Origin of the sequence: Microbacterium sp. cf332, from assembly GCF_900102175.1 — a bacterium.
Taxonomy (GTDB): domain Bacteria; phylum Actinomycetota; class Actinomycetes; order Actinomycetales; family Microbacteriaceae; genus Microbacterium.
On record NZ_FNKN01000002.1, the window covers coordinates 885,491 to 940,577 of the forward strand.

55 protein-coding genes and 1 riboswitch (2 of these 56 cut by a window edge) are annotated in these 55,087 nt (G+C 72.0%); of the genes, 28 read left to right on the top strand and 27 right to left on the bottom strand.

What is annotated here, in order from left to right; genetic code table 11:
• Positions 1-718 carry the 3' portion of an alkene reductase gene (locus BLT21_RS11210; protein ID WP_091501977.1) on the top strand. The gene continues 374 nt to the left of window position 1, outside the view, so 718 of the gene's 1,092 nt are visible here — the last part of the coding sequence; its start codon lies off the left edge, out of view; it ends in the stop codon at positions 716-718.
• A 333-nt stretch (positions 719-1,051) separates the two neighbouring features.
• Here the strand turns inward: BLT21_RS11210 and BLT21_RS11215 are convergent, their stop codons facing one another.
• Positions 1,052-1,450, bottom strand: coding sequence for a winged helix-turn-helix transcriptional regulator (locus BLT21_RS11215; protein WP_256336039.1), 399 nt, complete (start codon positions 1,448-1,450; stop codon positions 1,052-1,054).
• 74 nt (positions 1,451-1,524) lie between these two features.
• Here BLT21_RS11215 and BLT21_RS11220 point away from each other — a divergent pair, with 74 nt between their 5' ends.
• On the top strand, positions 1,525-1,935 hold the full coding sequence (locus tag BLT21_RS11220) for a RidA family protein (RefSeq protein ID WP_091501982.1): 411 nt from the start codon (positions 1,525-1,527) through the stop codon (positions 1,933-1,935).
• A 32-nt stretch (positions 1,936-1,967) separates the two neighbouring features.
• Here the strand turns inward: BLT21_RS11220 and BLT21_RS11225 are convergent, their stop codons facing one another.
• Both BLT21_RS11225 and BLT21_RS11230 read right to left on the bottom strand, forming a co-directional pair.
• Positions 1,968-2,153, bottom strand: a complete 186-nt coding sequence (locus tag BLT21_RS11225) for a hypothetical protein (RefSeq protein WP_256336040.1) — start codon at positions 2,151-2,153, stop codon at positions 1,968-1,970.
• 112 nt (positions 2,154-2,265) lie between these two features.
• Positions 2,266-3,075: an HAD-IIA family hydrolase gene (locus BLT21_RS11230; protein WP_091501986.1), complete on the bottom strand. Its 810-nt coding sequence runs from the start codon at positions 3,073-3,075 to the stop codon at positions 2,266-2,268.
• Positions 3,076-3,117: 42 nt separating this feature from the next.
• Between BLT21_RS11230 and BLT21_RS11235 the strand changes: the two genes are divergently transcribed.
• The gene (locus BLT21_RS11235; protein WP_091501988.1) at positions 3,118-4,080 is read left to right on the top strand and encodes an SDR family NAD(P)-dependent oxidoreductase; all 963 of its coding nucleotides are present in this window, start codon (positions 3,118-3,120) and stop codon (positions 4,078-4,080) included.
• Positions 4,081-4,098: 18 nt separating this feature from the next.
• Here BLT21_RS11235 and BLT21_RS11240 read toward each other — a convergent pair whose 3' ends face one another.
• Positions 4,099-4,737: a metal-dependent transcriptional regulator gene (locus tag BLT21_RS11240; RefSeq protein ID WP_091501991.1), complete on the bottom strand. Its 639-nt coding sequence runs from the start codon at positions 4,735-4,737 to the stop codon at positions 4,099-4,101.
• Positions 4,738-4,858: 121 nt separating this feature from the next.
• On the opposite strand from BLT21_RS11240, the gene BLT21_RS11245 reads away from it, so the two are divergent.
• A complete protein-coding gene (locus tag BLT21_RS11245; protein ID WP_091501994.1) occupies positions 4,859-5,512 on the top strand; it encodes a TrmH family RNA methyltransferase in 654 nt (217 codons plus the stop codon).
• A 19-nt stretch (positions 5,513-5,531) separates the two neighbouring features.
• On the opposite strand, the gene BLT21_RS11250 is transcribed toward BLT21_RS11245, so the two are convergent.
• Positions 5,532-6,041 (bottom strand): hypothetical protein, encoded by a 510-nt coding sequence (locus BLT21_RS11250; RefSeq protein WP_091501996.1) that lies wholly within the window; start codon positions 6,039-6,041, stop codon positions 5,532-5,534.
• Positions 6,042-6,108: 67 nt separating this feature from the next.
• A complete protein-coding gene (locus BLT21_RS11255) occupies positions 6,109-7,425 on the bottom strand; it encodes an MATE family efflux transporter (RefSeq protein WP_091501999.1) in 1,317 nt (438 codons plus the stop codon).
• A 128-nt stretch (positions 7,426-7,553) separates the two neighbouring features.
• Here BLT21_RS11255 and BLT21_RS11260 point away from each other — a divergent pair, with 128 nt between their 5' ends.
• From BLT21_RS11260 to BLT21_RS11275, 4 genes are all read left to right on the top strand, one after another.
• Positions 7,554-9,350 (top strand): alpha/beta fold hydrolase, encoded by a 1,797-nt coding sequence (locus tag BLT21_RS11260; protein WP_091502001.1) that lies wholly within the window; start codon positions 7,554-7,556, stop codon positions 9,348-9,350.
• Between the two features lie 46 nt (positions 9,351-9,396).
• On the top strand, positions 9,397-11,394 hold the full coding sequence (locus BLT21_RS11265) for a M13 family metallopeptidase (RefSeq protein ID WP_176786882.1): 1,998 nt from the start codon (positions 9,397-9,399) through the stop codon (positions 11,392-11,394).
• Positions 11,395-11,530: 136 nt separating this feature from the next.
• Entirely contained in the window at positions 11,531-12,364 is an 834-nt protein-coding gene (locus tag BLT21_RS11270) for a class A beta-lactamase-related serine hydrolase (RefSeq protein WP_256336041.1), read from the top strand.
• A 58-nt stretch (positions 12,365-12,422) separates the two neighbouring features.
• Positions 12,423-13,223, top strand: coding sequence for a MerR family transcriptional regulator (locus BLT21_RS11275; protein ID WP_091502008.1), 801 nt, complete (start codon positions 12,423-12,425; stop codon positions 13,221-13,223).
• A 61-nt stretch (positions 13,224-13,284) separates the two neighbouring features.
• Here BLT21_RS11275 and purU read toward each other — a convergent pair whose 3' ends face one another.
• The 6 genes from purU to BLT21_RS11305 form a co-directional block, all read right to left on the bottom strand.
• Complete coding sequence (gene purU / locus BLT21_RS11280) at positions 13,285-14,163, bottom strand: formyltetrahydrofolate deformylase (RefSeq protein ID WP_091502010.1); 879 nt, start codon at positions 14,161-14,163, stop codon at positions 13,285-13,287.
• Between the two features lie 128 nt (positions 14,164-14,291).
• Positions 14,292-14,927, bottom strand: coding sequence for an alpha/beta fold hydrolase (locus tag BLT21_RS11285; protein WP_091502012.1), 636 nt, complete (start codon positions 14,925-14,927; stop codon positions 14,292-14,294).
• Positions 14,928-15,113: 186 nt separating this feature from the next.
• Complete coding sequence (locus tag BLT21_RS11290) at positions 15,114-16,307, bottom strand: cobalamin-independent methionine synthase II family protein (RefSeq protein WP_091502013.1); 1,194 nt, start codon at positions 16,305-16,307, stop codon at positions 15,114-15,116.
• Positions 16,308-16,439: 132 nt separating this feature from the next.
• Positions 16,440-16,709, bottom strand: coding sequence for a hypothetical protein (locus tag BLT21_RS11295; protein WP_091502014.1), 270 nt, complete (start codon positions 16,707-16,709; stop codon positions 16,440-16,442).
• 53 nt (positions 16,710-16,762) lie between these two features.
• Positions 16,763-18,250 (bottom strand): peptide MFS transporter, encoded by a 1,488-nt coding sequence (locus tag BLT21_RS11300; RefSeq protein WP_091502016.1) that lies wholly within the window; start codon positions 18,248-18,250, stop codon positions 16,763-16,765.
• 20 nt (positions 18,251-18,270) lie between these two features.
• Positions 18,271-19,668, bottom strand: a complete 1,398-nt coding sequence (locus BLT21_RS11305; RefSeq protein ID WP_091502282.1) for an MFS transporter — start codon at positions 19,666-19,668, stop codon at positions 18,271-18,273.
• A gap of 78 nt (positions 19,669-19,746) precedes the next feature.
• Between BLT21_RS11305 and BLT21_RS11310 the strand changes: the two genes are divergently transcribed.
• Entirely contained in the window at positions 19,747-20,478 is a 732-nt protein-coding gene (locus BLT21_RS11310; protein WP_176786883.1) for a GNAT family N-acetyltransferase, read from the top strand.
• Positions 20,479-20,499: 21 nt separating this feature from the next.
• Here BLT21_RS11310 and BLT21_RS11315 read toward each other — a convergent pair whose 3' ends face one another.
• Both BLT21_RS11315 and BLT21_RS11320 read right to left on the bottom strand, forming a co-directional pair.
• Positions 20,500-21,306 carry an SDR family oxidoreductase gene (locus BLT21_RS11315; RefSeq protein ID WP_091502017.1) on the bottom strand — a complete coding sequence of 269 codons (807 nt, stop codon included), beginning with the start codon at positions 21,304-21,306 and terminating at the stop codon, positions 20,500-20,502.
• Between the two features lie 163 nt (positions 21,307-21,469).
• Positions 21,470-22,852, bottom strand: a complete 1,383-nt coding sequence (locus BLT21_RS11320) for an SPFH domain-containing protein (RefSeq protein WP_091502019.1) — start codon at positions 22,850-22,852, stop codon at positions 21,470-21,472.
• A gap of 142 nt (positions 22,853-22,994) precedes the next feature.
• On the opposite strand from BLT21_RS11320, the gene BLT21_RS11325 reads away from it, so the two are divergent.
• Positions 22,995-24,383, top strand: coding sequence for a glycine--tRNA ligase (locus BLT21_RS11325; RefSeq protein WP_091502021.1), 1,389 nt, complete (start codon positions 22,995-22,997; stop codon positions 24,381-24,383).
• Between the two features lie 50 nt (positions 24,384-24,433).
• Here BLT21_RS11325 and BLT21_RS11330 read toward each other — a convergent pair whose 3' ends face one another.
• Positions 24,434-25,000, bottom strand: a complete 567-nt coding sequence (locus tag BLT21_RS11330) for an HhH-GPD-type base excision DNA repair protein (protein ID WP_091502023.1) — start codon at positions 24,998-25,000, stop codon at positions 24,434-24,436.
• Positions 25,001-25,043: 43 nt separating this feature from the next.
• Between BLT21_RS11330 and BLT21_RS11335 the strand changes: the two genes are divergently transcribed.
• From BLT21_RS11335 to BLT21_RS11360, 6 genes are all read left to right on the top strand, one after another.
• The gene (locus BLT21_RS11335) at positions 25,044-26,444 is read left to right on the top strand and encodes a protoporphyrinogen/coproporphyrinogen oxidase (protein ID WP_176786884.1); all 1,401 of its coding nucleotides are present in this window, start codon (positions 25,044-25,046) and stop codon (positions 26,442-26,444) included.
• 94 nt (positions 26,445-26,538) lie between these two features.
• Positions 26,539-26,898, top strand: a complete 360-nt coding sequence (locus BLT21_RS11340) for a hypothetical protein (RefSeq protein ID WP_091502027.1) — start codon at positions 26,539-26,541, stop codon at positions 26,896-26,898.
• A gap of 1 nt (position 26,899) precedes the next feature.
• Positions 26,900-27,310 (top strand): phage holin family protein, encoded by a 411-nt coding sequence (locus BLT21_RS11345; protein WP_091502029.1) that lies wholly within the window; start codon positions 26,900-26,902, stop codon positions 27,308-27,310.
• Positions 27,300-27,566 (top strand): hypothetical protein, encoded by a 267-nt coding sequence (locus BLT21_RS11350; protein ID WP_091502030.1) that lies wholly within the window; start codon positions 27,300-27,302, stop codon positions 27,564-27,566. The genes BLT21_RS11345 and BLT21_RS11350 overlap by 11 nt, the downstream gene beginning before the upstream one ends.
• A gap of 240 nt (positions 27,567-27,806) precedes the next feature.
• Positions 27,807-28,613, top strand: a complete 807-nt coding sequence (locus tag BLT21_RS11355) for a uroporphyrinogen-III synthase (RefSeq protein ID WP_091502032.1) — start codon at positions 27,807-27,809, stop codon at positions 28,611-28,613.
• Positions 28,614-28,695: 82 nt separating this feature from the next.
• On the top strand, positions 28,696-29,118 hold the full coding sequence (locus BLT21_RS11360; RefSeq protein WP_091502034.1) for a hypothetical protein: 423 nt from the start codon (positions 28,696-28,698) through the stop codon (positions 29,116-29,118).
• On the opposite strand, the gene BLT21_RS11365 is transcribed toward BLT21_RS11360, so the two are convergent.
• Together BLT21_RS11365 and BLT21_RS11370 are read right to left on the bottom strand one after the other, a co-directional pair.
• A complete protein-coding gene (locus BLT21_RS11365; RefSeq protein ID WP_091502037.1) occupies positions 29,085-29,903 on the bottom strand; it encodes an ABC transporter permease subunit in 819 nt (272 codons plus the stop codon). The two genes, BLT21_RS11360 and BLT21_RS11365, sit on opposite strands and share 34 nt — an antisense overlap.
• Positions 29,900-30,862 (bottom strand): ATP-binding cassette domain-containing protein, encoded by a 963-nt coding sequence (locus BLT21_RS11370; protein ID WP_091502039.1) that lies wholly within the window; start codon positions 30,860-30,862, stop codon positions 29,900-29,902. The genes BLT21_RS11365 and BLT21_RS11370 overlap by 4 nt, the downstream gene beginning before the upstream one ends.
• Before the next feature lie 148 nt (positions 30,863-31,010).
• Between BLT21_RS11370 and BLT21_RS11375 the strand changes: the two genes are divergently transcribed.
• Together BLT21_RS11375 and BLT21_RS11380 are read left to right on the top strand one after the other, a co-directional pair.
• Entirely contained in the window at positions 31,011-32,078 is a 1,068-nt protein-coding gene (locus tag BLT21_RS11375; protein WP_091502286.1) for an enoyl-CoA hydratase/isomerase family protein, read from the top strand.
• A 95-nt stretch (positions 32,079-32,173) separates the two neighbouring features.
• Positions 32,174-33,097 carry a nuclease-related domain-containing protein gene (locus tag BLT21_RS11380; protein ID WP_091502042.1) on the top strand — a complete coding sequence of 308 codons (924 nt, stop codon included), beginning with the start codon at positions 32,174-32,176 and terminating at the stop codon, positions 33,095-33,097.
• 13 nt (positions 33,098-33,110) lie between these two features.
• On the opposite strand, the gene BLT21_RS11385 is transcribed toward BLT21_RS11380, so the two are convergent.
• Positions 33,111-34,535, bottom strand: coding sequence for a D-alanyl-D-alanine carboxypeptidase family protein (locus BLT21_RS11385; protein ID WP_256336042.1), 1,425 nt, complete (start codon positions 34,533-34,535; stop codon positions 33,111-33,113).
• A 37-nt stretch (positions 34,536-34,572) separates the two neighbouring features.
• Positions 34,573-34,681: riboswitch (TPP riboswitch) on the top strand.
• Between BLT21_RS11385 and BLT21_RS11390 the strand changes: the two genes are divergently transcribed.
• From BLT21_RS11390 to BLT21_RS11400, 3 genes are all read left to right on the top strand, one after another.
• Positions 34,675-35,316 (top strand): ECF transporter S component, encoded by a 642-nt coding sequence (locus BLT21_RS11390; RefSeq protein WP_091502289.1) that lies wholly within the window; start codon positions 34,675-34,677, stop codon positions 35,314-35,316. It overlaps the preceding riboswitch by 7 nt.
• An 86-nt stretch (positions 35,317-35,402) precedes the next feature.
• The gene (locus BLT21_RS11395; RefSeq protein ID WP_091502291.1) at positions 35,403-36,881 is read left to right on the top strand and encodes an ABC transporter ATP-binding protein; all 1,479 of its coding nucleotides are present in this window, start codon (positions 35,403-35,405) and stop codon (positions 36,879-36,881) included.
• Positions 36,882-36,919: 38 nt separating this feature from the next.
• Positions 36,920-37,681, top strand: a complete 762-nt coding sequence (locus tag BLT21_RS11400) for an energy-coupling factor transporter transmembrane component T family protein (RefSeq protein ID WP_176786885.1) — start codon at positions 36,920-36,922, stop codon at positions 37,679-37,681.
• Positions 37,682-37,689: 8 nt separating this feature from the next.
• Here BLT21_RS11400 and BLT21_RS11405 read toward each other — a convergent pair whose 3' ends face one another.
• Positions 37,690-38,670, bottom strand: coding sequence for a sugar-binding transcriptional regulator (locus tag BLT21_RS11405; RefSeq protein ID WP_091502049.1), 981 nt, complete (start codon positions 38,668-38,670; stop codon positions 37,690-37,692).
• A 122-nt stretch (positions 38,671-38,792) separates the two neighbouring features.
• Here BLT21_RS11405 and BLT21_RS11410 point away from each other — a divergent pair, with 122 nt between their 5' ends.
• The 3 genes from BLT21_RS11410 (at position 38,793) to glpK (ending at position 42,953) form a co-directional block, all read left to right on the top strand.
• Positions 38,793-40,511: a glycerol-3-phosphate dehydrogenase/oxidase gene (locus tag BLT21_RS11410; protein ID WP_091502052.1), complete on the top strand. Its 1,719-nt coding sequence runs from the start codon at positions 38,793-38,795 to the stop codon at positions 40,509-40,511.
• Between the two features lie 122 nt (positions 40,512-40,633).
• The gene (locus BLT21_RS11415; RefSeq protein ID WP_091502054.1) at positions 40,634-41,386 is read left to right on the top strand and encodes an MIP/aquaporin family protein; all 753 of its coding nucleotides are present in this window, start codon (positions 40,634-40,636) and stop codon (positions 41,384-41,386) included.
• A 52-nt stretch (positions 41,387-41,438) separates the two neighbouring features.
• Entirely contained in the window at positions 41,439-42,953 is a 1,515-nt protein-coding gene (gene glpK, locus BLT21_RS11420; RefSeq protein WP_091502056.1) for a glycerol kinase GlpK, read from the top strand.
• Positions 42,954-42,989: 36 nt separating this feature from the next.
• Here the strand turns inward: glpK and BLT21_RS11425 are convergent, their stop codons facing one another.
• On the bottom strand, positions 42,990-43,484 hold the full coding sequence (locus tag BLT21_RS11425; RefSeq protein ID WP_256336043.1) for a GNAT family N-acetyltransferase: 495 nt from the start codon (positions 43,482-43,484) through the stop codon (positions 42,990-42,992).
• On the bottom strand, positions 43,469-44,212 hold the full coding sequence (locus BLT21_RS11430; protein WP_091502060.1) for an aminoglycoside 3'-phosphotransferase: 744 nt from the start codon (positions 44,210-44,212) through the stop codon (positions 43,469-43,471). Before BLT21_RS11430 ends, BLT21_RS11425 begins: the two co-directional genes overlap by 16 nt.
• Before the next feature lie 463 nt (positions 44,213-44,675).
• Between BLT21_RS11430 and BLT21_RS11435 the strand changes: the two genes are divergently transcribed.
• The 3 genes from BLT21_RS11435 to BLT21_RS11445 are packed head-to-tail and all read left to right on the top strand — an operon-like array spanning position 44,676 to position 47,103.
• On the top strand, positions 44,676-45,437 hold the full coding sequence (locus tag BLT21_RS11435) for an SDR family NAD(P)-dependent oxidoreductase (protein WP_091502063.1): 762 nt from the start codon (positions 44,676-44,678) through the stop codon (positions 45,435-45,437).
• Complete coding sequence (locus tag BLT21_RS11440; protein ID WP_256336044.1) at positions 45,434-46,264, top strand: enoyl-CoA hydratase/isomerase family protein; 831 nt, start codon at positions 45,434-45,436, stop codon at positions 46,262-46,264. Before BLT21_RS11435 ends, BLT21_RS11440 begins: the two co-directional genes overlap by 4 nt.
• The gene (locus BLT21_RS11445) at positions 46,261-47,103 is read left to right on the top strand and encodes an SDR family oxidoreductase (protein ID WP_091502066.1); all 843 of its coding nucleotides are present in this window, start codon (positions 46,261-46,263) and stop codon (positions 47,101-47,103) included. The genes BLT21_RS11440 and BLT21_RS11445 overlap by 4 nt, the downstream gene beginning before the upstream one ends.
• Before the next feature lie 42 nt (positions 47,104-47,145).
• Here the strand turns inward: BLT21_RS11445 and BLT21_RS11450 are convergent, their stop codons facing one another.
• From BLT21_RS11450 to BLT21_RS11475, 6 genes are read right to left on the bottom strand one after another with little or no spacing between them, the layout of a single operon-like run.
• Complete coding sequence (locus BLT21_RS11450; protein ID WP_091502068.1) at positions 47,146-48,141, bottom strand: ornithine cyclodeaminase family protein; 996 nt, start codon at positions 48,139-48,141, stop codon at positions 47,146-47,148.
• Positions 48,138-49,358 carry an amidohydrolase family protein gene (locus tag BLT21_RS11455; RefSeq protein ID WP_091502070.1) on the bottom strand — a complete coding sequence of 407 codons (1,221 nt, stop codon included), beginning with the start codon at positions 49,356-49,358 and terminating at the stop codon, positions 48,138-48,140. The genes BLT21_RS11450 and BLT21_RS11455 overlap by 4 nt, the downstream gene beginning before the upstream one ends.
• Positions 49,355-50,899 carry an ABC transporter substrate-binding protein gene (locus BLT21_RS11460; RefSeq protein WP_091502072.1) on the bottom strand — a complete coding sequence of 515 codons (1,545 nt, stop codon included), beginning with the start codon at positions 50,897-50,899 and terminating at the stop codon, positions 49,355-49,357. The genes BLT21_RS11455 and BLT21_RS11460 overlap by 4 nt, the downstream gene beginning before the upstream one ends.
• Positions 50,896-52,521, bottom strand: coding sequence for a dipeptide ABC transporter ATP-binding protein (locus BLT21_RS11465; protein ID WP_091502074.1), 1,626 nt, complete (start codon positions 52,519-52,521; stop codon positions 50,896-50,898). Before BLT21_RS11465 ends, BLT21_RS11460 begins: the two co-directional genes overlap by 4 nt.
• Entirely contained in the window at positions 52,518-53,417 is a 900-nt protein-coding gene (locus tag BLT21_RS11470; RefSeq protein WP_091502076.1) for an ABC transporter permease, read from the bottom strand. Before BLT21_RS11470 ends, BLT21_RS11465 begins: the two co-directional genes overlap by 4 nt.
• Positions 53,414-54,331, bottom strand: a complete 918-nt coding sequence (locus BLT21_RS11475) for an ABC transporter permease (RefSeq protein ID WP_176786886.1) — start codon at positions 54,329-54,331, stop codon at positions 53,414-53,416. The genes BLT21_RS11470 and BLT21_RS11475 overlap by 4 nt, the downstream gene beginning before the upstream one ends.
• A 189-nt stretch (positions 54,332-54,520) precedes the next feature.
• Between BLT21_RS11475 and BLT21_RS11480 the strand changes: the two genes are divergently transcribed.
• On the top strand, positions 54,521-55,087 hold the 5' portion of the coding sequence (locus BLT21_RS11480; protein ID WP_256336045.1) for a GntR family transcriptional regulator. It continues 123 nt past the right edge of the window; only the first 567 of its 690 coding nucleotides appear in the window; the start codon lies at positions 54,521-54,523; its stop codon lies off the right edge, out of view.

A 55,087-nucleotide genomic window follows, 5' to 3' on the forward strand; every position in this document is an offset into this window, starting at 1 on the left:
ACAGACCCGTACGCCGAAGGGCAAGGCCGACCTGCCCGTGGCGCACGCGCTGACCGCAGACGAGATCCCGGTGGTCGTCGAGGAGTTCGCGCAGGCGGCACGCAACGCCGTCGCCGCCGGCCTCGACGGCGTCGAGGTGCACGGCGCGAACGGATACCTCGTGCACGAGTTCCTCTCGCCCGAGTCGAACGTCCGCGACGACGGATACGGCGCATCGCCCGAGAACCGCGCGCGCTTCGCGATCGAGGTCACGCGGGCCGTTGCCGCTGCCGTGGGAGCCGACCGTACCGGCATCCGGCTGTCGCCGCAGCACAACATCCAGGGAGTGCTCGAACACGACGACGTCGATGCGCGTGCCACCTACACGGCGGTGGCGGAGGGGCTCGCCCCGTTGGGGCTCGCGTTCGTCGACGTGCTGAGCGCCGACCCGACGGGCGATCTCGTGGAGCACATCCGTCGCACGGCCGCCGCGCCTTTCATCCTGAACTCGGGCTTCGGATCGCCCACGACTCGCGACGAGGCAGAGACGCTCGTGACGGTCGACTGGGCGGATGCCGTCGCCGTCGGCCGCCCCGTCATCGCCAACCCCGACCTGGTGGCGCGGTGGGAACAGCGGGCCGAGCTGAACGAGGCGCGGCCCGAGCTGTTCTACGGTTCGACCGCTGAGGGATACATCGACTACCCGTTCCTGGACGAGGTGCGCGCGGGCGCGGTCTGACCCGGCCCCCTCGGAGCGCGGGCTGCCCGGACTCTCCGGTTCGCGGGCGCAGCGGATGCCCGAGCCGGACCCGTCCCGTGCGCCGGCTCGGCCGCGAGGCGGCGTGGCTGGAGCCGTCCCGGGTGCCGCCGAGCCTGTCCGCGGGACGAGCAGTCGGCGGCTCGGCCCCGTGCCGACGTCGAGTCGCGGTCCGACCCGACGCTGTGCCCACCGGTCGGCTCTGTCCCGTCGACAGGATGAACTGGGGGAGGCCCGCCCCGGCCCAGGCTTATCGCCGCTGAGCCTGTCGGCGGCACGGCCATCGCGCTCCGGGGTCCCGTCCCCGGCCTAGGCCTAGGCCCCGGCCCGGGGTGTTTCGTCCATCTCGTCGTCGAAGCGCCGACGTGCGGCCTCGATGCGGGGCATGTGCTCGTGCGCCCAGGCGAGGATGACGTCGACGGGCGGACGCAGCGTCTTGCCGAGCGGCGTGATCCGGTACTCCACGGCGACAGGTCGGGTGCTGAGGACCACGCGCTCGACGATCCCGTTGCGCTCGAGGCGCCGGAGGGTCGCGGTGAGCGACTTCTGCGTCACGGCCGGGATCGCCCGCCTGAGGGTGCTGAACCGGGCGGGCGCCTCGCACAGCTCGTTCAGCACCGCGAGCGACCACCGGTCGAGCACCTGATCGAGCAGCTCGCGATGCGGGGCCGTGATCTCGAATCGATCCAGGTCGGCGGGGGCGGTATCGGTCACACTACCCAGTCTCGTTGAAGTGACCTCCGGCCACCAGGTATCCATGAGATACCCGTCGATGCAAGGAGCCACACATGACCGTCCACCTGTCGTCCCCCGACTCGCTGATGCAGCCCGTCCCGTACCACCATGTCGCCGTCGCCACGGGGACCCGCCACGTCCACGTCGCCGGCCAGATCGCCCGCACCGCCGACGGCAGGCGCGTCGCTCCGGGCGATCTCGCCGGTCAGGTCGCCCACGCCCTGCGCAACACCCACGCCGCGCTGGCCAGCGCAGGCGCGGGGCTCGGCGACGTCGTCCGCTTGACGTTCTACGTGACGGGATGGGCCCCCGAGCGCATCGCCGACTTCATGGCGGGTGTCCAGGCGGTGGCCGAGGAGATCGGGCTGCCCACACCGATGCCGCCGGCATCGCTCATCGGGGTCGACTACCTCTTCGAGCCCGACGTCCTCGTCGAGGTCGAGGCGACCGCGATCCTCGACTGACCCCTGCGGCCGACCCGGCTCGGCCCCGGAGGTCAGCCCCGGAAGACGGGCAGCTGCGAGGCGAGGCCCAGCAGCAGGCCGAAGAACGTCAGCAGGATGATGCCGCGGCGCGTCGAGCCGCGGTTGGTGCCGTCGTCGCCGATGCGCTGGTTGCGCACGAAGATGACGAGGGCGATCAGCAGGATCGCGAGTCCCGTCAGCGCGAGCACGAGCGACATCAGTCGTCGTCCCCGCCCCGGCGTCGCCGCACCATCTGCACGACGACGACAACGAGGCTCGTCGTCAGCATGAGCGCGACGCTGATCAGCAGCAGGTTCTGCTCGAACTCGTTCACAGGATGCCCGGGTCCTCGGCCTCGTACGGTTCCGCGTCGAGCAGATCGGCCACCGAGTCGAGGATCTCGTCGGGCCGGAACGGGTAGCGCTCGATCTCGGCGTCGTCCGAGATGCCGGTCCGCACGAGCACCGTGTGCAGGCCCGCCTCGATGCCGGCGACGACGTCGGTGTCCATGCGGTCGCCGATCATCCCGGTGTTCTCGGAATGGGCCCCGATGCGGTTCATCGCCGAACGGAACATCATCGGGTTCGGCTTGCCGACGACGTACGGGCTCTTCCCGGTCGCATGCGAGATGAGGGCCGCGAACGAGCCCGTGGCGGGGACGACGCCCTCGGGGGTCGGGCCCGTGGCGTCCGGGTTGGTGATGATGAACCGCGCACCGGCGTTGATGAAGCGGATGGCCTTGGTGATGGCGTCGAACGAGTAGTTCCGCGTCTCGCCGACGACGACGTAGTCCGGGTCGGTCTCGGTCATGATGTACCCGGCCTCGTGCAGAGCCGTCGTGAGGCCCGCCTCGCCGATGACGAAGGCCGAGCCGCCGGGATGCTGCGAACGCAGGAAGTCGGCGGTCGCGAGCGCGGACGTCCAGATACGGTCCTCGGGAACCTCGAGACCCGACCGCGCGAGCCGTGCGCTGAGGTCGCGGGGCGTGAAGAACGGATTGTTGGTCAGCACGAGGAACGGCGTACCCGTCTCGCGCCACTGCGCGAGCAGTTCCGCCGCTCCCGGGATGGGGTGGTTCTCGTGGACGAGAACGCCGTCCATGTCGGTGAGCCAGCACTCGATATCGGCGCGTGTCCGCATGGCCCCAGCCTAGCCGCGCCGATCCGGCCGTAGTCTTCACTCGTGGCCCGCGACGACTGGAATCCCCGCAAGCTGCCCGACCTGTCGGGCAAGCGCTACCTCGTGACGGGATCCAACGCCGGACTCGGCTATTTCGCCTCGCTCCAGCTCGCGTCGGCCGGTGCGCACGTCATCATGACCGGTCGCAGTCCGCAGCGCCTCGCGACCGCGCGCGCGTCGGTCGAGCGCGCTCTGCCCGACGGCGTCGGATCGGTCGAGACGCTGCTGCTCGACACGAGCAATCTCGGCTCGGTGCGCGCCGCGGCCGCGACGGCGCGGGGCCGCAAACCGCTGCACGGTCTGCTGCTGAACGCCGGCGTCGTGCATCCGCCGCGTCAGCGCCGCACGACCCCCGACGGTCACGAGATGATCTTCGCCACGAACGTCCTCGGCCACTACGCTCTCGCGGGCGAGCTGCTGATCGCGCTCGCCGCCGGCCGCGGTCGCATGGTCTGGGTCGGGTCGGTGTCGACGTCGATCTGGAAGTACGAGCCGACCGACATCGAGCTCGTCGACGACTATTCGCCGTGGCGCGCGTACGTGCAGTCGAAGGTCGCGACGACGTCGCTGGGTCTCGAGGCCGACGACCGCCTGCGAGCCGCGAGCGTGCCCGTCTCGAGTCTCGTCGCGCACCCCGGGTACTCGACGAGCGGGCGTACGCGTGACATCGCGGGCATCAACGAGCCGACGCGCATGACCCGTTTCACCGACAACCTGCAAGCCGCGGTGACGCAGTCCAAGGAGCGGGGCGCCTGGCCGCTCATCCGCGCGCTCGTCGATCCGGACGCCACGGGCGGAGAGTTCTACGGTCCGGCGGGCGTCCTGCGCGGCGGGCCCCGGGTGGCGACGCCGGCCGCGGTGACGCGGGACCCCGAGGTCGCCGCGCGGCTGTGGTCGTACTGCGAGCAGACGACCCGCACGCCCTGGCCGTATCTCAAGGCGAGTCGCACGCGCGCGAAGGGCTGAGGCCCGCGGGGGTGCGCGTCAGGCGGTGATCCAGATCGCCGACGCGGCGCCGGCCGGAAGCACGACCGATCCGCCGCCGTCGAGCTGCACGCTGTCGCGTCCGCTCACCGTGAGGGTGTGGCCGACGTCGACGCCCTGCTCCTCGAGCGCCCGCAGCAGTGCGGGATCGCGGTCGCTCACCCGCAGGATGCGACCCGAGTGCCCGAGCGTCGCCTCGGCGAGCAGCACGAATGGCTCACGGTGCACATCGCCGGCGGCATCGGGGATCGCGTCGCCGTGCGGGTCGAACCGGGGATCGCCGAGTCGGGCTGCGATGCCGGCGAGCAGCCGGTCGCTGATGGTGTGCTCCAGCACCTCGGCTTCGTCGTGCACCTCGTCCCAGGCGTAGCCGAACTCGCGCACGAGCCACGTCTCGATGAGGCGGTGCCGTCGGATGATCGCCGCTGCACGCAGGCGCCCGGCCTCGGTCAGAGCCACGGGACCGTAGGGGCGATGCGCGACGAGATCCTGCGCGGCGAGCTTGCGCACCATCTCGGTCACCGTCGACGGTGCGAGACCGAGCGTGGCCGCCAGCTGCGACGGGGTGATGGGCGTCGGCTGCCACTCGGTGTGGTGGTAGATCGTCTTCAGGTAGTCGTCGACGGCGGGGGAGGGCACACCTCAGGTTATCCGGGCGGGCACGGGTGCCCTCACGGCACGGGTCGCCCTCATGCCGCGGGACGGGCCGCCGCATGGGTCGCGCCGCGGGATGGAGCGTGCCGCGGGATAGCCTGTCCCGGTGACCCGCTCCGAACCCTCCGACGAGCAGGCCGAGGCCGAGCCGCAGCTCGCGGTCGGTGTCGGACCGTGGCCGGGCGGCCCCGACGCCTGGCCCGATGACGACCGCTACGACCCCCAGCTGCTCGCCGAGGGCGACCGGCGCAACGTCGTCGACCGCTACCGCTACTGGCGGCTCGAGGCGATCGTGGCCGACCTCGACGGGCACCGGCATCCGTTCCATGTCGCGATCGAGAACTGGCAGCACGACATGAACATCGGGTCGATCGTGCGCAGTGCGAACGCCTTCGGGGCCGCCGAGGTGCACATCGTCGGCCGGCGCCGCTGGAACCGCCGTGGCGCGATGGTCACCGACCGTTACCAGCACGTGCGACACCACGACGACGTCGCGGCCTTCGCCGCATGGGCGACCGAGAGCGGCCTCCCCATCGTCGCGGTCGACAACGTGCCGGGATCGGTGCCGGTCGACCGGGCCGAGCTGCCCGAGCGTGCCGTGCTGATGTTCGGCCAGGAAGGCCCGGGCCTGTCGGCCGAGGCCGTCGCCGCGGCGTCCGTCGTCGTCGAGATCACGCAGTACGGATCGACCCGATCGATCAACGCGTCGGCGGCCGGAGCGGTCGTGATGTACGAGTGGTGCCGGCGCTGGGCGCGCTGAGCGCTCCCGCCTCAGCCCCTCACCGGGCCGGATCGCGATTCGGGCTGACCGTGTAGACGAAGAGGCCCGTCGCCCCCGCCTCGAGCTCGACGGTCGCATCAGCTGGCACGTCGGGGATGCTGAGGGGCTCCGCATCGTCGTCGACGGCGGCGCAGCGGACGTCGCCCCGGTCGAGGGTCGCGCCGCCCGCCACGACGGTGAACGCCAGATCGTCGCCCCCACCGCTCACGCACGCGATCGTGACGGTCGCGGGGGCCTCGTCCGCGGCGACCGTGATGAGGGGCTCCCGGCCGGGTTCGAGCACGCCCGCCTCGCGCTGAGTCCAGGTGGCCCCGCCGAGCGCGTTCTCGGGGATGACCGTGTCGGCCCACCGCTGGGCGTCGTCGGCGGTCGGACGCGGGAGGGTCGTCGGATCGTCGGAGCGGGTCGGGATCTCGACCGGCGCTGTCCGCTGGGCGCAGCCGGAGGCGAGCATCCCGAACGTGAGCACCGCGATGCACGCGGCGGCTGCGGGGAGGAGCTTCGGCATGCCGACACGCTAGGGCCGGAGTCTGTGGACGGGGCGTGAATGAGGTCTCGACCCGATCACAGTCCGCTCAGACGGTGACGGCGAGCCATGCTCCGCGGCGGACGCGCCAGCCGAGCGTCAGCAGCCGGGCGAGCATGTAGACGCCGAAGAAGGCCACGGCCAGCCACGCGAGCCCTGCCGCGCCGACGGGGTGGAGTGACGAGACGACGAGAAGGGCGGGAACGAACGGGATCAGATTGAGGCCGCCCGCGAGAGCCAGGTAGCGCGCGTCGCCGGCGCCCATGAGCACGCCGTCGAGCACGAACACGATGCCGCAGATCGGCTGCGCGACCGCGAGCACGAGCAGCGCCGGCTGCACGAGGGCCGCCACATCGGCGTCGCCTGTGAAGATCAGACCGATGAGGCCCGAGCCCGCGGCGATCGCCGCGCCCACGAGCACGCCGAACCATGCGCCCCAGGCCACGGTGCGGCCGAGCACACGACGGACGAAAGCCTCGTCGCCGGCGCCGAGCCCGCGCCCGATGAGCGCCTGTGCGGCGATCGCGAGGGCGTCGAGCGCGAACGCGGCGGTCGAGAAGATGGTGAACGCGACCTGCCAGCCGGCGAGCTCCTCCGTGCCGAGCCCCGTCGCCACGGCGACGGTCGCGAGCAGCGCGGCGCGCAGCGACACGGTGCGCAGGAACAGCCACCCGCCCACGCGCGCCGACCCGCGCATGCCGTCGGCGCGCGGCCGCAACGATGCCGAGTGCCGGCGGGCGAGGCGACCGACCACGACGACGTAGGCGCCCACCATGCCCCACTGGGCGATCACGGTGCCGAGAGCGGACCCGCCGATGCCCCAGCCGAACCCGTACACGAACACGACGTTCAGGAGCGCGTTCGCGCCGAAGCCGAGACCGGCGATCCACAGCGGCGTCACGGTGTCCTGCATGCCGCGCAGCAGCCCTGTCGCGGCGAAGACGATGAGCATCGCGGGCAGCCCCCACATCGACAGCCGCAGGTAGGTCTCGGCGTCTGTCGAGACGGCCTCGCCGGCGCCGAACATGCCGACGAGCAGCGGCGTCGACGCAGACCCGGCCGCGGCCAGCACGGCGCCGAGCCCCAGTGCCAGCCACAGGCCGTCGACACCGGCGCTCACAGCGCTCGAGGAGTCGCCGGCGCCGAACCGGCGGGCGACCGCGGGCGTCGTGGCGTAGGCGAGGAAGACCATGAGCCCGACGATCGTCTGCAGCACCGCGCCCGCGATGCCGAGTGCCGCCAGCGGCACGACGCCGAGGTGTCCGATCAGAGCGGCGTCGACGATGAGGAACAGCGGCTCGGCGACGAGGGCGCCCAGTGCGGGTACGGCCAGCCGCAGGATCTCGCGGTTGAGCGTGCGCGCCATGTCACGAGCCTAGGGCCGGTGCGCGTGCGCGCACGCCTTGCACGGCGACGGTAGCGGTGTCGAGCGCCGGAGCGGGTCGCGACGGCGCACTACCGTTGATGCTTGCGAACCGGAGGGACGGAACACGGATGCGGCTGCTCAGACGCCTGGCGATCGCGCGCCTGCACGCGCGCCTGCCGACGTGGGTCCGCGTCGTCGTCGCCGCCGCGGCGGTCGTGCTGGGCGTCGTCATCGTCATCCGGCCGACGACGGCACTCGACGTGCTGGCCTGGCTCATCGGCGGCGGGATGGCCCTGACCGGACTCCTCGAGCTCACCGGACGCGAGGGCGAGACGCATCGCCCTCGCTGGCGCACCGCGACGGGCGTCGCCTGGTTGCTGGGCGGAGCGATCGTGCTGCTCGCCCCCGGCCTGACGGTGCGCGTCGTGGCCGTCGTCGTCGGCGTGCTGCTGCTCGCGGGCGGCATCCTGGGCGTCGTCGCGGCGTTCGGGCGCGGACGCACGTGGGACGCGCGGATCGCGGATGTCGCCTTCGGCGCGTCCGGCGTCATCTTCGGCTCCCTCGCCCTGTTCTGGCCCGACATCACCCTGCTCGTGGTCGCCGTCGTCTTCGGTGCGCGCCTCGTCATGAGCGGCGTCGTCGACCTCTGGACGCGTCTGCGCCGACGGCGCGACGACCGCGTCGTCGAGCGGGCCGGCGAGGCCGGGCGGCCCCGTCGCCGCTGGGGACGGACCGTCGTGGCGATCGCCTCGGTCGCGCTCGCGGTGACGACGACGATCGTGACGACCCCGCTGCGCGAGGGGTCGACGGTCGTCGACGACTTCTACGCCGCGCCCCGCGACCTCCCCGACGAGCCGGGCCGACTCGTCCGGGCCGAACCCTTCACGGGCGGCATCCCCGCGAGTGCCCAGGGGTGGCGCATCCTGTACACGACCACCGGCGTCGACGGCCGCGTACGGGTCGCGAGTGCGATCGTCGCGGTGCCGCGCGAGGGCGACGGCCAGTGGCCGGTGATCGACTGGAACCACGGCACCACCGGCTTCGCCGCGCACTGCGCCCCGTCGCTGCAGCCGCGGGGGCTCTGGGCGGGGGCCTTCTACATGCTGCCGCGGGCCATCAAAGAGGGGTGGGCGGTCGTCGGCACCGATTACATCGGTCTGGGCACCGAGGGCCCGCACCCCTACCTGATGGGATTGCCGAGCGCGCATGCGTCGCTGGATGCGGTGCGCGCAGCGCGCGAGCTGGAGGAGGCCGACCTCGGCGCCCGCACGGTCGTGTGGGGGCACTCCCAGGGCGGGGCCGCGGCTCTGTGGGCCGGAGCCGTCGCGCGCGAGTACGCCCCGGACGTGTGGGTCCGCGGAGTCGCCGCGCTCGCGCCCGCGAGCGATCCCGCCGCGCTCGTGCAGGGGATATCGAGCGTCACCGGCGGCAGCATCTTCGCCTCGTACGCCTTCGCCTCGTTCTCGGCGATCTACCCCGAGATCGAGTACCGCGACTACGTCCGGCCGGGCGCCGAGACGGTGCTGCGTCAGATGTCGGAGCGCTGCCTGTCCGATCCCACGATCGTGCTCTCGGTGGCCGCCGCGCTCGGGATGAGCCGCGACCCCGCGCTGTTCTCGCGGTCGCCCGCATCCGGGGTGCTGGGCAGGCATCTGCGCGAGAACACCGCGCCGCTGCGTTCGACCGCACCGGTCCTGCTCGCGCACGGCGGCGCCGACAGCATCATCCCGGTCCAGACGCAGGCCGACTTCGTCGACCGGATGTGCGCAGCCGGTCAGGATGTCGACTTCCGCACCTATGCGGGGTACGAGCACGCCGGCGTCGTGGAGCGGCCGTCGCCGCTGATCGACGAGCTCTTCGACTGGACGCGCGACCGCTTCGCGGGCATCCCGGTGGCCGAGGGGTGTACCACCACCGAACGCTGAATGCGCTCGGAAGTTCGTGTCGGTCCGGCGGCCTAGCATGGGTGCCATGACCGACCCCGTCCTCCCCTCCGGTATCGACATCGCCGAGCTCAGCCCCGACATCCGCCCGCAGGACGACCTGTTCCGGTACGTCAACGGCAGCTGGCTCGAGCGCACCGAGATCCCCGACGACAAGGCGCGCTGGGGGTCGTTCCACCTCATCGCCGAGCAGGCCGAGAGCGACGTGCGGGCGATCATCGACGAGGCGACGACGGCGGAGCCCGGCACCGTGCAGCGCAAGATCGGCGACCTGTTCACGAGCTTCATGGACACCGAGCGCATCGACGCGCTCGGCGCCGAGCCGCTGCGTCCGCAACTCGCCCGGGTCGACGAGGTCGACTCGATCCCGGCCTTCCTCCGCACGGTCGGCGAGCTCGAGCGCGAGGGCATCGGCGGCATGATCGGCACCTTCATCGAGCCCGACCCGGGCGCCCCCGAGCGCTACGTCGTGTTCTTCGTGCAGGGCGGCCTGTCACTGCCCGACGAGAGCTACTACCGTCTCGACGGCTTCGCCGAGACGCGCTCCGCGTTCCAGGGCTACGCCGAACGCATGCTGCGGCTCGCGGGAGTCGACCGCCCCGACGAGCAGGCCGAGCGCATCGCCCGTCTCGAGGCCGAGCTGGCCTCGCACCACTGGGACAACGTGCGCAACCGCGACGCCGTGGCGACCTACAACCTGCACACGTGGCCCGAGGTGGGCGCTCTCGCCGGGGTCGACCTCGACCCGTGGCTCGAGGGCCTCGCCCCGCGGCACCGTGACGGGTTCGCCGAGATCAACGTCAACCAGCCGAGCTTCATCACGGGTCTCGGTGCGCTGCTGACCGACGAGCACCTCGAGGACTGGAAGGCGTGGCTGCGGCTGCAGGTCGTCCGCGCCTCCGCGCCCTTCCTGCCCGAGGCCTTCGTCTCCGAGAACTTCTCGTTCTACGGAACGCAGCTCTCCGGCGTGCCGGTCAACCGCGAGCGCTGGAAGCGGGGCGTGAGCATCGTCCAGGCCGCGCTCGGCGAGGCCGTCGGGCAGATCTATGTCGAACGACACTTCCCGCCGCAGGCGAAGACCGAGATGGACGCCCTGGTCGCCAATCTCATCGAGGCCTACCGCGAGTCGATCGCGGCGCTCGACTGGATGACTCCCGCGACCCGCGAACGCGCCCTCGAGAAGCTCGCGGCCTTCACACCCAAGATCGGCTACCCCGACCGGTGGAAGGACTACTCGGCGCTCGAGATCGACCCCGCAGACCTGCTGGGCAACGTCCTGCGCTCCACCGAGTGGGAGTACGAGCGCCAGCTGGCCAAGCTCGGCCAGCCGATCGATCGCGACGAGTGGCACATGACTCCGCAGACGGTCAACGCGTACTACAACCCGCTGATGAACGAGATCGTCTTCCCTGCGGCGATCCTGCAGCTGCCGTTCTTCTCGTCCGAACGCGATGCGGCCGCGAACTACGGCGGCATCGGTGCGGTGATCGGGCATGAGATCGGGCACGGCTTCGACGACCAGGGCAGCTCCTACGACGGAACGGGCGCCCTCAACGACTGGTGGACCGATGCCGACCGTGCCGCGTTCGAGCAGCGCACCGGCGCGCTCATCGAGCAGTACAACGCCCTCGTTCCGCGAGGCCTCGGCGAGGAGCACGCCGTGAACGGGGCGCTCACGATCGGCGAGAACATCGGCGACCTGGGCGGGCTCGGCATCGCGGTGCGCGCCTACCGTCTGTACCTGCGAGCGACGCTGAGCGACGACGAGCTGGCGGCGGCGCCCGACGGGCCCGTGATCGACGGGTTCACGGGTGTGCAGCGTCTGCTCCTCAGCTGGGGCCAGATCTGGCAGCAGAAGGGCCGCGACGCCGAGACCATCCGGCTGCTCACGACCGATCCGCACGCTCCGAACGAGTTCCGCTGCAATCAGATCGTGCGGAACATCGACGCGTTCTACGACGCCTTCGGCGTCACTCCGGACGACGAGCTCTGGCTCGCGCCCGAGCATCGCGTCACCATCTGGTGACCGTCCCTGCCGAGACCCCGAGACCGACTCCGACGGAGACGAGAACATGACGGTGGACGGATCCGAGTCCTCCTCCGAGACCGCTCGATCGCGGGCGGAACGCCGTACCGGACCGCGCCCGCGGCGCCGATCGAGCGTGCCACGCCGCGGGTTCGCGGCGACCGAGAAGGCGCTCGACGCGCTCGCGGCGTCGGGCGCGCGCGTCTCGGTGCGGGTCGCCGACCTCGATCGGGGCACGGCCGTGCTCGCCGGCGACGACTTCGTGACGCTGCCGGTGGCCGGGATGGGCATCGTGCCCCTGCTGATCGAGGTCGCGACGCGGTTCGACGCCGGAACGCTCGATCCGCTCGAGATCGTCGAGCGTGCGACGGTCGGCGACGTAGAGATCGCCGGCGTCTGGCGTCACCTCCTCGCGCCGGCGCTGCCTCTCGGCGACGTGGCGGTACTCGCGGCCGCCACCGGCGACGCTCTCGCCGCCAACGCCCTGCTCGACCGGGTCGGCCTCGATGCGGTGCGCGCGCGGCTGGGCAGGCTCGGGATGCCGCGCACCGCGCTGCTCGACCGCTTCCGCGACGACCGCGGACCCGACGACGCGCCGCACTACGCCCTCGGCACCGCACGTGAGCTCGCCGCGATGTTCGCCGCGCTCGTCAACACCGATGTCGTCTCGCCCGGCGTCAGCGCGCAGGTGTCCGAGTGGCTGAGCCTGAACCACGACCTCTCGCTCGTCGGTGCGGTCACCGGGCTCGACCCCTTCGCCCACGATGACGACAAGCACGAGCTGCTGTTCGTGAACAAGACGGGCCGGGCCGACGGCATCCGCGCCGAGGCCGGCGTGCTCGCCGGGCCGCGCGCCGGCGTGTCGTACGCGCTCCTGGTCGGGTTCGACGACCTCTCGATGAGCCACCGGCTGCGCGCGCACGAGGCGTTCCGCGTCTTCGGCCTCGATCTCATGGAGTACGTCTTCTGAGGCGGTCCGGCGGCGCGCTTGACCCTCACACCGTGTCAGGCTATCGGCTGGGATCACCATGTTGAGTATCGGAGAGTTCGCCCGCCTCGCCGGCGTATCGGTGCGGATGCTGCGCCACTACGACCAGCTCGGGCTGCTGCGCCCGCAGCGCGTCGACGCGGCATCCGGGTACCGGTCGTACGCCGCGTCGCAGCTCGACCGCGCCAACCGGCTCATCGCGTTGAAGGACCTCGGCTTCACCCTCGACCAGGTCGGCCGGCTGCTCGACGACGGGTTGTCGTCGGCGTCGGTGGCCGCGCTCCTGCGCGAGCGTCGGGCGGAGTTGAGCGATGGCATCGCGGCGGACCGTCGGCGGCTGCACGAGGTCGAGGCGAGACTCCGGTCGATCGAGAAGGAGATACCCGTGTCCACGTTCATCGAGACCCCCCTGCCGCAGCTGACGCTGACGCAGCTGTCGGCGCACATCGACGAGATGGCGCAGATCGAAGACGAGATCAGCGTCATGTTCCAGCGCGTTAACGAGGCGGTCGACGCCGCGGGCGCGCGCCGGGTCGGGCCGGGCGTCGCGGTCTACACGACCCTCGCCGACGGGATGATCGCGGCCGCGGCCGAGCAGATCGGCGACGCGCCGGTACCCGCGGGGCTCGAACGCGCGGTTCTGGCGGCCGAGCCCCGCGCACTCACGCTGCGCTACGAGGCTGCCGACCTCGCCGGCATCCAGAGTGCGTGGCAGGCACTCGTCGCCGAGGCCGAGCGGCGCGGGCTGCGACCCGACGGCGCGTGCCGCGAGATCTACCTGCAGACGCCGTACGACGGCGGCGCGAGCTGGGTCATCGACCTGCAGCAGCCTCTCGTCTGAGCCGCGCCTGGGGCGCACGGCGCACGGCGCCCGCGTCGCGCCGAGCGCCCCAGGCCCCGCGTCAGAAGACGATGGTGTGGTTGCCGTGGCGGATGACGCGATCCTGAGCGTGCCACAGCACGGCGCGCGAGAGCACCTGGCGTTCGACGTCGGCACCGCGGCGCGCGAGCTCGGCCGCGGTGTCAGCGTGGGTCACGCGGATCGTGTCCTGCTCGATGATCGGCCCCTCGTCGAGGTCGGTCGTGACGTAGTGGCTCGTCGCTCCGATGAGCTTGACCCCGCGTTCCTTGGCCTTCTTGTACGGCTCGGCGCCGATGAAGGCGGGCAGGAACGAGTGGTGGATGTTGATGACGGGAACGCCGAGCTTCTCGAGGAAGTCCGACGACAGGATCTGCATGTAGCGCGCCAGCACCACGAAATCGACGTTGCCGACCAGCAGCTTGAGGATCTCGGCCTCGGACGCGGACTTGTCGGGCCCCGGGGTCGACGGCACGTGGAAGAAGGGGACGTTGAACGAGCGCACGTCCTCGGCCGAGGTGGTGTGGTTCGACACGACCATCGGCACCGAGACGGGCAGGTCGCCGCGACGGTGGCGCCACAGCAGATCGAGCAGGCAGTGGTCCTGCTTCGACGACAGGATCGCCATGCGCTTGGGCACCGACTGGTCGGTGAGCGACCACCGCAGATCGAACCCGCCGAGGGTCTCGGCGATCTCCGCCTCGATCGACGGGCGGTCGACCGCGAAGTTCGGGCGGTGGAACACGACGCGGCAGAAGTAGGCCCCGCCGGTCGGGTCGTCGGAGTACTGGTCGAAGGCGACGATGTTGCCGCCGACGCGCGTGACCATGGCCGACAGCGCCGCGATGATGCCCGGCTGGTCCTGCCCGTAGACGATCAGGCAGGCGTGGGCGGGGTGGAGCGCGGTCGACGAATCGGTCATCCTTCGATTCTGCCCTGTCCGCCGGGCGCGCCCCGCACGCTCCTCCGTTGACTCGCCACATTCTGCGGATGCGGCGGGTGCGGCATCCGCAGTTCTTGGCGAGTGGACGGGGTGGGGGAGGGGGTGGGTCAGTCGACGTCGAGGTAGTCCTCGATGACGAAGGCGGCCTCACCGGCGTGGGTCGCCGGGAAGAGGTGTCCGCCGCCCTCGAGCGTCACGAGGCTGACAAGTCCGGGCGCCGCGGCCTGCAGGCGCTCGCCGTTGGCCGGCGGGAGCACCTCGTCGGCTCCGCCCTGGATGAGCATGACCGGGACCGTGGGGGCCAGCGCCCGCCATTCATCGGCCGAGACGGATGCCGCCGCCGCGGCCTGCAGCGGCTCGAGGTCGGCGCGGGGCTCGTCGCCCTCCGCGCCGAGCAGCAGCACCCCGTCGACGCGGTCGGTGTGGTCGATGGACACGGTGCGGGCGACGGCGCCGCCGAAGGCGTGGCCGCCGACCCAGGCGTCGCCGAGTCCGACGTGGTCCATGACGTCGACGACATCCCGTGCCAGGTCGTGCAGCGTGACGCCGTCGGTCTGCGCCGTCCGATAGCCGACGCGCAGGATGCGGAAGTCCTCCTCCGCCAGGACGTGCGCGAGCGTGCCGAGCGCGGCGATGTTGCTGTGGCCCGGGATCAGCACCAGCACGGGCTCGCTGCCGGCATCCTCCACGTAGGGGATGGCGCGGCCCTCGGGCTCGAAGATCTGCGGCTGTGTCTCGGTCATGGCTTCCTCTCGCGCTGTGCTGCGACCCTTCACGCTAGCCGAAACCGGGGGTCGACCTCGGGACCGGATGCAATGGATCGGTGACGACACCCCGTCGGCCGGCCGTGCCCCTCGGGGTGTCGTCCCCGAAGACATGGATCGCGGCACGCGGCACGGTGCACGCAGCAGCCGCCGGGCCGAGCGGGGTCAGGCGCGGGCCGCGGCGATCCGGGCGCCCTGCCCGAGCGAGGCGAGCTTGGCCCATGCGATGTCGGGATGGATGCGGCCGCCGAGGCCGCAGTCGGTCGAGGCGATCACGCGGTCGGCTCCGACGATGCTCGCGAAGCGCTCGATGCGCTGCGCGACGAGCTCGGGGTGCTCCACGACGTTGGTCGCGTGGCTGACGACGCCGGGCACGAGCACGAGGTCGTCGGGCACGGCGGCGTCCGCCCACACGCCCGACTCGTGCTCGTGGCGGACGTTGCCCGCCTCGAACGAGATCGACCCGACGTTCGCGTCGAGGACGACGGGCAGGATGTCGGCCAGTGCGACGTCCGTCGTGTGCGGACCGTGCCACGAGCCCCAGCAGACGTGCAGCCGCACGAGCTCCTTCGGCAGCCCGGCGATCGCGTGGTTGATGGCCTCGATCCGGATGCGGGTGAACGCCTGGTAGTCCGCGATAGCGGGCTCCGGATTGATCTGGTCGAAGTTCTCAGCGAGCGACGGGTCGTCGAGCTGCACGATGAGCCCCGCGTCGGTGATGGCCTTGTACTCCTCGCGCAGTGCGTCGGCCCACGCGAAGATGTGCTCCTCGTCGGTGGCGTAGTACTCGTTGCGGACGCGCGAGGCGGAGCCCGGTGCGATCGCGGTGAGGAAGCCCTGCTCGCCCTCCCGCAGTGTCGCCTTCAGATGGGCGATGTCGGATGCCACGGCCGCGTGCCCGCGGTAGGAGATCGGTCCGGTCGTGGTGGGGAAGGCGGTCGCGGTGGCTCCGGCCTCGACCGCTTCGGCGTAGACGGCGGGGAAGAGCTGCCGGTCGCGCCGGTCGAGGAACGAGGTGAGGCGGATGCTGCCGGGCTCCGAGCGCACGGGCGGCTCGTTGAAGGCGTTCACCTCGGTCAGCGACAGGCCGCTCGCGCGCTGGAAGGAGTACGACCACCAAGCGCCGTAGTCGACCGCATTCGACATCGCCTTGCCGAACTCGCCGTCGCCGACCTGCGTCACGCCCGCCTCGCGCTGCCGTGCGACGACATCGGCGACCGCCTGCGCGGTGAGCTCCGCGAACTCGGGCGTCGACTGCAGCGTGAACCCGTCGTCGGCGAAAGAGCGCACGCGGTTGGCGTCGATGAGCGCCGGGGTGCGGGGCAGGCTGCCGGCGGTGGTCGTGGTGATCTCGGTCATGCGCGTCGCTTTCTCGTCGGTCTGACCGGCGACGTCAGCGCGGCGCCGTCGGGTCCGACCGCGACTCTAGCGCCGGGGCCGTGGCGCACCGGCATCCGGTCGTCATCGTGTGACGACGCCGGGCCGAGGGGGTCACCAGACGATGCCGCCGCCGACCGAGATGCCGCCCCACGTCAGCAGCACGAAGATGCCGGCGAAGACGACGGGCGCGATGCCCGAGCCGCTGCGGGCGAGCCCCTTGAGCAGGGCGATCACAACGAGCACGGCGGCCACGAGCGAGAGGCCGCCGCCGAGGACGAAGCCGATGAAGAGCGGGATCGGCATGAGGATGAGCCCGAGGAGGCCGACCCAGAAGGCGGCCCAGGCGGTCGGGTTCGAGCGGCGCGCGACGGAGGAAGACATGCGTCCATCCTCTCGCGCGCCGCCGCCCGCCGACGAGGGGTTGCGCTCCGCCCTCAGCGGACGCCGCGCATGAGCGCGAGCACCGGCTTGCGTGCTGCGGCGAGGGCGAGGCCGAGTGCGATCGCGATGGCGCCGAGCACCGAGAAGTACGGCACCTCGTTCTCGGGGTCGTACAGCGGCGCGAGCAGGCCGGAGATCGCGGTCCCGAGCGACACGGACAGGAAGAACAGCGCGACCATCTGCGTCTGGAACGCCGCCGGAGCGAGCTTCGTCGCCGCCGACAGTCCGACGGGAGAGAGGAGCAGCTCGGCGACGGTGAAGACGAACAGGATGCCGACGATCGCAAGCAGCGGTGTCGACGACGCGCCGCCGCCCGCGAAGGGCAGGAAGAGCAGGAACGCGAGACCCATCACGACCACGCCCGCGGCGAACTTGATCGGGGTCACGGGCTGCTTCGTGCCGAGCCTCGTCCACAGTGCCGCGAAGACGCCCGACAGGATGATGATGAAAACGGGGTTGATGGACTGCACCCAGTCCGGCGGCATCTGCCAGCCGAAGAGGTTCAGGTCGAGCCGCTTCTCGGCGTACAGCGGGACGACGGTGAACTGCTGCTGATAGAGCGACCAGAACGCCACGCTCGCGACGAACAGCGGGATGAACCCGTAGACGCGCGAGCGCTCCGTCGCCGTGATGCGCGAGCTGGTCAGGATGACCGCGAAGTAGGCGATGGTCGCGGCGATCACCACGGTGACGACGACGAGCGAGAGGTTGTCGGCGCGGATGACGCCGACGGCGATGAGCAGCGCGATCGCCGCGACCACCGCGACGCCGATCCCCAGGACGAGGGGGTAACGCGACGGGGGCAGCGGGTTCGGCACCCGCCGTGCGGACTCCGGCAGCGAGCGCCGGCCGACCGCGTACTGCGCGAGGCCGAGTGCCATTCCCACGGCGGCGGCGCCGAACGCCCAGTGGAAGCCGAGGCTCGTGCGCAGGAAGCCGGTGAGCAGCGGACCGGCGAACGCACCCAGGTTGATCCCGAGGTAGAACAGCGAGAACCCCGCGTCGCGGCGCGGGTCCTTATCGGCGTACAGGGTGCCGACGACGGCCGTCGCGTTGGCCTTGAGGCCGCCCGAGCCGAGGGCCACGAGGACGAGACCCACCGCGACGGACAGGAGCCCGGGCAGGACCGCGAGCGCGACGTGCCCGGCGACGATCACGATCGCACTGAAGAAGAGCACCCGCTCCGACCCGAGCAGGCGGTCGGCGACCCAGGCCCCGAGGATCGTCGAGAGGTACACCGCCCCGCCGTACGCGCCGACGATCCCGACGGCCGTGGCCTGCGGCAGACCGGCCCCGCCCTCCGACACCGAGAAGTAGAGGTAGTACACGAGGACGATCTGCATGCCGTAGAAGCTGAAGCGCTCCCACAGTTCGACCCCGAAGATGTGCGTGAGGGCCCACGGCTGCCCGAAGAACCGGGTGTCGTTCGATCCCCCCTCGGAGGTGGGGGATGCGGTGGCGGCTGCGTCCTCGTGGCTCATGGACGCCGACGATACGCCGGTCAGGGCATCGAGGGGCGCGTCTCGTGCCGATCCCGCCGCTGCGGTATGCAGACGGCTACCGCGAGCGCGACGACCGCGGCTCCGAGCCCGAGGGCGAACGACATCTGGAACGCGGCGGGCGTGGGCACCGCCGTACCGTCGCGGTCGATCGAGAACGCCGCCAGCACCGCGCCGATCACGGCGGCCGCGGTGCTCGTGCCGAGCGAACGGAAGAGCGCGTTCAACCCGTTCGAGGCCCCCGTCTCGGTCGGCGGCACCGATCGCATGATGAGCATCGGCATGCCCGCGTAGCCGAAGCCGATGCCGACGCCGATGAGGAGGTTCGCCACCAACAGGTGCCAGACCTCCGACGCCCACAGCAGCGAGAAGCCGTAGGCGAGGATGAGGGCGATCGAGCCGAGGACGAGGAGCAGGCGGGGGCCGACGCTGCGGGCGAGGCGGCCCGAGAACGGCGAGAGCACCATCATCACGAGACCCGCGGGCATGATGACCAGGCTCGCCTGCAGCAGCGTGAGCCCGAATCCGCCGACCGCAGCGGGCAGTTCGAGCATCTGCGGGTACGCCACGTTCGAGGCGAAGAGTGAGAAGCCGATCGCGACCGACGCGAGGTTCGTCAGCAGCACCGCCGGGCGCGCGGCGACGCGGAGATCGAGCAGAGGATCGGTGATCCGCAGCTCGTACCGCCCCCAGACGAGCAGAACGAGGATGCCGCCGACCCCGCACGCGAGCGTGGCGGGGGACGTCCATCCCCAGGTGCTGCCGCGCGAGACGGCGAGCAGCACCCCGGTGAGGCCGACCGCCAGGCCGGCGGCGCCGACGAGGTCGAAGCGCCCCGGCGTGCGCAGCACGCTCGGCGGCACGACCAGCACGACGAGGACGAGCACGACCGCTCCGAGCCCCGCGGCCATCCAGAACAGGACGTGCCAGTCGCTCGTCTCGGTGATCAGCGCGCTCACCGGCATGCCCACGGCGCCGCCGACCCCGAGGGTGGCCGACATCAGGGCGATCGCCGCATCGACCCGGTTCTCGTGCAGCACGTCGCGCATGATCGAGATCCCGAGCGGCACGACGCCCGTCACCGCCCCCTGCAGCGCGCGTCCGACGATCACCCCGACGATGCCGGTCGACAGAGCGGCGATCACCGAGCCCACCATCAGCAGGACGAGCAGGACGAGCACGATGCGGCGCTTGCCGTACATGTCGCCGAGGCGTCCCGCGATGGGGGTGAAAACGGCCGCCGCGAGCAGCGTCGCCGTCACCACCCAGGCCGTGTCCTCGCGGCTCGCGTCGAGCAGCTCGGGGAGCTTCGACTGGATCGGCACGACGAGCGTGAACATGAACGACGACGCGAGCCCGGCGATCGCGAGCACGGCGACGATGGCGCCCTGCCGAGGCATCCGGGTGAGTCGTCGTCGTTCGTCCTCGTCGCCGGATGCCATCCCTTCAGGCTATCGGCGGCGGCGTAGGGTGGGCTCATGAGCGAGAGCGTCCCCCCGATCGAAGCCGATGTGCCCGCGGGGATCGACATCCGCCCCCTCGAGACCGTCGCCGACATCTTCGCCGGCGCCGCCGTGCTGCGCGAGGTCTGGGGCGGCGACCGGGACTCGGTTCCGACCAACCTCATGCGGGCGCTGGCGTACTCGGGCAACTACGTCGTGGGGCTCTACGACGGCGACCGCGTGGTCGGCGCGTCGGTGGCGTTCTTCGCCGAGCCGGGTGCCCGCTCGATGCACTCGCACGTGACCGGTGTGCTGCCGGAGTACCAGCAGCAGGGGCTCGGTCGTGTGCTCAAGCAGCACCAGCGCGCCTGGGCGTTCGCCCGCGACGTGGGCACGATCACCTGGACCTTCGACCCGCTGTTCGCGCGCAACGCGCACTTCAACCTGCAGGTGCTCGGCGCCCGCATCAGCGACTACCTCGTCGACCAGTACGGGCTCATGGACGACGGCATCAACCGCGGCGAGGTCACCGACCGTCTCATGGTCACGTGGCCGCTCGCGGCGCCCCCGCAGGAGCGGCCCTCCGACGATCGCATCGTCGCGACGATCCCGGTGCCCGACGACATCCACGCGATCCGCGCGGCGTCGCCCGCCGAGGCCGACGCGTGGCGCGACCGGGTCCGCGCGCAGTTCCTCGAGCACCTGAGCGCCGGGCTGGCGGTCGGCGGCTTCGACGACGAGCGCGGCTACCTGCTCGTCCAGCCCTGAGCGCCGACCGCCGCGGGGCGGTTACTCGGAACCGGCGTCGCGCCAGTCGTCCGACTCCATGTGCGATCCGGCCTGCGGGCCCATCTGCAGCATCCCGCCGTCGACGACCCAGGTCGCGCCCGTGACGTACGACGACGCGGGCGAGGCGAGGAAGGCCACGACCGCGGCGATCTCCTCGGGCTTGCCGGGGCGGGGGATCGGGATGCCGGGGCGGTGGGTCTTCTCGGCCTCGTCGCCCTCCATGTCGTTGATGGGGGTCGCGATCTCGCCGGGCGCGACCGAGTTGACCGTGATGTCGCGGGGGCCGAGCTCCTGCGCCATCGTTTTCACGAGACCCTCGAGCCCGTGCTTCGAGGCGACGTAGGCGGCCGAGCCGACACGGGGCTGAGAGCCGTGCACGCTCGTGACGGCGATGATGCGTCCGCCGTCGCCGGCGTCGGCCATCAGCTTCGCCGCGGTCTGCATCCCGAGGAACGCGCCGTCGAGGTTCAGCGCGACGACCGTGCGCCAGCCGTCGAGATCGAGGTCGAGCACCGGGCCGCCGGTGCCGCCGCCGGCGTTGTTGACGAAGACGTCGAGGCCGCCGAGCTCGGTCGCGAGGTGCTCGATGACCCCCGGGACCTTCTCGAACTCGGTGGCGTCGAACTGCGCGACGACGGCCTTCCGTCCGCGGGCGCGCACACCTTCCGCGGTCTCGTTCGCGCCCTCCTCGTCGGAGTGCCACGTCACGCCGACGTCCAGTCCGGCGTCGGCGAGGGCGAGGGCGGTCGCCCGGCCGATCCCGGAGTCGGAAGCGGTCACGATGGCACGGCGAGGAGTGAACGTCATGCCCCCGACGCTACGAAGCCCCGGCGCGGTACCGCACCCGGTTGACAATCCTTCTCGTGGGCCTGCTGCAACTCCTCACATACAGAGCCTGCAGACGACGACGCCCCGCCATCACACGAGAGGTGAGACGGGGCGTCGTCGATCGTGAGGAGTTAGCGCGGGGTCACTCTTCCGCGGTGCCGGTCGGAGCTGCGGCCGCGTCGTCGGCCCGCAGACCCTGTGCGACACCGCGGCCGGTGGCCTGGCCCTGGATGATCTGGCGCAGGTCGATGCCGGTCGTCGCCTGCACGGCATCGAAGGTGGCGCGCATGCTCGACGCGCTCTCGGACGCGATGTGGCTGGATGCGCCGTCGCCGCCGAGCACCGTGATCGAGCCGACCTTGTCGAAGCCGCGGGCGAACTCGGTCATGAGCGGCACGAGGGCCTCGATGGCGCGCTGCGCGAGCAGGGCCTCCTGGTTCTGGGCGATCGCCTCTGCCTCGGCCTTGATCGCCTCGGCACGCGCTTCACCGGCCAGGCGCACGGCGTCGGCCTCGGCCTGAGCGCGCAGGCGCGTGGCCTCGGCCTCCTGGGCGGCGATCTGGGCTCGCGCCTCGGCGGCCTTGACCTCGGCGTACGCGTCGGCGTCCGCCTTGCGCTCGCGCTCGTAGAGCGAGGCGTCGGCGACCTTCTTGACGTCGGCGTCGAGCTGGGCCTGGCGGTTCTCGGCGCCCTGGAGCAGCACGTCCTGTTCGCGCTGCGCACGGGCGAGTGCCTCGGCCTGCTCCGCCTCGGCGCGGGCCCGACCGACCTCGGCCGACGCGGCGGCGGAGTTCTTGTCGTAGGCCGTCTGCTCGATCAGGTTGGCCTCGTCGGTCGCGAGCTGGCGGGCGCGCACCTCACGGGCGGCGTTGATGCGGGCGACGTCGGCCTCGCGGCGGACGCGCTCGACCTCGGTCGCGCCGAGGGCGTCGATGTAGCCGTTCTTGTCGGTGATGCCCTGGATCTGGAACGAGTCGAGGATCAGACCCTGTGCGAGCAGGTCGCTCTTGATTCCCTCGGCGATCTGGTCCGACAGCTTCTGCCGGTCCTTCATCAGCTGCTCGACGGTCAGCGTCGCCACGACGCCGCGGAGCGCGCCCTCGAGCTGCTCGGTAGTGAACTGCTCGATCGCGCCGTCCTGCGAGAGAAAGCGCTCGGCCGCACGGCGAACGAACTCGGGGTCCGAGCCGATCTTGACCAGCGCGACCCCGGCCACGATCACCGTGACTCCGTTCGACGCCTGCGCGGTCGGCTCCATCTTGATCTGCCGGGCGCGCAGCGAGATCATCTCGGCGCGCTGCGTCAGCGGGTTCACCAGGGCTCCGCCGCCGGTGATGATGGAGATCCGTGACGAGTCGCCCGCGGCGTTCTTCTGGTTGCGGCCGACGACGACGAGCGCCTGGTCGGCCTTCGCGACCTTGTACCAGGCCCGCACCATGATCAGCAGGAATATCAGGAGGATGATCACGGCCACGACCGCGATCACCCCGATGACCAGTGCGCCTCCGGCGAATAGAGCTTCCATGCTGACCTTCCCCCTACGTAACGATGTGTCCTTCGACCGTATCGGGGAGGGCCTGCGCGGCGCGACTAGAATCGGGGATGCCGTTGCCTGCGGCATCCCGCGCCGATCCGCGCATCCCGAAACCGACCATTTGGAGCCACCTGTGGCCGAGCAGTCCCGCCTCGACAAAGTCATCGCCCTCGCCCGTCACCGCGGGTTCGTCTTCCAGGCGGGCGAGATCTACGGCGGTTCGCGCTCCGCGTGGGACTACGGCCCCCTCGGCACCGAGCTCAAAGAGAACATCCGGCGCCAGTGGTGGCAGACGTTCGTGCGGGGCCGGGGCGACATGGTCGGCCTCGACTCGTCGATCATCCTGCCCAAGCGCGTCTGGGAGGCCTCGGGCCACGTCGCGACCTTCACCGACCCGCTCGTCGAGTGCCTGCAGTGCCACAAGCGGTTCCGCGAGGACACCCTCATCGAGGACTTCGAGGCGCGCAAGGGCCGGAAGGCCGAGAACGGCCTCGGCGACGTGCCCTGCCCGAACTGCGGCACGAAGGGTCAGTACACCGAGCCCAAGTCGTTCTCGGGTCTCGTGAAGACCTACCTCGGCGTCGTCGACGACGAGTCGGGCCTGTACTTCCTGCGCCCGGAGACCGCCCAGGGCATCTTCGTGAACTTCTCCAACGTGCTCACGGCCAGCCGCAAGAAGCCGCCGTTCGGCATCGGCCAGGTCGGCAAGGCGTTCCGCAACGAGATCACCCCCGGCAACTTCATCTTCCGCACCCGCGAGTTCGAGCAGATGGAGATCGAGTTCTTCACGCCGCCGGCTGAGGCGCAGGAGTGGTTCGAGCACTGGGTCGAGGCCTGCTGGGACTGGTTCATCGACCTCGGCATCGACGCCGACAACATGCGCCGCTTCGACGTGCCCGAGGACGACCGCGCGCACTACTCCGCCGGCACGATCGACGTCGAGTACCGCTTCGGCTTCCCCGGCAAGGAGTGGGGCGAGCTCATGGGCGTCGCGAACCGCACCGACTACGACCTCGGCAGCCACACCGAGGCGTCCGGTCAGTCGCTCACCTACTTCGACCAGGCCTCCGGCGAGAAGTACACCCCGTACGTCATCGAGCCCTCGTTCGGTCTGACCCGCGCCATGATGGCCTTCCTCGTCGACGCATACGACGAAGAGGAGGTGCCGAACGCGAAGGGCGGCGTCGACAGTCGCACCGTGCTGCGGCTCGACCCGCGCCTCGCGCCGGTCAAGGCGGCGGTCCTGCCGCTGAGCCGCAACGAGCGCCTGTCGCCGCTGGCGCGCGAGGTCGCCGACACGCTGCGCGGACGCGGGTGGAACGTCGACTTCGACGACGCGGGCGCGATCGGCCGCCGCTACCGCCGCCAGGACGAGGTCGGCACCCCGTTCTGCGTCACGGTCGACTTCGACTCGCTCGACGACCGTGCCGTCACCGTGCGCGACCGCGACACGATGGCGCAGGAGCGCATCGCGCTCGACGCGCTCGAGGGCTACCTCGCCGAGCGCCTGCGCGGCGCCTGACCCCCGGCGTCGGCCGGCGCCGTGAGCAGCGCAGAGACCAGGGCCGCGGGCTAGGACTTCGCCGCGGCCTTGGCGGCGCGCTTGTGCTCGCGCACCTTCGTGAGCGACTCGGGCGAGACGATGTCGGCGACCGAGCGGAACGAGCCCTCGTCGCCGTATGAGCCGGCGGCCGCACGCCACCCGTCGCCGGTGAAGCCGTACTGCTTGCCGAGGAGTGCGAGGAAGATCTTCGCCTTCTGCTCGCCGAAGCCCGGCAGCGCCTTCAGCCGCTTCAGGACCGTGGGTCCGTCGGGGTCGCCCGCGGTCCAGATCGCCGCGGCGTCGCCGTCCCAGTCGTCGACGATCGTCTGGCACAGGGTCTGCACGCGGCCCGCCATCGACCCGGGGAACCGGTGCACCGCGGGCGACTGGCGGAACACCTCGACGAATGCGTCGGGGTCGTAGCCCGCGATCGTCGCGGCGTCGACGTCGCCCGCCCGCTCGCGGATCTTCAACGGCCCGCTGAACGCGGTCTCCATCGCGATCTGCTGGTCGAGCAGCATCCCGATCAGCAGCGCCAGCGGGTTCTCGGTCAGCAGCTGGTCGGCGTCGGCGTCGTCGGTGATGTGCAGGCTCATGGCATCCATGTTCTCATCGGCGCCGAGGCGGCAGGATGGAGGGATGACGGATCTCGCGCAGCACGCGCACGACACCCGCGTCGTCGTGGTCGGCGGCGGCATCGCCGGTATCGTCGCGGCCCTCGAGTGCGCGCGGCTGGGGCTGCGGGTGACGCTTCTCGAAGCCGCCCCGCACCTCGGCGGCTCGCTCGACCGCGTCGCGCTCGGCGGCATCGTTGTGGACGCCGCCGCCGACGGCATCCCGGCCTCGGCCCAGACCCTGACGGCGCTCGTCGACGAGGTCGGGCTGGCCGACGAGCTCGAGACCCCGCGGGACGACCGTCTCTGGCTCGCGGCGGGTCCCCGCGGCGCGGCTCCGGCACCCGCTGAGACCGTGCTCGGCATCCCCGCGAACCCGTGGGCCGACGACGTGCGTCGGCACATCGAGACGCGCGGCGCGTGGCGGGCCTACGTCGATCGCTTGCGCCCGCCCCTCACGGTCGGACGGCGCCGCAGCCTCGGCGATCTCGTCGAGTCGCGCATGGGCGCACGCGTGCGCGACCGCCTCGTCGCGCCCTACGTCCTCGCCGTCCACGGGGTGGCTCCGGAGTTCATCGACGTGGACGCTGCGGCACCGTCGCTCAACCCGGCCCTCACCCGCACCGGATCGCTGAGCGGCGCCGTCGCGCAGACGCTGCGTTCGGGATCGCCGCCGCGATCCGCCCCGCGCGGCGGCCTTCACCGCCTCGTCGATGCGCTTGCCGCCCGTCTCCGCGATTTCGATGTCGACATCCGTACGGGCTCCCGCGTCTCGGCCGTCCGACGTGACGGCGGCGGTACGGGCTGGCTCGTCGCGACCGACGGCGCGAGCGAGGAGGTCGGCGCCGACCTCCTGGTGCTGGCGAGCGACGAAGACGCCACCCGCGCGCTGCTCGCACCGCACCTGACGCTCCCTCCGAGCGCGGGTCCGCGTCCCGATCCGCTCGAGACGGTCATGCTGCGCATCGCCGGGGTGCCGCTGCCCGCGCGGGGATCGCTGGTCGTCGGCGGTGGCCCGGCGCCCGCGACGGTGCGGCCGGTGTCGCAGACCTGGCCTTCGCTGCGCGACGCGCTGCCCGCGGGCGAGGAGGTGCTGCGTGTGACCCAGCCGCCGACCGCGGGTGATGACCGCGAAGCCGTCGCAGCCGCGTGCCGGGCGGCCTCGGACCTTTTCGGAGTCGGCATCGGCGAGCCCGCGGTGCGCGCGGCCGCCCGTGTCGTCTACTCGCGTGCCGCCCCCGCCTCGCTGCTGGGGCACGCCGAGGCGGTCGCGGCGATCCGTGATCGCGCGCGCACCGTCGCGGGGCTCGCGCTCGTGGGCGGATGGCTGTCGGGCAACAGTCTCGAGCGGGTCGCCGCCGATGCCGTGGCGGAGGCGGCCACCGCGCGGCACGCGGTGCTCTGGAGAGAGCAGGGGCGGCCATGATAGTCGGCGGCGCGGGGTTACGGGAGTGGATACCCGACACGGCATACGGCGATAGCCTGGACCCACGCAGCAACGTCGAACGTGAGGAGACCCCATGAGGGGCAAGATTGGCATCGCCGTCGGACTCGCCGCGGGCTACGTGCTCGGCGCACGCGCCGGACGTGGGCGCTACGAGCAGATCAAAGAGAAGGCCCAGCAGGTCTGGGAGCTCGACCCCGTGCAGAAGCAGGTGGGCAAGGTGACGGAGCTCGGCAAGTCCGCCGCTCTCGCCGTGCCCAGCGTCGTCTGGGACAGCGCGAAGAAGGTCGCCAAGGCGGCCGGCAAGAAGGGCTCGGCCGGCGAGAAGCTCGACGCCACGATCGCGGAGGGCGAGAAGGCCGCGAGCGACGTGCGCAAGGCCGCGGAGCGCGACGCGCGCAAGGTCGCCGACGCGAGCGCCGCGGCGGACAGCTGAGATGAGCACGCCCCGCGGATTCCGCGATCGCGCCGATGACAGCCTGCTCACCCTGATCGGTGAGATCCCGGAGCTCGTCCGCAATCTCGTCGTCGCCGAGATCGACTCGGCGAAGGCATGGGCGAAGAAGACGGGCAAGGACGCCGGGCTCGGCGGCGTCTGGTTCATCGTCGCGCTCTTCTTCCTCTTCTGGACGATTCCCGCCATCGGCGCGTTCGCGATCATCGGACTGACGTCGTGGCTGCCGGCGTGGGCGGCCTCGCTCATCGTGATCGGTGTGCTGCTCGTGATCGCCGCCGTGTTCGCGGTGCTCGGACTGTTCCGCTTCAAGCGGCTCAGTTCGCGCCAGAACCCCGCCCAGGCGATCTCCACCGACGCCAAGATCGTGAAGGAAGCAGCCGATGAGTTCTGAGCTCTCCACCACCGCCGTGCCGCTCGGCATCACCGATCCCGTCGAGAAGGCCCGCGCCGAGCTGAAGGCCGCGCTCGCCGCGATAGAGCTCAAGGCGAACCTGCCCAAGCGCGCCGTCCTCGCGACCGACCGCGCGACCCGCGAGGCGCGCGCCTACGCGCAGCGCAACCCCGCAGGTGCGGCGGCCGCCGCGGTGGGCGTCGCCGTCGCGGTGGGCGCCGCGGTCTGGGGCATCGCGCGTCTCATCGCCCGCTGACCGGGCCGACACCGTCGGTTCGGCGGCCTCGGCGGCCGTCCGAGCCGTTCCCGGAGCAACCGAGTCCGGATCGATATCCGGCATCGGCACCGCGCCTCCGGAGCGGGGTATGCTCGGGAAACGAGGCAGCGGCGATGGAGCGGGTGCTGCCGATGTTGCGAACCCGGGTCTGCACCATCCGGAGAAGGAACGCGCGTCGGCCGCTCGATCGGGGCGGCGACGCCTCATGAGAGCCACCATATGCATGACGATCCCGGCCACGCGGAGCCGAAGAAGCCGCTGCGCGGATGGCGCGTGCTCGTGCCTCGCGGGGGGCCGTGGGGCGACCAGGTCGCCGCTCTGCTCCGGAGCCACGGCGCGACGCCCGTCATCGCTCCGCTCGTGAACTTCGCCCCGACGACCGATGTCGCCGATCTCGAGGGCGCGCTGGCCGAGCTCGCTTCGGGCGCGTTCGACTGGATCACGCTCACCAGCGCCACGACGGTCGATGTGCTCTACGCCTATCGGGCCGAGATCCCCGCGCGCACGCGGGTCGCAGCAGTGGGCGAGACGACGGCCGCCGCGCTCACGGCCGTCGGCTACCGGGTCGACCTGGTGCCGGACGAGGACGACTCCGCGGCCGGGCTCGCGGAGCAGATCCTCGCGATCGAGCCGTCGCCCACGCGGGTGCTGGCCCTGCGGAGCGAGGTCGCCAAGCCGGTGCTGACACGGATGCTGATCGAGGCGGGCCACGATGTGCGCAGCGTCGTCGCCTATCGCACCGTCGGCGTACCCGTGACCGAGCGCATCGCCGCGGACGTCGCGAGCGGACGCATCAACGCCGTCCTGGTCACGAGCGGGTCGGTCGCCGAGCAGGTGAGCGAGCAGTTCCCGGATCTGCCCGACGCGACGCTCGTCGCCGCCATCGGGCCGCGCACGGCGCGAGACGCCCGCAAGCTGGGTCTCGGCGTCGACGTCGTCGCCGCCGAGACGACGATCACGTCGCTCATCGAAGCGATCTCACGGCAGCCGGCGCCGGCGCCGGCCACGGACGCCTCGGCATCCTGAGTCCGGACGGCCGCCGGCCGCCGCCGCGATCGTTGCCGCTCTGTAAGCAAATCGTGGGTCCGCTGCTGGCAGACTGAGACGCATGGTGACCCTGCTGCTCGACTCTGCGCAGCTCGAGGTCGTCCTCTCGGCGACCGAGCGTGCTGCGGCGTTCCACCGGGGCAACGTCGCGGTGGTGCGCGAGCACATCACGAAGGTCCAGCTGACCGACGACGCCTGGTCGTGGCTTCGCGGTGTCCCGCGCCCGGGGCTCCTGGTTCCCGGGGTCATCGCCGCGGGCTCGTTCGAGTCGGCGGGCGGAAGCGACTTCGTGCTCGTCCGGCGCCGCCGGCCGTCGGTCGTCGTCGACCTCGATGGCGACGACGGGTTCCAGCGCCTCATCCTGACGACCCGGCACGGGCTCGCGCTCGTGCAGGCGCTGCGGCTGGACGTAGAGGACGAACCCGCCGACGTCGTGGACCTGGTCGCCGATCAGACCACGTCGCGTCGCCACGACACGACGTAGCCGATCACCGCGAAGATCATCGCGTAGCCCGCCAGCACCAGGCCGCCGGCCCACCAGTCGAGCGGCTGCCCGGCGCCTCCTCCCATCACGGCGTAGATGCTGTCGCCGGCCAGTGCATCGGATGCGGCCCCGGGAAGGAAGCGCACCACGTCCGCGAGACCGTCGACGAGGCTCGCCCCGACACGCGCGATCGGCTCGACGAACTGCGTGAAGGCGAGGATGCCGACCACCGCGGCTATCTGGTTGCGGATGAGCGTGCCGAGCGCGATGCCGACGAGCACCCAGAGCACGAGCGCGAGCAGCATCCGCCCCGCGAACGCCCACGTCTCGGGCCGTTCGAGCTGCGGGTCGACGCCGAACAGGGCGAGCGCCCCACCGCCGGCCCCGATCGTCGACGCCACGGCCGCTCCACCGAACACCAGGCCCATGACCACGCCGGCCAGCATCTTCGCCGTCAGCGCCACGCCGCGTCGCGGGGTGGCGAGGAACGTGGGGGTGAGGGTCTTGTGGCGGTACTCGCCCGTCACCAGCAGCGACCCCACGATCAAGGGGAAGACGTAGCCCATCGCCGTCGCGAGCCCGTAGATGAGACTCGGCAGACGGTCGCCGAGTCCCGTCGGCAGGGTCGCGCCCGCGAGTGCTCCGGTCTCGCCTGCGCCGAAGACGGCGGCCATGCCGCCGGCCGTCCCGCCGATGTAGAGCACGAGCACGATCAGGAGGATCCACCACACCGACGTGGAGAACTGCTTCGTCAGCTCCGAGCGGGTCGCGTTCACGAGGTTCATGGCGTCTGCTCCTCGTTCGTCGACGCCGCGGAGTCCGCCGGGCCGCCGTTGGCGGACGAATGGACGCGCGCGCCGCTGACCAGCTCGAGGAAGACCTCTTCGAATGCGGGGCCCTTGCGCTGCAGCGCGGTCAGCGCGATGCCGGCATCGGCGGCGATGCGTCCGACGGTGGGGGCGTCGGCGCCGCGCACCGCGAGCCCGGTCCGGCGCTCATCGCTCTCGTAGCCGGCGGCCGACAGTGCCCGGCGCAGCGCATCGCGATCGTCGGCGTCGACGACCGTGGCGATCTCGTCGGGCGGCACGACGTACTCGATGCCGCCCTGGTAGACGAGGTGCCCGCGAGTGATGATCATGAGCGAGTCGACCGACTGCTGCACCTCGGCGAGCAGGTGCGACGAGATCAGCACCGTGCGGCCTTCAGCGGCGAGATCGCGGAGGAAGCGGCGGATCCAGCGGATGCCCTCGGGATCGAGCCCGTTCGTCGGCTCGTCGAGGACGAGCACGCCGGGGTCGCCGAGCAGGGCGTAGGCGAGGCCCAGGCGCTGTCGCATCCCGAGCGAGAACCCGCCGACCTTGCGCCCCGCGACGTCACCCAGCCCGACCATGCCGAGTGCCTCGTCGACGCGCGTCGAGGCGATGCCCGCGGCGTGGGCGTAGACCCGCAGATGGGCGGCCGCCGATCGTCCGGGGTGGAAGCTCGAGGACTCGAGCACGGCGCCGACGGTCTGCAGGGGGTGGGCGAGGTCGCGGTACGCCCGGCCGCCGATCGTGGCGGAGCCGGAGGTGGGTGCGATCAGCCCGAGGAGGATGCGGAGGGTCGTGGTCTTGCCGGCGCCGTTGGGTCCGAGGAAGCCGGTCACGACGCCCGGTTCGACACGCGCGGTGAGCCCGTCGACCGCTGCGACGGGCCCGAAACGCTTGGCCACGTCGGAGAACTCCAGCATCTGTCCGTCCGCCATCGCGCCTCCTCTCCCCGGGTGATATGCCCCCATCCTGCCCGACGGCCCTGCGCCACCGCGAACTTCGCGCTCCGCCGACGGCACGGAGAGCGCCGCGGGAGCGGGCCGGGAGCTGGGGCTGCCGTCGTGGGGCGGTAGCGTGGCGAAGGTGACCGACGCCGCTGCATCCGACCCGCGCGTCCGGGTTCGCGTCGACCGCGCACTCGGGCACCTGACCCTCGACCGGCCCCGCGCCATCAACGCCCTCGACATCGGGATGGTGCACGACCTGTCGGCAGCGCTCGACGCTTGGGAGCACGATCCCGGCGTCGACGCCGTGCTGCTCGACGGCGTGGGGGAGCGCGGCTTCTGTGCGGGCGGCGACGTGCGCGGCCTCTACGACCAGATCGTCGCTGGGGACGTGGCCGAGACGGCGCACTTCTTCCGTGCCGAGTACGCGCTCAACGCGCGCATCGCGTCGTACCCGAAGCCCGTCGTCGTCTTCGCCGACGGCGTGACGATGGGCGGAGGCATCGGCTTGGCCGGTCACGCGGCCGTCCGAGTGGTGACCGAGCGCTCGCGCCTGGCGATGCCGGAGGTCCGCATCGGCTTCACCCCGGATGTCGGCGGCAGTCTGCTGCTCGCCCGCGCGCCGGGTCGGGTGGGGGAGTATCTGGCGCTGACCGGGGCATCGGTCGACGCTGCCGATGCCATCTACGCCGGCCTCGCCGATCATCTCGTGCCCTCGGAGCGCCTCGACGATCTGCGCGAGGCGCTCGTGAGCCGCGCCGATCCGCAGACCGCGACCGAGTTGGTGCTGCTCTTCGACGAGACGGCCGGCCCCGCCGGGCTCGAGGCTGCGAGGTCGTGGATCGACGACGCCTTCTCCGCCGACACCGTGGCCGAGATCCACGCTCGGCTGCGCGCTCGCAGTGAACCCGATGCGACCGCGACGGCCGACCTGCTCGAGACGCTGCCCCCGACCGCCCTCGCGGTCACTCTCGCCGCCGTCCGCGCTGCGCGTGCGCACGACGACCTGCGGGCGGTGCTCGCCCAGGAGTACCGCCTGGTGCTGTGGTTCGCCTCGACGCAGCCCGATCTGGTCGAGGGGATCCGGGCACGTCTGGTCGACAAGGACGGTGCCCCCGCATGGTCGCCGGCGTCGTCCGCCGACCTCGCGGACGACATCGTCGAGCGGGCGTTCTCGTTCGAGCCCGTCCCCGCCCTCTGGGGCTGACCGGCGCACGGAGCCCGGGCACATCGGGACGTAATAGTCTCGGGATGCTGTGCGCCTGAGCCCGGACGCGATCACCCGGGCGCGAGGGAGGGTCCGTGTTCGACAGTCCACTGTCCGCCTCGGCGTACGAGGTGTTGGGCGTCGCGCCCGACGTCGACGACGACGAGCTGCGCCGTGCCTATCGGCTGCGGCTGCGCCAGACCCATCCCGACACCGGTGGCGACGCCGTCGCGTTCGTCCAGGTGCAGCGGGCGTGGGATCTGGTCGGAACGGCCGTCGCCCGGGCGGCCTACGACCGCGGGCACGGCTTCGCGGACGCGCCCTCGTTCTCGCCCGAGGCTCCGACGTGGCGCCCGCCGCAGCGCACCGCCGACACCCGTCCGCGCGCGCGGACCTTCGGGCAGCCGGGCGGCTGGCGACGCGAGCGGTACCTGACGCTCATCCGCGAGTGGGTCGGACGAGGGGCGCCGGTCGACGATCCCTACGACCCCGCGCTGGTGCGCACCGCGCCGCACGAGATCCGTCGCCTCCTCGCCGACGCGCTCGCCGAGGAGGCGACCGCCCGGATCGTCGCAGATCTCGGCATGGGGTACACCGTCTGGCACGACGTCGCCGCCGACCCGCGCGACCCGGACGTCAAGCTCGACCACGTCGTGCTCGGTCCGTCGGGGCTGTACGCCGTCCTGTCGGAGGATTTCGGGGTCGGCGTCCGCACTCGTCGCGGCGAGCTGATCGGCGACGGGATCGACGCGCCGATCGCTACCCTCGTGCAGCGTGCCCGCGCCCTGAGCCGGGCGGCCCGGGTGAAGTTCAGCGGCGCGATCGTGGTCCTGCCCGACGACGACGTCGTGCAGGCCATCGAGGAGGTCGGGCGCGTCCGCGGTCTCGCCGTCGCGGTGGTCGGTCGATCGGCCCTCGCGACGGTCCTCCGCCGCGGCGTCGCCGGTGCCCGCGAGATCGGTGGCAACGAGCTCTTCGACGTTCGCACCCGGCTGCAGCAGACCGTGCGCTTCGTGTGACCTCGGCGGGCCGTCAGTCGGCGAGGCCCCACAGCTGCAGCGGGTGACTGAGACGCCACCAGGCGTCGGGGTCGGGGATGTCCGAGGTGAGGTGCAGCGGTGTCGTGGCGGTGCCGAGCGGGCCGGTGAGTGTCAGCTCTCCGGCCGCGTCGCCGGCCGTCCGCCCATCACCGAGGTCGAAGGTCGACGTCGTCTGCGAGCCCTGGGCGTTCCAGAGCGCGACCCGGATGTCGACGTCGGTGACGATCTCGGCGGTCGCGCCCCATGCGGTGGTGGCGGCTCCCGCGACGGTCCCTGCGGGCAGCATGGGCGACGCGGCGATCTCGGCGAGGGTGCGGTCGAGCAGTGCCGCCGTCGCCGAGTGACGAGTCTCGTCGTCGGGCTGATCGAGCGCTGCGGCGTAGGCGCGCACGGTGACGCCGTCGAACGTGGTGTCCTTCGCGGCGACCAGGTTGTACGAGCCGAAGAGACTGCCCGTCTTGACCCCGACGACGGCGGGGTCGGCGAGGAGGGCGTTGGTGTTCTCGACCACTCCCGCGCCCGGCAAATCGACGGAGCGCTGCGAGACGATGTCGGCGATGACGGGGTCGGCCATGGCCGTCTGGGCCAGGGCGACGACGGACGCGGCATCCGCGGTGTTGTCCGGATCGATCCCGCTCGAGTCGACGACCGTGACGCCCCCGAGACCGTGCTGCTGGAGCCACGCGTTGGCCGCCTCGGCATAGACGTCCTCGTTCGGCCACAGGTCGAACACGAGCCGATCGGCGTAGTTGTTGGCCGAGCCGATGAGCACGCCCTGCAGCAGCTGGTACTGGGTGAGGATGCCGTCGACGGGCACGTCGAGCGCGGACTGATCTGCCGCGAGGTACGAGCGGTACTCGCGCCGGTCGGCGGAGGTGAACGCGAACTCGGGGCCCTGCTCGCCCGCGGCGAGCGGCATCTGGTCGAGCACCACGAGAGCGGTCACGAGCTTCGTGATGCTCGCGATCGACTCGCGGTCGACCGAGGAGGCCGTCACCGCGCCGAGACCGTCGACGGCGGTGGCGCCGACACCCTCCGCGGGCCAGGCGGGCTGCGCCGCGGCGGCGGCCGGCGCCGCCACGACGGCCGAGGCGAGGTCGGGCGCGACGGCATCGAGCGGCCACAGCAGAGTGGATGCGGCGTACCCGCCGACCACGAGGGCGGCGACGCCGAGCGTCGGCAGGGCGGCTGCGGCGGGAACGAGCGGGCGGCGCGGTCGATCGGCGAGCAGATCGGCGTGTGCGAGGGCGTATGGCCCGGCCGATGCGGCGGCGTCGCGCGTGCCGTTGCGGCCCGCGACGGCGTCCTCGTCGACCCAGGCGAGCGCGGTGCGCGTCGAGCCGGTTCCGCCACGCGCTCCGTCTTCCCGCTGCCGCAGCGCGCGCCGCGAGGCGGCTGACGGGTCGGGAGAGCTCACCCGCCCAACGTACAACGGCCGCGCGACGTTATACTTCATCGACAACCACGGGAGTCCGGTGAGCCGGGCTGAGAGGAAGCGATCCACGCTTCGACCGTCGAACCTGATCCGGATCATGCCGGCGCAGGGAGGAGAGATCATGCACGCTGCTGCGTCCACCACGACCGAGTCCGCCGATCGTCGCGCGGGAGGCACGCCGGGCCGCTTCCGCTGGCGCGTCGTCGACATCGTCATCGCGAGCGTCATCGGCGTCGCGTGCGCCGCCGTGTTCCTGCTGTGGAACGTCGCCTACCAGGGGCCGTCGGCCGTGCTGACCCCCCTGCTGCCGGGGGTGCAGGGCCTCGTGGCCGGTCCGTGGCTCATCGCGGGCGTGCTCGGCGGACTCATCATCCGCAAACCCGGCGCGGCCCTGTACACCGAGCTGCTCGCCGCCGTGATCTCGGCCCTCGTCGGCAACCAGTGGGGGCCGCTGACGATCGTGTCGGGTCTCGTCCAGGGGCTGGGCGCCGAGCTGATCTTCCTCGTCTTCCTGTACGCGGCCTGGCGCCTCCCCGTCGCCGTGCTCGCGGGCGCGGGCGCCGGACTGGCGTGCGGGATCAACGACCGGGTCCTCTGGTACCCGGGCGCCGACACGCTTTTCACGTCGGTCTACATCGCCTCGACGACCGTCTCGGGCGCCGTGATCGCGGGCCTGGGGGCGTGGCTCATCACGCGCGCTCTCGCGCGCACCGGCGCGCTGAGCCGGTTCGCCGCCGGTCGCGAAGCCACCACGCGCGTCTGACGGTGCCCGGCACGGGAACGGACCGGCCGGCGGCTCTCGAGGCCCGCGGTTGGGGATGGCGGTACGCCACCCGCAAGGCGTGGGCCGTGCGCGAGAGCACGTTGCGCATCGAACCCGGCGAGCGGGTGCTGCTGCTCGGGGCGTCCGGCTCGGGTAAGTCGACGGTGCTGCAGGGCCTGGCGGGCGTGCTCGGGGGCGCCGACGAGGGCGAGCAGGAGGGCCGGCTGCTCGTCGACGGGCTTCCCGCCGCGGGCGTCCGCGGGCGCGCGGGCCTCGTGTTGCAGGACCCCGACAGCCAGACCATTCTGGCGCGGGTCGGCGACGACGTCGCCTTCGGTTGCGAGAACCTCGGCGTACCCCGTCGCGAGATCTGGGATCGGGTGAGGGCCGCGCTGGACGCCGTGGGTCTCGATGTGCCGCTCGACCGGTCCACCGCTGCGCTCTCGGGCGGGCAGAAGCAGCGGCTCGCCCTCGCCGGCGTCGTGGCCATGCGCCCCGGAGCGATCCTGCTCGACGAGCCGACAGCGAACCTCGACCCCGCCGGGGTCATCGACGTGCGCGATGCCGTCGCCCGCGCCCTCGCGGCGAGCGGGGCGACCCTCGTCGTGATCGAGCACCGCATCGAGGCATGGCTGCCGGTCGTCGACCGGGTCATCGTGCTCGCGGCCGGGGGCGGGGTGATCGCCGACGGCGACCCCCGGACGGTGCTGTCCGAACGCGGCGACGAGCTCGCGGCGGCGGGCGTGTGGGTGCCCGGCATCCGCCCGTCCTTCCCCCCGCCGCCCGCGGCCGCGCCGGGCCGCGTCCTGCTGTCGGCCGACCGGGTCGTGGTGGGGCGCGTCGCGGGCCGGGTCGCAGCGGGTCCGGTGGACCTCGAAGTGCGCGAGGCCGAGGTGCTCGGCGTCGTCGGCGCGAACGGCGCAGGGAAGTCGACGCTCGGCCTGACCCTGGCCGGCCTTCTGCCGCCCCAGGGCGGGGCGGTGCACGCCTCGCCGGAGCTCGCCGCCGGCGCGGCCCTCATGCCCCGCCGCCGGCGTCGTGCCTCGCGAGACCCGCGCGGCGTCGACGGTTCGGCCCTCGGAGCCTCGGCCGATCCCGCGGCGTGGACGTCGACGGCACTGCTGACCCGCATCGGCACGGTGCTCCAGGAGCCCGAGCACCAGATCCTGCGCGCCACGGTGCGCGACGAGCTCGAGGTCGGACCGCTCGCGCTCGGACTCGGTCGTGCCTCGACCGCCGAGCGGGTCGACGAACTGCTCGAACGGCTGCGTCTGGCGACCCTCGCCGGCGCCAACCCGTACACACTCTCGGGCGGCGAGAAGCGTCGTCTCACCGTGGCGGCGATGCTCGCCGCGCGCCCGCGGGTGGTGGTGCTCGACGAGCCGACCTACGGACAGGACGCCCGCACATGGGCGGAGCTCGTCGCGATCATCGCGGCGCTGCGAGACGGCATCGACGACCGCGGCCCCCTCGGCGTCGTCGCGATCACGCACGACGACGCGGTCCTCGACGCGCTGTCCGCCCGTCGGTTCGAGCTCGCGGCGGCAGACGGGGCCTCCGCATGACGGCGGCGTCTGCACGGGGGGGTCAGTCGCCTGTCGCGATGCGCGGCCTCGCGACGCGCAACCCTGTCGCAAAGCTTCTGGCCGCGCTTCTGATCGCCCTGCCCCTCGTCATCACGATCGACCCGGTGTCGGCCGGTGTCGCACTCGTGCTCGAGCTGCCCCTGCTGCTGGCCGCGGGCATCGGATGGCGGCGCTTCTGGCTGCGGACCCTGCCGCTGTGGATCGCGGCTCCGGCCGCCGCGGTGACGATCTCGCTGTATGGCGAGCAGAGCGGCGCCGAGCTCTTCGCGTGGGCCTTCGTCCACGTCAGCGAGGGCTCGGTGGCTCTCGGTTTCGCCGCGGCACTGCGCGTCCTCGCGATCGGGCTGCCCGCGGTGGTGCTCTTCATCACCGTCGACCCGACCGACCTCGCCGACGGGCTCGCGCAGATCCTCCGGCTTCCGGCGCGCTTCGTGATCGGCGGCCTGGCGGGGATGCGGATGCTCGGCCTGCTGGCCGAGGACTGGCGAGCGCTCGCCCTGGCGCGGCGAGCCCGGGGGGTCGCGGATGCGGGGCGGCTGCGACGCGCGCTGGGGATGGCCTTCGCGCTGCTCGTGCTCGCGATCCGCCGCGGGTCGGCGCTCGCCACCGCCATGGAGTCACGCGCCTTCGGCGCACCGGGTCGGCGCACCTGGGCCCGGGAGTCGCGCCTCACGGCATCCGATGTCGTCATCATCGCCGGGGGGCTCGCGATCTCGGCCGCGGCACTGTCGGTGTCGATCGGGGTCGGCGCCTTCCACCCCGTCTTCGGGGCAGGCTGAGGCGGGTCTCAGAGTGCGCCGACGGACGTCTCGGCCAGTCGGCGTGCCAGCGCCTCCTCGACGATGAGCTCGGTGATGAGGCCGGCGGCGAGCGCACCGCGCAGCGCGTCGAGCTTGGTCAGGCTCGACACCGCGCACAGGCGGCGCGGGATGCGCCGGATGGCCTCGAGCGAGGGGCCGCTCGACCGTGCGTTCAGCTCGATGCCCGTCGCCGAGCCGTCGAGGCGGTAGAACACGGTGGCGCAGTCACCGACCACACCGTCGCGCAGCAGCGAGCGCAGGTCTTCACCGGTCAGGTAGCCGCCGGCGTAGACGTGAGACGGCACATCGGCGTGGGGCGAGCCGAGACCGAACACGAAGACCTGCACCCGCGACTGCGCGTCGAGCACGCGCCGGATGGAACGCTCCCGCCACAGCAGCTGCTTCGTGAGGGGGTCGTCGAAGAGCGCGGGCACGGGGAACTGCTGCACATCCGTGCCGAAGGCCTGGCCGAATCGCTCGAGGATCGCGCCGGAGTACGAGATCCCCGATGTCGTCTCGTTGGCCGCGCCGTTCATCTGCACGATCTGCGAGTCGTGGAGCCGCTTCGTGGGCAGGTGCCGCGCGATGGCCGACACGGTCGCACCCCACGCGATGCCGATGCTCGCGTCGGGGTCGAGCGTCGACGACAGCACGTGTGCGGCCGTGCGCGCCGTGCGCTCGAGCCGCTCTGCGTCGTTCGTGCGCGGCGGCGTGCTCACGACGTGGACCGAGATCCCGAAGCGCTCCGCGAGGCGGCGGGCGACGACCGAGTTCGCCTCGTGCGGGGAGTGCACCGTGATCTCGACGAGACCGATGTCGCGCGCGTGCGCGAGCAGACGCGAGACCGACGACCGCGAGAGGGTCATCTCGCTCGCGATCTGATCCATGGTGCGATCCTGCACGTAGTACAACTGCGCCGCCCGCAGCGCGTCGCGCGTGCGTGCCTCAGCCTCGGCGTCGGTGCTCATCGTCGTCCGTCCTGCACGTTCGTGCATCGCCGCAGCGCGTGTGCACGTTTGTTCATGACCGTTGCGCATCCGTGCGGTGGACCCCAGTGTAGATCGGGACAGCCGTGGAAAAGGGATGCATCATGACCGAGTCGACGCCGACCACCCGCACCAACATCCGAGCCTTGCGCGATCGGCCCCACGCCGAGGTGCTCGTGATCGGTGGGGGCGTCAACGGCATCGCGACCTTCCGCGATCTGGCGCTCCAAGGCGTCGACGTCGCCCTCGTCGAGCGGAACGACTACGTGGGCGGAGCATCGTCGGCGTCGAGCCACATGATCCACGGCGGCGTCCGTTACCTCGAGAACGGCGAGTTCCGTCTCGTCCAGGAGTCGGTGACCGAACGCAACCGCCTCGTGCGCAACGCCCCCCACTTCGTGAAGCCGCTGCCCACCACGATCCCGATCCGCCGCACGTTCTCGGGCATCCTCGCCGCCCCGTTCCGGCTGCTCGTGACCCACGGGCGCGGCAAGCCCCGCGAGCGCGGCGCTCTGCTGATCAAGGTCGGCCTCGTGATGTACGACACGTTCTCGCGCGACGGCGGCGCCGTACCCCGGCACCGCTTCCGCGGACGCCGCAGCTCGCGGGAGCAGTTCCCCGAGCTCGACGACCGGTTCCGTTACACCGCGACCTACTACGACGCCTCGATGCACGACCCCGAGCGCCTCGCGCTCGACGTGCTGCGCGACGGAGCGCGCGAAGACTCCGCCCGAGCAGCCAACTACGCCCCGGTCGTCGGCGCCGACGGCTCGTCGGTCATCATCCGGGACGCCGTCAGCGGTGCGGAGTTCCCGTTCACCGCCGACGTCATCGTCAACACGAGCGGCCCGTGGACCGACCTCACCAACTCCGCCCTCGGCACCCCCACGCGCTTCATGGGCGGCACGAAGGGCTCCCACGTCGTCCTCGACAACGCCGAGCTGCTCGAGGCCACCGGCGGCAACGAGATCTTCTTCGAGGCAGCCGACGGCCGCATCGTGCTGATCTACCCCCTCAAAGGCCGCGTCATGGTCGGCACGACCGACATCGACGCCGACCCCACGCGTCCCACGGTGTGCACCGACGACGAGATCGACTACTTCTTCGACCTCATCGCCCAGGTCTTCCCCGACATCGCCGTCGATCGCGGGCAGATCGTCTACACCTTCTCGGGCATCCGCCCGCTGCCCCGGCACGACGACCTGGCGCCGGGGTTCGTCTCGCGCGACTACCGCATCGAGAAGGAGACCCTCGGCGACGTGCCCGTGCTGAGCCTCGTCGGCGGCAAATGGACGACGTTCCGGGCGCTCGCCGAGCACCTCGCGACCGATGTGCTCGGTCTGCTGCGGCGCCCGCGTCGGGTCGCCACCACCGACCTCGCGATCGGCGGCGGCGCGGGTTATCCGCGCACCGACGACGCCCGACGGCGCTGGGTCGAGTCCCACCGCGGGGCCCACAGCGCGGCTTTCGCCGACCGGATGCTGGAGCGCTACGGCACCTACGCGCAGGAGGTGCTCGCGGCCCTGCCCGTGACCCAGCGCGAGCTCCGTCACGCGCCCGGCTACTCGGCCGAGGAGATCGCGTTCCTCGCCGAGCGCGAGGAGGTCGTGACGCTCATGGACATCCTGCTGCGCCGCACCTCGATCGCCTTCGTCGGCGGGGTGACGACCGAGACGCTGACGGAGGTCGCCGAGGCGGCCGCTCCGGCGCTGGGCTGGGACGCCGAGGCCGTACGCGTCCAGGTGGAGGATGCGACTCGCGCGCTCGAGGAGTCGCACCGCATCGACGTGCGCACCTCGGGCCTCGCTCCGCTCGAGGCCTGACCGCCGCACCGAACGAACTCCGCCTCGGATCCCGGCGGGGCCCGACGCTGGAGACGATCTCGGGCCATCTCGTCGCGCGGCGATGCCGCCCGCGATGACTCTGCAGAAAGGTCGACGCTGACATGCAAGACATCAACCTCGGGCTCTACTTCCTGTCCGAGCTGGTCGGGACCACGATGCTCCTCCTCCTCGGAGGCGGCGTGGTGGCCAACGTGATCCTCGCCAAATCCAAGGGGCTCGGCGGCGGCACGCTCATGATCAACTGGGGCTGGGGTCTGGCGGTGTTCTCGGGGGTCCTGGTCTCGTCGTACTCCGGCGCGCAGCTCAACCCCGCCGTCTCGATCGGCCTGCTGGTGGGCGGTAAGATCGAGCTCGCGCAGTTCGCCGTCGCCGTCGCGGCTCAGCTGCTCGGCGGCATCCTGGGCGCGGTGCTGTGCTGGCTGACCTACCACGACCACTTCGACGCCGAGCCCGATCCGGCCAACAAGCTCGGGGTGTTCTCGACCGGCCCCGGCATCCGCAACTACGGCTGGAACCTCGTGACCGAGATCGTCGCGACCTTCGTGCTGGTGTTCGTGATCTTCGCGTTCGCCGACTACGGCGACATCCAGATCGGCGTCCCGGGAGCCCTCGGCCCCCTGACCGCGGTGCCCGTCGCCCTGCTCGTCGTCGGCATCGGAGCATCCCTCGGCGGACCCACCGGCTACGCCATCAACCCCGCCCGCGACCTCGGGCCCCGCATCGCGCACGCCCTGCTGCCGATCAAGGGCAAGGGCTCGAGCGACTGGTCGTACGCGTGGGTCCCCGTCGTGGGACCCCTCATCGGCGGTACGCTCGCGGCACTCGCCGCCTCCGTCCTGCTCGGCCTGGCCTGAACCCCGCAGACACGCACTCCCTGACAGAAACGACAGACAAGGACGTCACACCATGACCGACTACATCATCGCCCTCGACCAGGGCACGACCTCGAGCCGCGCGATCATCTTCGACAAGAAGGGCTCGATCATCTCCGTCGGGCAGAAGGAGCACGAGCAGATCATGCCGCGCGCCGGCTGGGTGGAGCACGACCCCATCGAGATCCGCGACAACATGCGCGAGGTCATCGGCATCGCGCTCGGCCGCGCCAACCTGACGCGCCACGACATCGCCGCGATCGGCATCACCAACCAGCGTGAGACCGCCGTCGTGTGGGACAAGAACACCGGCATCCCCGTCTACAACGCCATCGTCTGGCAGGACACCCGCACGCAGTCGATCGTCGACCGGCTCGCGGGTGACGCGGGGGTCGAACGGTACAAGGACATCGTCGGGCTGCCGCTCGCGACCTACTTCTCGGGCACGAAGATCGTCTGGATCCTCGAGAACGTCGAGGGCGCGCGCGAGAAGGCCGAGGCCGGCGACCTCGTCTTCGGCACCACCGACACCTGGGTGCTCTGGAACCTCACCGGCGGACCGTCGGGCGGCATCCACGCCACCGACGTCACGAACGCCTCGCGCACCCTCTTCATGGACCTGCAGACGCTCGAGTGGCGCGACGACATCCTCGCCGACTTCGGCGTGCCGCGGTCGATGATGCCCGAGATCCGCTCGTCGAGCGAGGTGTACGGCGAAGCCCGCGAGACCTCGCTGCTGCGCGAGACGCCCGTCGCCGGCATCCTCGGCGACCAGCAGGCCGCGACGTTCGGCCAGGCGGCGTTCGACGCGGGCGAGAGCAAGAACACCTACGGCACCGGCAACTTCCTGATCTTCCAGACCGGCACCGACATCGTGAAGTCCGAGAACGGGCTGCTCACCACCGTGGGCTACAAACTCGGCGACGGGCCCACCCACTACGCTCTCGAAGGCTCGATCGCCGTCACCGGGTCGCTCATCCAGTGGCTGCGCGACCAGCTCGGCATCATCAGCACCGCTCCCGAGGTCGAGCAGCTCGCCCTGTCAGTCGACGACAACGGCGGCGTCTACTTCGTACCCGCCTTCTCGGGGCTCTACGCGCCGTATTGGCGACCCGACGCGCGCGGCGCGATCGTCGGCCTCACGCGGTACGCGAACCGGGGGCACCTCTCGCGCGCCGCGCTCGAGGCGACCGCGTTCCAGACCCGCGAGGTGCTGGACGCCGTCAACGCCGACTCCGGTGTCGATCTCACCGAGCTCAAGGTCGACGGCGGCATGATCGCCAACGACACGCTGATGCAGTTCCAGGCCGACATCCTCGGCGTGCCCGTGGTGCGTCCGGTCGTGGCCGAGACGACGGCCCTCGGCGCCGCCTACGCCGCGGGGCTCGCGGTCGGCTTCTGGAACGACCTCGACGAGCTGCGGGCCAACTGGCAGGAGGACAAGCGCTGGACGCCGAACGACGACGTCGAGGAGCGCGAACGCCAGCTGCGCCTGTGGAAGAAGGCCGTCGCGAAGTCGATGGACTGGGTCGACGCCGACGTCCGCTGAGTCGCGATGCGGGCCCGAGCCGGCCTGCGACGTCCGTCACAGGTCGAGGGCGAAGCACACCGAGCGCGGCATGGTCTCGGCATACGGCTCATACACCGGGATGCGGGTGAAGCCCATCGACGAGTACAGCGCGATCGACTCCGGCTGCTGGAGCCCGGTCTGCAGGATGACGCGACTCGCGCCGCCGGTGCGGGCGGCATCCGTGGCGGCCGAGACGAGGCCCCGTGCGATGCCGAGACCGCGGAACGGGGGAGCGACGATGAGACGCTTGATCTCCCATTCGTCGCCGAGACGGCGCACGATCACGTGGCCCGCGGGAGTGTCGCCCGCCAGCGCGACGAGCGTCGCCACGATCTCGTCGGGGTGGGTCGCGAGCGCGCGGGCACGGGCGCGGCGGCGCGCGTCGGGCTCATCCCCGTGGAAGCCGGCGTAGCGCGCGCCGAGGTCGTCGTCGAGCTGTCGGCGCAGGTCGCGTGCGCGCGGGTCGTCGTACGCCGTTTCGACGATGTGCCAGGTCAGGTCGCGTTCCACAGCGATCGATAGTAGGCGAGCCGCACCGGGTCGGGCTCGACGCCGTACGCGTCGATGAGGGCGTCGTCCCATCCCGGACCGTAGTTCCACTCCGTGCTCATCGACGCCACCGCGATGTCGGCCCAGCGGTCGGCGACCCCGAGCGCGCCGAGATCGACGTGCGCGAGCCACCCGCCGTCGTCTGCGAGGAGGGTGTTCGGGCAGCACGCGTCGCCGTGACAGACGACGAGCATCTCGGGGGTCGGCGCGTCCCGCAGCTCGACGGGCACCGTGACGCCGCGTCCGGCGGCGTTCGCGAGGCGGCTCGCGACACCCCAATCGAAGGGGCAGGCGTCGACCGGCAGCGCATCGTGGAGCGCGCGGAGGCCTACGCCGACCGCGCGCACCGCGATGGCAGGCTCGGCGAGCCACCGGGGATCGACGGCGGACAGCCCGGGAAGGGTGCGCGTGACGAGCCACTCGACGTCGCCGTCCTCGCCCGCCTCGAGCACTTCGGGCACCGGCGTGTACGCCGCCGCCCAGCGCAGGCGGTCGGCCTCGGCGCGGGTCGACGTCTCGGCGTTGCGGGGTCCGACCTTCACGACCCGGCCGTCGTCGGTGCCGAACGTCACGCCGCCGACCGCGTTGCGCCACAGCGGCGCGACCGCCGCACCGGCGGCGAGCAGGCCCAGGCGCTTCGAGATGTCTGCGCGCACGGGCGAGTCGAAGTCGGGCGGCGGAAGGGGCACGCGACCATCCTGCCCATCGGCACCCGCCGCCGTTCCGTGGCGCGCCCACGAGCCGTGCCACGGCGGACCTCGCCCGCCGTGCCGTCTACAGGTTCGGCTGCGGTTTCCGCTGGTGGAGGGCGGTGGCGCCGCGGCTCAGCCTGTGGACGGCACGTCCGGCCACCGGAACCGGCCGCGGCCGACGTGGGACAGGCCCGGGCCGGGCCGGGCGGATGGCGCTCGGCGGGAGGGGGTGTGCGGCGGGCTGGTCGTGCCGTCCGCAGGGCTGGAACCGCCCCGGCGGGTGGCCGGGATGCGCTCGGCGCCGTTCAGCCTGTGGACGGCACGGGTGCCCGGCCCGGGCAGGGGTGCCGGCGCCGGCGAGGACGCCGGCCCGGGCAGGGGTGCCGGCCCGGGCGCGGTGCGGGCTCCGGCGCGGGGCGCGGGCGTTCTAGGGTGGAGGGGCGAGTTCGAAGGAGAACACATGCAGATCGCGGGAGTCTCGGCCCTCGTCACGGGCGGTGCGAGCGGATTGGGTGCGGCCACGGCGCGGCGCCTCGCGGCCGACGGCGCGCGGGTCACGATCCTCGACCTGCCGGGATCGGCGGGTCGGGAGGTCGCTGCGGAGATCGGCGGCGCGTTCGCCCCGGGCGACGTGACCGACCCGGACGGAGTCGCGGAAGCCGTCCGCTCGGCAGCTGCGACGGCGCCGCTGCGCATCGTCGTCGCCTGCGCGGGCATCGCGCCGCCGGCCAAGGTGCTCGACCGTGCGGGGGAGCCGACCGCCCTCGCGGACTTCGAGCGCACCGTGCGTGTCAACCTCGTCGGCACGTACAACGTCGTCGCGCACGCGGCCTCGGTCATCGCACGCACCGACCCGGACGAGAGCGGTGCGCGCGGCGTGATCGTCACGACCGCGTCGGTCGCGGCGTTCGACGGACAGATCGGTCAGCCCGCTTACGCGGCCTCGAAGGGCGCGGTGCACGCGATGACCCTGCCGATAGCGCGCGAGCTCGCGCGCTCCGGCATCCGGGTCTGCACGATCGCCCCCGGCATCATGCGCACGCCGATGATGGCGGGGCTGCCGGATGCGGCGCAGCGCTCCCTCGGTGAGCAGGTGCCGTTCCCGCGGCGGTTGGGTGCCCCGGAGGAGTTCGCCGCGCTCGCCGCCCACATCGTCGACAACGACTACCTCAACGGCGAGACCATCCGTCTCGACGGGGCCATCCGGATGGCCCCGCGATGAACGACAGCCCCGAGATGAACGACAGAGGAGAGACCATCGACACCGTGCTGCTGCGCCGCGAGGGCGCGCTCGCCCGCATCACCCTGAATCGGCCGGCGTCGCTCAACGCGGTCGACGCCGAGATGGCCCGGCGCTGGCGCGAGGTGGCCGCCGAGGTCGCCCGCGACGCGGCGGCGGGCGCGGTCGGCGCGGTGATCCTGGACGCCGCCGGGCGCGCGTTCTGCGCGGGCGGCGACGTCGTCTCGATGTCGAGCTCGGGCATGGGCGGCGCTGCCGTCACCGAGACGGCGGGCCTCATCCATGACGGCATCCTGTCGCTCACCCAGGCACCCGTGCCGATCGTCGCCGCGGTGCAGGGCGCCGTCGCCGGTGGCGGGCTCGGGATCATGCTCGTCGCCGATTACATCGTGGCGTCGCCGTCGGCGGTGTTCGTCAGCAAGTACGCGAACATCGGCCTCACCCCCGACCTCGGCGTCTCGACCCTGCTCCCGGCCGCGGTCGGCCAGCGACGGGCGATGCAGTTGCTGCTCCACGACACTGCGCTCGATGCTGCGACAGCGCGCGAGTGGGGGCTGATCGCCGAGGTCGTCGACGACCCCGCGGCCCGCGCCGGCGAGGTCGCGGGCGCGTGGTTGCAGGGCGCGACGGCTGCCTTCGGGCAGGCGAAGCGTCTCGTGCGTCAGGGCGCGACCCGGTCGTTCGTCGAGAACCTCGCCGATGAGGCGCGCACGATCGGTGCGCGGTTCGACACCGAGGAGGCCCGTGTCCGTATCGACGCGTTCGCCGCGGCATCCGCGCGTCGCCCCCGAACCGAGGAGAAGCCATGACCGATGCGAAGCCCCTGGCGGGCAGGACGTTGCTGATGTCGGGCGGGAGCCGTGGCATCGGCCTGGCGATCGCCCTGCGGGCGGCCCGCGACGGCGCGAACATCGCGCTGCTCGCGAAGACCGCTCAGCCGCACCCCAAGCTCGAGGGCACCGTGCACACCGCCGCCGCGGAGATCGTCGCGGCGGGCGGCCGGGCGCTGCCGATCGTCGGTGACGTTCGCGACGAGGACTCGATCACCGAGGCGGTCCTGAAAACGCAGGGCGAGTTCGGCGGCATCGACATCGTGGTGAACAACGCCTCGGCGATCGATCTGTCGGGCACGCTCGAGCTGTCGGCCAAGCGCTTCGACCTGATGCAGGCCGTGAACGTGCGCGGCACCTTCCTGCTCTCGCGGGCCGCACTGCCGATGCTGCGCGAGTCGGCGAACCCGCACGTCCTGTCGCTGTCGCCGCCGCTCAACCTCTCACCGAAGTGGCTGGGCGCGCACACGGGGTACACGCTCGCGAAGTACGGGATGACGATGGCGACCCTCGGGATCGCCGCCGAGTTCGCCGCGGACGGCGTCGCCGCGAACACGCTGTGGCCGCGCACCACGATCGCGACGGCGGCGGTGCAGTACTCCCTCGGCGGCGACCGGATGATGGCGGCGAGCCGCACCCCGGAGATCTACGCGGATGCCGCTTACGAAGTGCTGGTGCAGCCGGCGCGCGCGTACACCGGGCAGACGCTCATCGTCGAGGATGTTCTCGAGGCTGCGGGGGTGACCGATTTCTCGGGGTACGCCGCCGTACCCGGCACACCGGACGACGCGCTCTTCCCCGACGTCTTCCTCGACTGAGGCGGAACCGGCCGGACCCGCCACGGGCCCGGCCGGACCGGGTCAGGCGTTCAGATCGACCCGTATCCCGATGCCGCGCTGGTGCGCCGCGTCGAGCAGGACGGCGGCGACGGCGACGTCCTGTGCGCCGATGCCGACCGAGTCGAACAGGGTGATCTCGTCGGCGCTCCTCCGGCCGCGCACCCGGCCGGTGAGCACCTCGCCGAGCGTCCCCACGACATCCGTCAGCTCGACGGCACCCTCGGCCACGGCGAGCAGCAGGTCGCCCGACTTCGTCTCGGCCGTCGCGCGATCGTCCACCCAGACGGCGGAGCACGCGAGCGCCGCGCCGTCGACCTCGCGCTCGTCGGGACGCGGGCGCGCCCCGACGACGTTGAGATGCTGTCCGGCGTGCAGCCAGGCGCCCGCGAGGATCGGGTCGACCGAAGGCGTCAGCGTGCAGACGACGTCGGACGCGTCAACGACCTCGCGCGGCGAGGACGCGGCGACGACCTCGCCGTCCCAGTCGCCCGAGCGCTCGAGGTCGGCCGCGAAGCGCGCGACGGTGTCGGCCGATCGCGACCAGACGGTGAGCCGCTCGAACGGGCGCACGGTGCGCAGGGCCCGGACGTGCTCGCGCGCCAGCGCGCCCGCCCCGAGCAGGCCGAGCGACCGGCTGTCGTCGCGCGCGAGAGCGCGGGTGGCGACCGCGCTGGCGGCCGCGGTGCGCACGCGCGTGGGGACGCGGCCGTGGAGCAGCGCCACCGGCGCCCCGTCGGCCCGGTCGACGACGAGGATCATGGATCGCTGCGTCGGCAGGTCGCGCGCCGCGTTGTCGGGGACGTCGGCGAGGAGCTTGACTCCTGCCAGCCCCGCCGCGTCGGAGACCGCCGCCATGAGGATGAACCGGCCGGTGTCGCCCGGCGTGGCCATCGAGGTGGGACCGGGCTGGTGCGCTCCGCCGTCCGCGATCTCCGCGAAGGCGCGCGAGACGGCTTCGAGGGCGGCCTCGCGGTCGACGAGCGATTCCAGATCGGAGGCCCCGAGCAGCAGCGTCACGCGGCCACCTCTCCGGTGAGCGCGAGTCCGTCCGCGACGACGACGCCCCGGTAGAGCACGGTGCGGTCGGGCGAGCGGTCCATGACCGCCGCGGTGACCGTGTCCCCCGGCACGAGCAGCAGGTCGGCTGGGTCTCCCGCGGCGAGCCCGGGACGGTCCGCCGCGCCGGTCAGGCCCGGCGCCCGACCCATGACCGATCGACCGCCGACCGTCGCGATCGCGACGCAGTGCTCGATGTCGCCGTCGCGGCGGAAGCCGTTGGTGAAGGCGAGCTGCCAGGTGCGGTCGAGCATGTCGGTGTTGCCGTACGGCGACCAGTAGTCGCGCTGGCCGTCCTGGCCGAGTCCGAGCCGGATGCCGTGCTCGGCGAGCAGGAGCGTCGGGAGCGGCGTCGGCGGGGCGATCGTCGCCATCGAGATGTCGAGTTCGCGCATCTCGTCGAGGAGCGGCCGCAGCTGCGCCTCGGGGAGGCGGCCGAGGCCGTACCCGTGCGAGATGGTGACCCGACCCTGCATCCCGGTGGCGCGCGTGCGCTCGATGATCAGTTCGGTCGAGAACTTCGCCAGCTGATCGGGCTCGTGCAGGTGGATGTCGATCGGTGCGCCGTACTTCTCGGCGATGCCGAAGACGATGTCGAGGTGACGGACGGGGTCGCGGTCGAGCGCGCAGGGGTCGATCCCGCCGACGACGTCCGCGCCCCGCGCCATCGCCGCCTCCAGCACTTCGGCCGATCCCGCCTCGCGCAGCAGACCCGCCTGCGGGAACGCGATGATCTCGACGTCGCAGCGTCCGGCGTTCGCCTCGCGGGCGGCGACGACCGCCTCGAGACGCTCGAGGCCGGCGTCGACGTCGACCTGCGCGTACGTGCGGACGGCGGTGGTGCCGCGTGCGATCGCGCGCTCGAGGGTCGTGGCGACCCGTTCCCCGATCGACGCCTCGGCCTCTCGCCAGTTGTGACGGTCGTTGAGCATCATGTTCCAGACCCCGGGCGAACCCGTGTGCGGGCGGAACGGCAGGCCGACGCGTGTGGAGTCGAGGTGCACGTGGACGTCGGCGAACGAGGGGATCAGGATGCGGTCGCGTCCGTCGACGACCTCCGCCGCGGCGGTGTCGGCCGTGCCGGGGGCGGCGGTGCCGGTGATGACACCGCCGTCCACGATCAGGTCGGTGGTCGCGCCGCCCCAGGGGCGGACGCGCGTGAGGATGGTGCGGGTCATTCGAAGCTCGTCTCGGTGAAGTCGTAGAGGCCGTCGGCGCGGGGGGTCCACTGCAGCGACGATCCGGCGGCGAAGTTGTTGGCGGGCACGTACAGCGGCACGAAGTAGACCTGCTCGTTGCTGTAGCCGAGCAGCTCGGCGAAGACATCCTCGCGCTCCGCGCCCTCGACGCCGCGCTGACGCTCGGCGAGCTGCGTCGTCGTGGGGTCGAGTGCGTAGTTGTTGTTGCCCGCCGGCTCGTAGAAGTCGGTGAGGGGCAGGTCGCCGTCGAGCGTCGACGGAGCCCACGTGTTCAGGTAGATGCCCTGCATCTCCTTGCCGCGGACCTTCAGGGTGTGGCTCTGCTGGTCGGCGCCGCGCATGTCGACGGCGATGCCCACCGCCTCGAGGTACCCCTGGATGCTCTGGGCGACCTCGCTCGAGAGCGGGATGCGGCCGTCGGTCGCGTAGTCGAAGGGGATGGGAGTCCCGTCGTATCCGGCCTCGGCGAGCAGCGCGCGCGCCGTCTCGGGGTCGTAGCCGATCGCCTCGACGTAGTCCGAGTAGCCCTCGACGGCGGGGGCGAGCATCGCCTTCGCCGGTTCGGCGAGTCCGGCCAGCAGCGAGTCGACGATCGCCTCCGTGTCGATCGCGTGACCGATGGCCTCGCGCACGCGGACATCCTGCAGAGGGCCCGCCGTCGAGTTCGCGCCGAGGAAGACGACGCCGTTCGACAGCGCTGAGAACACCTGCGCGTTGCCGGCCGACTCGATGCTCGACACCTGGGTCGGACCGATCTGCGCCACGTCGAGGTCGCCCGAGAGGACGCCGCTCGCCCGCGACTCCGCCGACGAGACCGGCTGCAGCGAGATGGTCTCGATGGCGGGCGCCTCGCCCCAGTAGTCGTCGTTGCGGACGAGGTCGTACGAGACTCCCGCGGTGATGCGGTCGAAGACGTAGGGGCCCGAGCCGATCGGCTCGCGGGCGTAGGCGTCGGCGCCCATCTCCTGATAGGTGTCGGCCGGGACGATGGAGATGAGCGACGTGTTGCGGGGGAACGCCGAGAACGGCTGCTTCAGGACGAAACGCACCGTCAGGTCGTCGACCTTCTCGACGCGGTCGACCGACGAGAGGTAGGCGTAGTTCTCGCCCGTCGGGTCGCCGAGGATCGTCTCGTACGAGAACACGACGTCATCGGCCGTGATCTCCTCCCCGTTGCTCGCGGTGACGTCGGGCTGAAGGGTGAACTCCCACTCGGTCAGGTCGGCGTTGGCCGACCAGTCGGTCGCGAGCTTGGGGACCATCTCGCCGTCGGCGGTGATCTTCACGAGCTGGTCGTGCGTGTGGAAGAACACCGACAGCACGACGAGCGCACCCGAGCGGATGGGATCCATCGACGTCGGGTCGGTCGGCAGCGCGGCGGTGATCGACGTCTGCGCCGAGCCCGAGGCGGAGCCGCCGGTCGGCTCGTCGAAGCCGCCGGCGCAGCCGGCGAGCACGAGCGCGCCCAAAGCGAGGAAGGATCCGCCGGCGAGAGCGCGGCGGGAGGTGGGTCGGGTCATGAGAGTGCCTTTCGAGGGGTGAGGTGCGGGATCGCGTCGAGAAGGGTGCGGGTGTAGGGATGCTGCGGGTGAGTGAAGACGTCTTCGGTGGGGCCGTGCTCGACGATGCGGCCGCCCTGCATCACGACCACGCGGTCGGCGATGCCCCGGACCACCCCGAGGTCGTGCGAGACGAACAGGTATGCCAGCGCGTGCTCGCGCTGCAGGTCGCGCAGGAGGTCGAGCACCTGCGCCTGGATCGAGACGTCGAGAGCCGACACCGGCTCGTCGAGGAGCACGAGCGCCGGGTCGAGCGCGAGGGCGCGGGCTATGCCGACGCGCTGCCGTTGCCCGCCGGAGAGGCGTCCGGGCAGCCGATCGTCGAAGGACGGGTCGAGGCCGACGCCCGCGAGCAGCTCGCGGACGCGGTCGGGGCGGTAGGCGCGCCGGACGCGCAACGGCTCCGCGACGGATCCGGCGACGCTGACCCGCGGGTCGAGGGCGGACGAGGGATCCTGGAAGACGATCTGGGCGCGTGCGCGCTCGGCGGCGGAGCGTCCGGCGATGGCGGCGGCCGCGGGGGCTCCCGCGATCGAGACGCTGCCCCCCGAGGCGGGCGTGAGTCCGAGGATCGCGCGCAGGAGCGACGACTTGCCGCATCCCGACTCGCCGACCACGGCGAGGGTCTCGCCGGCCCGGACGTGCAGCGACACCCCGTCGACGGCGCGCACGGCCCGACCGCGCCGGCCCGGGTACTCGACGACGAGATCGGCGACCTCCAGTGCGACCTCGTTCGCGTGCGCCTCGGTGGCGCCGTCACCGATCGCCGCCGCCGCGCGCGCGGGCGGCTCGTGCGCCGAGGGGACGGCGGCGAGCAGCATCCGCGTGTACTCCTCGCGCGGAGCGGCCAGCACGTCGGCGGTCGCGCCCCGTTCGACGATGCTGCCGGCACGCATGACGGCGATGTCGTCGGTGTGCTCGCCCACCAGGCCGAGGTCGTGGGTGATGAGCGCGAGAGCGGAACCGGTGCGCTCGCGGACCTCGTCGAGCAGCGCCATGACCTGCGCCTGCACGGTGACGTCGAGGGCCGTCGTCGGCTCGTCGGCGATCAGCAGCAGGGGATCGTGGGCGATCGCCATCGCGATCATCGCGCGCTGCCGCATCCCGCCCGACCACTGGTGGGGCCGGGCGGCCGCGCGCTCGGCCGCATCGCGGACACCGACCGACTCGAGCAGCTCGACCGCGCGCCGACGGGCGGCGGCCCGCCCGAGGCCCGGGGCGTGAATGCGGACGGCGCTCGCGACCTGCGCGCCGACCGCCCGGAGCGGATTGAGCGACGACATCGGGTCCTGGAAGATCATCGCGGCGACGCGGCCCCGGCTCGACCGCAGCTCGCGGTCGCCGAGCGCCGTGACGTCGCGCCCGTCGAGGATGATGCGGCCGCTCGTCACCCGCACGCCCTCGGGCAGCAGCCCCATGGTCGCGAGCATCGTGAGGCTCTTTCCCGACCCGGACTCGCCGACGATGCCGAGCGCGCGGCCCCGTGCCACGTCGAGCGAGACGCCGGTCACGAGCGGGCGCGGACCGTGGGGGGACACGGCCTCGAGCGACAGGTCCTCGACGGTCAGGACGGATGCGGTCATCGCCGGCCTCCCTTGCGCAGCAGGGCGCCGCGCGCCTCTGCGGTGAACTGCTGACTGACGAACTGGGCCCCCGCGACCGCGAGGAACATGACGAGGCCGGGCAGGATGACGAGCCACGGATCGGTCGAGAGGTACTTCTGCCCGTCGAAGATCATCGCGCCCCAGCTCGGCGTGGGCGGCTGCACGCCCAGGCCGAGGTATTCGAGAGATGCCTCGATGAGGACGATGGTGGCGATGTCGGTCGCCGCGATGATGAGCGTGTGCGGCCACACATTGGGCACGACGTGACGGGTGATGGTCCAGAACGTGTCGGCGCCCTGCGTCAGCGGCGCCACGACGAAGTCCTGCCGGCGCAGGGCCGCGGTGATGTTCCGCGTCACGCGGGCGTATCCGACCCACCAGGTGCAGCCGACGACGAGGATCGTCAGGCCGGCGCTCGGTGAGACGACGGCGCAGATGGCGATGAGCAGCAGCACCACGGGCATGGCCAGCACCGTGTTCGACAGCACGGAGAGGCCGGCCTCGACCTTGCCGCCGAAGTAGCCGGACACGATCCCGACGGTCGTGCCGACGAGGGCGTTGAGGGCGACGATCGCGAGCGTGATGCCGAGGGTCACCGACGATGCCAGGGCCACCCGGCTGAACAGGTCGCGGCCGAGCGGGTCGGTGCCGAGCGGATGTGCCGGGTCGGTGAACGGCGGCAGCAGGGCGCGGGAGAGGTCCTGTCCCATCGGGTCGAAGCCGGGCAGGATCGGGCGCAGCGCCGAGAGGGCGACGACGAGCCCGATCATGATGAAACCGACGACGGCGGACGGGCGCAGCCGCAGGCGCGGCGCGCGGAGAGCGGCCGCGGGCGAGGCCGCGACGGGTGCGGGGGTGACGGGCGTGAGGGTCATGAGTGAGCCGTCCGTGTGTCGATGCGGGAGACGAGGATGTCGACCAGGGTGTTCACGAGCACGAACATGAGGGCGACGAAGAGCAGGCCGGCCTGGACGATCGGGAAGTCGCGCTGGCTGACGGCGTCGGTCAGGAGGCTGCCGAGGCCGGGCCAGGCGAACACGACCTCGACGACGACCGTGCCGCCGAGGAGCCCACCGAGGTTCAAGCCGGCCATCCCGAGGACGGGGGACAGGGCGTTCGGCAGCATCTGCGTGAGCAGGATGGCGGCTCGGCTGTGCCCCTGAGCGAATGCGGTGCGGACGTAGTCCTGCTCCGCCTGTTCGCTCAGCGCCGCGTCGAGCAGTCGCAGGTACATCACGAACTGGCCGGTCGCGAGGGTGATGACGGGCAGCACCAGGCTGGCGGGGCTCGTCCGGCCGAGTGAGGGCAGCACCCCGAGCAGCACCGAGAACACCAGCACCAGGAGCAGCGCGAAGAAGAAGTCGGGCACAGACTGCCGGACCGCGCCACCCCACCCCACGACCGCGCGCAGCAGGCGGCTGCCGGTCAGCTGGATGGCCAGAGCCGCGATCAGTGCGAGGGCGAAGCCTGCCACGAACGCCCAGAAGGCCAGTTCGACGGTCGCCGGGACGCGCTCGAGGACGAGCCCAAGCGCCGACTCGTGGCGGCGATACGAATCGCCGAAGTCGCCGACGAAGAGGCCGCCGAGGTAGTCGAGGTACTGCACGATGACGGGCCGGTCGAACCCGAGGCCCGCGTTGAGGGCGTCGACGTCGGCGGCCGAGGCGTTGTCGGGCAGGAGCAGCGCCCCGGGCGCCCCGGTGAGGCGGCCGAGGATGAAGCCTACGGTCACCACCAGGAAGATCGTGGCGACGGCGAGGCCGAGGCGGCGGAGGAGGAAGGGGAGCACGTGCAGGACGCTATGGCACGCCGGCTCGCGGAGCGGGCGGCGTAACGAACACGCAACACAACCCTTACGCCGGTGTCATTTTGGAGTACCAGACGAGCCATAAATGCAGTCTAAAGATCTCAAGAGAGCGCATCCGGAATACCAAATGGCGATTCTCGTGCGCGGTCTCAGACCTGTCAGGATGGTCGGGTGGACGACGAGACGGATGCAGCCGGCCGGCGCATCGCGCACGCGCTCCGGGAGCGGATCATCACGGGCGACATCGCGATGGGCGACAAGCTCGGCGAGCGCGATGTCGCGCTGCAGCTCGGGGTGTCGCGTGTGCCCGTCCGCGAGGCGTTGCAGCTGCTCGAGTCCGAGGGCTTCGTATCGTCGTCCCACCGCCGGGCCGCGATCGTGCACACCTTCACGCTCGACGATGCGCTCGAGCTGTTCGACATGCGGATGCAGCTCGAGCCCTTCGCGGCGTCCCTCGCCGCACGCAATGCCGCCGCCGGCGCGGACACGACGCACCTGGTCGCCGCCCTCGAGGTCGCGCACGTCGCCCACGACGAGGATGCACCGGCGTCGACGCGCAACTCCGACCTGCACGAGGAGATCTTCGCGCTCGCCGGTCACCGGCTCCTGCTGCGGATGAGCGGACAGCTCACGGGTCGCACCCGCTGGCTGTTCCGCCTCACGCCGGAGCGCGACACGGAGCGCCGGTGGGACGAGCACGACGAGATCGTCGAGGCCATCCTCGGCGGGCACGCCGAT

What these genes read in the sequence shown, in the direction of transcription:
- BLT21_RS11220 (WP_091501982.1), top strand. Translation starts at nt 1,525, where the DNA reads ATGACCGTCCACCTGTCGTCCCCCGACTCGCTGATGCAGCCCGTCCCG.
- BLT21_RS11225 (WP_256336040.1), bottom strand. Translation starts at nt 2,153, where the DNA reads ATGTCGCTCGTGCTCGCGCTGACGGGACTCGCGATCCTGCTGATCGCC.
- BLT21_RS11230 (WP_091501986.1), bottom strand. Translation starts at nt 3,075, where the DNA reads ATGCGGACACGCGCCGATATCGAGTGCTGGCTCACCGACATGGACGGC.
- BLT21_RS11250 (WP_091501996.1), bottom strand. Translation starts at nt 6,041, where the DNA reads ATGCCGAAGCTCCTCCCCGCAGCCGCCGCGTGCATCGCGGTGCTCACG.
- BLT21_RS11255 (WP_091501999.1), bottom strand. Translation starts at nt 7,425, where the DNA reads ATGGCGCGCACGCTCAACCGCGAGATCCTGCGGCTGGCCGTACCCGCA.
- BLT21_RS11260 (WP_091502001.1), top strand. Translation starts at nt 7,554, where the DNA reads ATGCGGCTGCTCAGACGCCTGGCGATCGCGCGCCTGCACGCGCGCCTG.
- BLT21_RS11265 (WP_176786882.1), top strand. Translation starts at nt 9,397, where the DNA reads ATGACCGACCCCGTCCTCCCCTCCGGTATCGACATCGCCGAGCTCAGC.
- BLT21_RS11275 (WP_091502008.1), top strand. Translation starts at nt 12,423, where the DNA reads ATGTTGAGTATCGGAGAGTTCGCCCGCCTCGCCGGCGTATCGGTGCGG.
- purU (WP_091502010.1), bottom strand. Translation starts at nt 14,163, where the DNA reads ATGACCGATTCGTCGACCGCGCTCCACCCCGCCCACGCCTGCCTGATC.
- BLT21_RS11285 (WP_091502012.1), bottom strand. Translation starts at nt 14,927, where the DNA reads ATGACCGAGACACAGCCGCAGATCTTCGAGCCCGAGGGCCGCGCCATC.
- BLT21_RS11290 (WP_091502013.1), bottom strand. Translation starts at nt 16,307, where the DNA reads ATGACCGAGATCACCACGACCACCGCCGGCAGCCTGCCCCGCACCCCG.
- BLT21_RS11295 (WP_091502014.1), bottom strand. Translation starts at nt 16,709, where the DNA reads ATGTCTTCCTCCGTCGCGCGCCGCTCGAACCCGACCGCCTGGGCCGCC.
- BLT21_RS11300 (WP_091502016.1), bottom strand. Translation starts at nt 18,250, where the DNA reads ATGAGCCACGAGGACGCAGCCGCCACCGCATCCCCCACCTCCGAGGGG.
- BLT21_RS11305 (WP_091502282.1), bottom strand. Translation starts at nt 19,668, where the DNA reads ATGCCTCGGCAGGGCGCCATCGTCGCCGTGCTCGCGATCGCCGGGCTC.
- BLT21_RS11310 (WP_176786883.1), top strand. Translation starts at nt 19,747, where the DNA reads ATGAGCGAGAGCGTCCCCCCGATCGAAGCCGATGTGCCCGCGGGGATC.
- BLT21_RS11315 (WP_091502017.1), bottom strand. Translation starts at nt 21,306, where the DNA reads ATGACGTTCACTCCTCGCCGTGCCATCGTGACCGCTTCCGACTCCGGG.
- BLT21_RS11320 (WP_091502019.1), bottom strand. Translation starts at nt 22,852, where the DNA reads ATGGAAGCTCTATTCGCCGGAGGCGCACTGGTCATCGGGGTGATCGCG.
- BLT21_RS11330 (WP_091502023.1), bottom strand. Translation starts at nt 25,000, where the DNA reads ATGAGCCTGCACATCACCGACGACGCCGACGCCGACCAGCTGCTGACC.
- BLT21_RS11335 (WP_176786884.1), top strand. Translation starts at nt 25,044, where the DNA reads ATGACGGATCTCGCGCAGCACGCGCACGACACCCGCGTCGTCGTGGTC.
- BLT21_RS11340 (WP_091502027.1), top strand. Translation starts at nt 26,539, where the DNA reads ATGAGGGGCAAGATTGGCATCGCCGTCGGACTCGCCGCGGGCTACGTG.
- BLT21_RS11345 (WP_091502029.1), top strand. Translation starts at nt 26,900, where the DNA reads ATGAGCACGCCCCGCGGATTCCGCGATCGCGCCGATGACAGCCTGCTC.
- BLT21_RS11350 (WP_091502030.1), top strand. Translation starts at nt 27,300, where the DNA reads ATGAGTTCTGAGCTCTCCACCACCGCCGTGCCGCTCGGCATCACCGAT.
- BLT21_RS11355 (WP_091502032.1), top strand. Translation starts at nt 27,807, where the DNA reads ATGCATGACGATCCCGGCCACGCGGAGCCGAAGAAGCCGCTGCGCGGA.
- BLT21_RS11360 (WP_091502034.1), top strand. Translation starts at nt 28,696, where the DNA reads ATGGTGACCCTGCTGCTCGACTCTGCGCAGCTCGAGGTCGTCCTCTCG.
- BLT21_RS11365 (WP_091502037.1), bottom strand. Translation starts at nt 29,903, where the DNA reads ATGAACCTCGTGAACGCGACCCGCTCGGAGCTGACGAAGCAGTTCTCC.
- BLT21_RS11370 (WP_091502039.1), bottom strand. Translation starts at nt 30,862, where the DNA reads ATGGCGGACGGACAGATGCTGGAGTTCTCCGACGTGGCCAAGCGTTTC.
- BLT21_RS11390 (WP_091502289.1), top strand. Translation starts at nt 34,675, where the DNA reads ATGCACGCTGCTGCGTCCACCACGACCGAGTCCGCCGATCGTCGCGCG.
- BLT21_RS11400 (WP_176786885.1), top strand. Translation starts at nt 36,920, where the DNA reads ATGCGCGGCCTCGCGACGCGCAACCCTGTCGCAAAGCTTCTGGCCGCG.
- BLT21_RS11405 (WP_091502049.1), bottom strand. Translation starts at nt 38,670, where the DNA reads ATGAGCACCGACGCCGAGGCTGAGGCACGCACGCGCGACGCGCTGCGG.
- BLT21_RS11410 (WP_091502052.1), top strand. Translation starts at nt 38,793, where the DNA reads ATGACCGAGTCGACGCCGACCACCCGCACCAACATCCGAGCCTTGCGC.
- BLT21_RS11415 (WP_091502054.1), top strand. Translation starts at nt 40,634, where the DNA reads ATGCAAGACATCAACCTCGGGCTCTACTTCCTGTCCGAGCTGGTCGGG.
- glpK (WP_091502056.1), top strand. Translation starts at nt 41,439, where the DNA reads ATGACCGACTACATCATCGCCCTCGACCAGGGCACGACCTCGAGCCGC.
- BLT21_RS11435 (WP_091502063.1), top strand. Translation starts at nt 44,676, where the DNA reads ATGCAGATCGCGGGAGTCTCGGCCCTCGTCACGGGCGGTGCGAGCGGA.
- BLT21_RS11440 (WP_256336044.1), top strand. Translation starts at nt 45,434, where the DNA reads ATGAACGACAGCCCCGAGATGAACGACAGAGGAGAGACCATCGACACC.
- BLT21_RS11445 (WP_091502066.1), top strand. Translation starts at nt 46,261, where the DNA reads ATGACCGATGCGAAGCCCCTGGCGGGCAGGACGTTGCTGATGTCGGGC.
- BLT21_RS11455 (WP_091502070.1), bottom strand. Translation starts at nt 49,358, where the DNA reads ATGACCCGCACCATCCTCACGCGCGTCCGCCCCTGGGGCGGCGCGACC.
- BLT21_RS11460 (WP_091502072.1), bottom strand. Translation starts at nt 50,899, where the DNA reads ATGACCCGACCCACCTCCCGCCGCGCTCTCGCCGGCGGATCCTTCCTC.
- BLT21_RS11465 (WP_091502074.1), bottom strand. Translation starts at nt 52,521, where the DNA reads ATGACCGCATCCGTCCTGACCGTCGAGGACCTGTCGCTCGAGGCCGTG.
- BLT21_RS11470 (WP_091502076.1), bottom strand. Translation starts at nt 53,417, where the DNA reads ATGACCCTCACGCCCGTCACCCCCGCACCCGTCGCGGCCTCGCCCGCG.